This window comes from Ensifer sp. GW823-FHT05D09 (assembly GCF_058795755.1).
Genome location: NZ_JBXAIA010000007.1, coordinates 57,672 through 114,879, shown reverse-complemented (window position 1 = coordinate 114,879; position 57,208 = coordinate 57,672). Strand labels below are relative to the sequence as shown.

At 63.4% G+C, this 57,208-nt stretch carries 52 protein-coding genes (1 of these 52 running past the window's edge); 38 read left to right on the top strand and 14 right to left on the bottom strand.

Annotated features, from left to right (window positions below):
- The first annotated feature begins 335 nt into the window (after positions 1-335).
- A complete protein-coding gene (locus tag AC1Q80_RS20045; protein WP_492361724.1) occupies positions 336-1,490 on the top strand; it encodes an RHE_PE00001 family protein in 1,155 nt (384 codons plus the stop codon).
- A 248-nt stretch (positions 1,491-1,738) separates the two neighbouring features.
- Here AC1Q80_RS20045 and AC1Q80_RS20040 read toward each other — a convergent pair whose 3' ends face one another.
- Both AC1Q80_RS20040 and AC1Q80_RS20035 read right to left on the bottom strand, forming a co-directional pair.
- Positions 1,739-2,893, bottom strand: coding sequence for an amidohydrolase (locus tag AC1Q80_RS20040; RefSeq protein ID WP_492361573.1), 1,155 nt, complete (start codon positions 2,891-2,893; stop codon positions 1,739-1,741).
- 534 nt (positions 2,894-3,427) lie between these two features.
- Positions 3,428-4,252: an IclR family transcriptional regulator gene (locus AC1Q80_RS20035; protein WP_492361572.1), complete on the bottom strand. Its 825-nt coding sequence runs from the start codon at positions 4,250-4,252 to the stop codon at positions 3,428-3,430.
- 149 nt (positions 4,253-4,401) lie between these two features.
- On the opposite strand from AC1Q80_RS20035, the gene AC1Q80_RS20030 reads away from it, so the two are divergent.
- The 6 genes from AC1Q80_RS20030 to proC are packed head-to-tail and all read left to right on the top strand — an operon-like array spanning position 4,402 to position 11,579.
- Complete coding sequence (locus AC1Q80_RS20030; protein WP_173421243.1) at positions 4,402-5,172, top strand: enoyl-CoA hydratase/isomerase family protein; 771 nt, start codon at positions 4,402-4,404, stop codon at positions 5,170-5,172.
- A gap of 57 nt (positions 5,173-5,229) precedes the next feature.
- Entirely contained in the window at positions 5,230-6,306 is a 1,077-nt protein-coding gene (locus AC1Q80_RS20025) for a polyamine ABC transporter substrate-binding protein (RefSeq protein WP_173421242.1), read from the top strand.
- An 11-nt stretch (positions 6,307-6,317) separates the two neighbouring features.
- Positions 6,318-7,397, top strand: a complete 1,080-nt coding sequence (locus AC1Q80_RS20020) for an ABC transporter ATP-binding protein (protein ID WP_492361571.1) — start codon at positions 6,318-6,320, stop codon at positions 7,395-7,397.
- Positions 7,394-9,160, top strand: a complete 1,767-nt coding sequence (locus AC1Q80_RS20015) for an ABC transporter permease subunit (RefSeq protein WP_492361570.1) — start codon at positions 7,394-7,396, stop codon at positions 9,158-9,160. The genes AC1Q80_RS20020 and AC1Q80_RS20015 overlap by 4 nt, the downstream gene beginning before the upstream one ends.
- 21 nt (positions 9,161-9,181) lie before the next feature.
- Positions 9,182-10,714, top strand: coding sequence for an AMP-binding protein (locus AC1Q80_RS20010; protein WP_492361569.1), 1,533 nt, complete (start codon positions 9,182-9,184; stop codon positions 10,712-10,714).
- Between the two features lie 46 nt (positions 10,715-10,760).
- Positions 10,761-11,579, top strand: coding sequence for a pyrroline-5-carboxylate reductase (gene proC, locus AC1Q80_RS20005; RefSeq protein WP_492361568.1), 819 nt, complete (start codon positions 10,761-10,763; stop codon positions 11,577-11,579).
- 18 nt (positions 11,580-11,597) lie between these two features.
- Here the strand turns inward: proC and AC1Q80_RS20000 are convergent, their stop codons facing one another.
- On the bottom strand, positions 11,598-12,524 hold the full coding sequence (locus AC1Q80_RS20000) for a LysR family transcriptional regulator (protein ID WP_209788782.1): 927 nt from the start codon (positions 12,522-12,524) through the stop codon (positions 11,598-11,600).
- Positions 12,525-12,811: 287 nt separating this feature from the next.
- Here AC1Q80_RS20000 and AC1Q80_RS19995 point away from each other — a divergent pair, with 287 nt between their 5' ends.
- Genes AC1Q80_RS19995 through AC1Q80_RS19975 form a run of 5 tightly spaced genes read left to right on the top strand, consistent with a single transcriptional unit; the run spans position 12,812 to position 17,065 of the window.
- The gene (locus tag AC1Q80_RS19995; protein WP_492361567.1) at positions 12,812-13,588 is read left to right on the top strand and encodes a 5-oxoprolinase subunit PxpA; all 777 of its coding nucleotides are present in this window, start codon (positions 12,812-12,814) and stop codon (positions 13,586-13,588) included.
- 16 nt (positions 13,589-13,604) lie between these two features.
- Positions 13,605-13,847, top strand: coding sequence for an acetyl-CoA carboxylase (locus AC1Q80_RS19990; RefSeq protein WP_173421235.1), 243 nt, complete (start codon positions 13,605-13,607; stop codon positions 13,845-13,847).
- Entirely contained in the window at positions 13,844-15,229 is a 1,386-nt protein-coding gene (locus tag AC1Q80_RS19985) for an acetyl-CoA carboxylase biotin carboxylase subunit (RefSeq protein WP_492361566.1), read from the top strand. The genes AC1Q80_RS19990 and AC1Q80_RS19985 overlap by 4 nt, the downstream gene beginning before the upstream one ends.
- On the top strand, positions 15,229-16,104 hold the full coding sequence (locus AC1Q80_RS19980; RefSeq protein WP_492361565.1) for a 5-oxoprolinase subunit B family protein: 876 nt from the start codon (positions 15,229-15,231) through the stop codon (positions 16,102-16,104). The genes AC1Q80_RS19985 and AC1Q80_RS19980 overlap by 1 nt, the downstream gene beginning before the upstream one ends.
- Complete coding sequence (locus AC1Q80_RS19975) at positions 16,094-17,065, top strand: 5-oxoprolinase subunit C family protein (RefSeq protein WP_492361564.1); 972 nt, start codon at positions 16,094-16,096, stop codon at positions 17,063-17,065. The genes AC1Q80_RS19980 and AC1Q80_RS19975 overlap by 11 nt, the downstream gene beginning before the upstream one ends.
- Before the next feature lie 101 nt (positions 17,066-17,166).
- Here AC1Q80_RS19975 and AC1Q80_RS19970 read toward each other — a convergent pair whose 3' ends face one another.
- Complete coding sequence (locus AC1Q80_RS19970; protein WP_492361563.1) at positions 17,167-18,177, bottom strand: GntR family transcriptional regulator; 1,011 nt, start codon at positions 18,175-18,177, stop codon at positions 17,167-17,169.
- 574 nt (positions 18,178-18,751) lie between these two features.
- Here AC1Q80_RS19970 and AC1Q80_RS19965 point away from each other — a divergent pair.
- The 25 genes from AC1Q80_RS19965 to AC1Q80_RS19845 all read left to right on the top strand — a co-directional run bounded on the left by AC1Q80_RS19965 (position 18,752) and on the right by AC1Q80_RS19845 (position 47,784).
- On the top strand, positions 18,752-19,828 hold the full coding sequence (locus AC1Q80_RS19965) for an ABC transporter ATP-binding protein (protein WP_173421230.1): 1,077 nt from the start codon (positions 18,752-18,754) through the stop codon (positions 19,826-19,828).
- 69 nt (positions 19,829-19,897) lie between these two features.
- Positions 19,898-20,788 (top strand): ABC transporter permease, encoded by an 891-nt coding sequence (locus AC1Q80_RS19960; RefSeq protein ID WP_412728345.1) that lies wholly within the window; start codon positions 19,898-19,900, stop codon positions 20,786-20,788.
- A gap of 2 nt (positions 20,789-20,790) precedes the next feature.
- Positions 20,791-21,636, top strand: coding sequence for an ABC transporter permease (locus AC1Q80_RS19955; RefSeq protein WP_112806212.1), 846 nt, complete (start codon positions 20,791-20,793; stop codon positions 21,634-21,636).
- Positions 21,636-22,385 carry an SDR family NAD(P)-dependent oxidoreductase gene (locus tag AC1Q80_RS19950; protein WP_173421228.1) on the top strand — a complete coding sequence of 250 codons (750 nt, stop codon included), beginning with the start codon at positions 21,636-21,638 and terminating at the stop codon, positions 22,383-22,385. Before AC1Q80_RS19955 ends, AC1Q80_RS19950 begins: the two co-directional genes overlap by 1 nt.
- Positions 22,386-22,399: 14 nt before the next feature.
- On the top strand, positions 22,400-23,173 hold the full coding sequence (locus AC1Q80_RS19945) for an SDR family NAD(P)-dependent oxidoreductase (protein WP_492361562.1): 774 nt from the start codon (positions 22,400-22,402) through the stop codon (positions 23,171-23,173).
- 78 nt (positions 23,174-23,251) lie between these two features.
- Complete coding sequence (locus AC1Q80_RS19940) at positions 23,252-24,484, top strand: ABC transporter substrate-binding protein (protein WP_492361561.1); 1,233 nt, start codon at positions 23,252-23,254, stop codon at positions 24,482-24,484.
- Between the two features lie 84 nt (positions 24,485-24,568).
- Positions 24,569-25,675, top strand: a complete 1,107-nt coding sequence (locus AC1Q80_RS19935) for an ABC transporter ATP-binding protein (protein WP_492361560.1) — start codon at positions 24,569-24,571, stop codon at positions 25,673-25,675.
- 50 nt (positions 25,676-25,725) lie between these two features.
- Positions 25,726-26,607 (top strand): polysaccharide deacetylase family protein, encoded by an 882-nt coding sequence (locus AC1Q80_RS19930; protein ID WP_173421224.1) that lies wholly within the window; start codon positions 25,726-25,728, stop codon positions 26,605-26,607.
- A 77-nt stretch (positions 26,608-26,684) separates the two neighbouring features.
- Positions 26,685-27,017 (top strand): hypothetical protein, encoded by a 333-nt coding sequence (locus tag AC1Q80_RS19925; RefSeq protein WP_173421223.1) that lies wholly within the window; start codon positions 26,685-26,687, stop codon positions 27,015-27,017.
- Positions 27,010-28,089 carry a CobW family GTP-binding protein gene (locus AC1Q80_RS19920; RefSeq protein WP_173421222.1) on the top strand — a complete coding sequence of 360 codons (1,080 nt, stop codon included), beginning with the start codon at positions 27,010-27,012 and terminating at the stop codon, positions 28,087-28,089. The genes AC1Q80_RS19925 and AC1Q80_RS19920 overlap by 8 nt, the downstream gene beginning before the upstream one ends.
- Positions 28,086-29,306, top strand: a complete 1,221-nt coding sequence (locus AC1Q80_RS19915) for an ABC transporter substrate-binding protein (RefSeq protein ID WP_173421221.1) — start codon at positions 28,086-28,088, stop codon at positions 29,304-29,306. Before AC1Q80_RS19920 ends, AC1Q80_RS19915 begins: the two co-directional genes overlap by 4 nt.
- Before the next feature lie 11 nt (positions 29,307-29,317).
- On the top strand, positions 29,318-30,685 hold the full coding sequence (locus AC1Q80_RS19910; protein WP_492361559.1) for an amidase: 1,368 nt from the start codon (positions 29,318-29,320) through the stop codon (positions 30,683-30,685).
- A 227-nt stretch (positions 30,686-30,912) separates the two neighbouring features.
- Positions 30,913-31,884, top strand: coding sequence for an AraC-like ligand-binding domain-containing protein (locus AC1Q80_RS19905; protein WP_209788735.1), 972 nt, complete (start codon positions 30,913-30,915; stop codon positions 31,882-31,884).
- Between the two features lie 104 nt (positions 31,885-31,988).
- Positions 31,989-34,028: a hydantoinase/oxoprolinase family protein gene (locus tag AC1Q80_RS19900; protein ID WP_492361558.1), complete on the top strand. Its 2,040-nt coding sequence runs from the start codon at positions 31,989-31,991 to the stop codon at positions 34,026-34,028.
- Positions 34,021-35,976, top strand: coding sequence for a hydantoinase B/oxoprolinase family protein (locus AC1Q80_RS19895; RefSeq protein WP_492361557.1), 1,956 nt, complete (start codon positions 34,021-34,023; stop codon positions 35,974-35,976). The genes AC1Q80_RS19900 and AC1Q80_RS19895 overlap by 8 nt, the downstream gene beginning before the upstream one ends.
- Before the next feature lie 57 nt (positions 35,977-36,033).
- The gene (locus AC1Q80_RS19890; protein WP_173421216.1) at positions 36,034-36,477 is read left to right on the top strand and encodes a GNAT family N-acetyltransferase; all 444 of its coding nucleotides are present in this window, start codon (positions 36,034-36,036) and stop codon (positions 36,475-36,477) included.
- A 22-nt stretch (positions 36,478-36,499) separates the two neighbouring features.
- Complete coding sequence (locus AC1Q80_RS19885) at positions 36,500-37,855, top strand: aspartate aminotransferase family protein (RefSeq protein WP_492361556.1); 1,356 nt, start codon at positions 36,500-36,502, stop codon at positions 37,853-37,855.
- Positions 37,856-38,196: 341 nt separating this feature from the next.
- The gene (locus AC1Q80_RS19880) at positions 38,197-39,825 is read left to right on the top strand and encodes an ABC transporter substrate-binding protein (RefSeq protein WP_492361555.1); all 1,629 of its coding nucleotides are present in this window, start codon (positions 38,197-38,199) and stop codon (positions 39,823-39,825) included.
- Between the two features lie 20 nt (positions 39,826-39,845).
- Positions 39,846-40,829, top strand: a complete 984-nt coding sequence (locus AC1Q80_RS19875; RefSeq protein ID WP_173421213.1) for an ABC transporter permease — start codon at positions 39,846-39,848, stop codon at positions 40,827-40,829.
- Complete coding sequence (locus AC1Q80_RS19870; protein ID WP_173421212.1) at positions 40,826-41,728, top strand: ABC transporter permease; 903 nt, start codon at positions 40,826-40,828, stop codon at positions 41,726-41,728. Before AC1Q80_RS19875 ends, AC1Q80_RS19870 begins: the two co-directional genes overlap by 4 nt.
- Positions 41,725-42,540, top strand: a complete 816-nt coding sequence (locus AC1Q80_RS19865) for an ABC transporter ATP-binding protein (RefSeq protein ID WP_492361554.1) — start codon at positions 41,725-41,727, stop codon at positions 42,538-42,540. The genes AC1Q80_RS19870 and AC1Q80_RS19865 overlap by 4 nt, the downstream gene beginning before the upstream one ends.
- Before the next feature lie 5 nt (positions 42,541-42,545).
- Positions 42,546-43,475 carry an ABC transporter ATP-binding protein gene (locus AC1Q80_RS19860; RefSeq protein ID WP_427858286.1) on the top strand — a complete coding sequence of 310 codons (930 nt, stop codon included), beginning with the start codon at positions 42,546-42,548 and terminating at the stop codon, positions 43,473-43,475.
- 23 nt (positions 43,476-43,498) lie between these two features.
- A complete protein-coding gene (locus tag AC1Q80_RS19855) occupies positions 43,499-43,975 on the top strand; it encodes a GNAT family N-acetyltransferase (protein WP_173421209.1) in 477 nt (158 codons plus the stop codon).
- An 11-nt stretch (positions 43,976-43,986) separates the two neighbouring features.
- Positions 43,987-46,017: a beta-N-acetylhexosaminidase gene (locus tag AC1Q80_RS19850; RefSeq protein ID WP_492361553.1), complete on the top strand. Its 2,031-nt coding sequence runs from the start codon at positions 43,987-43,989 to the stop codon at positions 46,015-46,017.
- A 144-nt stretch (positions 46,018-46,161) separates the two neighbouring features.
- On the top strand, positions 46,162-47,784 hold the full coding sequence (locus AC1Q80_RS19845; RefSeq protein WP_492361552.1) for an ABC-F family ATP-binding cassette domain-containing protein: 1,623 nt from the start codon (positions 46,162-46,164) through the stop codon (positions 47,782-47,784).
- 130 nt (positions 47,785-47,914) lie between these two features.
- Here AC1Q80_RS19845 and pepT read toward each other — a convergent pair whose 3' ends face one another.
- Positions 47,915-49,147: a peptidase T gene (gene pepT / locus AC1Q80_RS19840; protein WP_492361551.1), complete on the bottom strand. Its 1,233-nt coding sequence runs from the start codon at positions 49,145-49,147 to the stop codon at positions 47,915-47,917.
- A 136-nt stretch (positions 49,148-49,283) separates the two neighbouring features.
- The gene (locus AC1Q80_RS19835) at positions 49,284-50,819 is read right to left on the bottom strand and encodes an MFS transporter (RefSeq protein WP_492361550.1); all 1,536 of its coding nucleotides are present in this window, start codon (positions 50,817-50,819) and stop codon (positions 49,284-49,286) included.
- Positions 50,820-50,987: 168 nt separating this feature from the next.
- Between AC1Q80_RS19835 and AC1Q80_RS19830 the strand changes: the two genes are divergently transcribed.
- Positions 50,988-51,896: a LysR family transcriptional regulator gene (locus tag AC1Q80_RS19830; protein WP_492361549.1), complete on the top strand. Its 909-nt coding sequence runs from the start codon at positions 50,988-50,990 to the stop codon at positions 51,894-51,896.
- Between the two features lie 90 nt (positions 51,897-51,986).
- On the opposite strand, the gene AC1Q80_RS19825 is transcribed toward AC1Q80_RS19830, so the two are convergent.
- The 8 genes from AC1Q80_RS19825 to AC1Q80_RS19790 all read right to left on the bottom strand — a co-directional run.
- Positions 51,987-52,379, bottom strand: a complete 393-nt coding sequence (locus AC1Q80_RS19825) for a hypothetical protein (RefSeq protein WP_492361548.1) — start codon at positions 52,377-52,379, stop codon at positions 51,987-51,989.
- 169 nt (positions 52,380-52,548) lie between these two features.
- Positions 52,549-53,541, bottom strand: a complete 993-nt coding sequence (locus tag AC1Q80_RS19820; RefSeq protein ID WP_492361547.1) for a dihydroxyacetone kinase subunit DhaK — start codon at positions 53,539-53,541, stop codon at positions 52,549-52,551.
- Between the two features lie 59 nt (positions 53,542-53,600).
- Positions 53,601-54,011, bottom strand: coding sequence for a hypothetical protein (locus tag AC1Q80_RS19815; RefSeq protein ID WP_173421201.1), 411 nt, complete (start codon positions 54,009-54,011; stop codon positions 53,601-53,603).
- Between the two features lies 1 nt (position 54,012).
- Positions 54,013-55,605, bottom strand: a complete 1,593-nt coding sequence (locus AC1Q80_RS19810; protein WP_492361546.1) for a putative PEP-binding protein — start codon at positions 55,603-55,605, stop codon at positions 54,013-54,015.
- On the bottom strand, positions 55,589-55,930 hold the full coding sequence (locus AC1Q80_RS19805) for an HPr family phosphocarrier protein (RefSeq protein ID WP_173421199.1): 342 nt from the start codon (positions 55,928-55,930) through the stop codon (positions 55,589-55,591). Before AC1Q80_RS19805 ends, AC1Q80_RS19810 begins: the two co-directional genes overlap by 17 nt.
- Positions 55,930-56,328, bottom strand: coding sequence for a dihydroxyacetone kinase phosphoryl donor subunit DhaM (gene dhaM / locus AC1Q80_RS19800; protein WP_173421198.1), 399 nt, complete (start codon positions 56,326-56,328; stop codon positions 55,930-55,932). The genes AC1Q80_RS19805 and dhaM overlap by 1 nt, the downstream gene beginning before the upstream one ends.
- On the bottom strand, positions 56,325-56,924 hold the full coding sequence (gene dhaL, locus AC1Q80_RS19795) for a dihydroxyacetone kinase subunit DhaL (RefSeq protein WP_492361723.1): 600 nt from the start codon (positions 56,922-56,924) through the stop codon (positions 56,325-56,327). Before dhaL ends, dhaM begins: the two co-directional genes overlap by 4 nt.
- Before the next feature lie 42 nt (positions 56,925-56,966).
- Positions 56,967-57,208: the end of a dihydroxyacetone kinase subunit DhaK gene (locus AC1Q80_RS19790; protein ID WP_492361545.1), read on the bottom strand. It continues 1,399 nt past the right edge of the window; 242 of the gene's 1,641 nt are visible here — the last part of the coding sequence; the start codon falls outside the window, past its right edge; the stop codon is at positions 56,967-56,969.

The following is a 57,208-nucleotide window of genomic DNA, read 5'->3' as shown; positions in this document are numbered from 1 at the left end:
GCTTTGTGCAGAGCGTCAGCCCATCGCTGCCCGATACCCTTCCTGCCGCTTTCAGAGCTGTTATCGGAATAGAAAGGATGCAGTGTTATCCTGGTGATGTCGGCCGTCTTGCGTTGCGAATGCCCCGTAAGAGCGTACAATGACCTGGTCAAATCGTTCGATTCGAGCCTGATTTGCGCTCAATAGTAACGTTGCGTGGCCAATCTGGCTCTCCGGCTTGATCGACGCAAAAACCCGACGACAATCACTGCACTTTTCGGTAAAAAGACGCATCTTGTGTGTCGGAAGATAACGACCATATTTCTTCCGTTTGCCGAAAATAGCGTGTGATTGTAATGCGATACGATATCCAGAATTCGCTCCTGCAGATGCTCTGTTCTGCGTCCATCGATGCGGAAGACCGCCTCGCGCGGCTGGATGAGCGTGCCGGCCGCCACCCGGTCGCCGAAGGTTTCCGCGAGCGCGGTCAGTTCTTCGATGCCGCCAGCGCGCTCTGGGTTGCGGGCGAACTCGTCCACGTCGAGGACCTCGTGCTGCATGATGCGCATATGGATGCCCGCGCACCGACGCACGAGTTGACGATTGCCCACGCGATCCTGCGGACGCGCCGAAGGATCTGGCTGTCTGATCCGGATTGGGCACTGTCGAACGTCGGTCTCGGGGTGCTTCGGGGCGAGCAGGTTGGTGCCGGGACTGCGTTGCTCGATGCGGACCGGGGGCATTCGACTGAGGCGGAGGAGGAAGAGGACGCCGCCATTGACGACGATGCCGGCGACAACCCGCTATCCCTCGAACTCGCCGAGATCGACGCGGCGATCGAACGGTCGCAACGCCTGCTTGACGAACAGGCGGGTGAACCCGGCGAAGGCGGATTTGGCGGAACGGAACGCCCGTCCGCGCCGGAGCCCAAGGGCCAGCTGGGATTGCTTTTCGATGACGAGTGGGATGAGGGCGCACGGCTCGAGGCATGGCGGTCGCTGATCCCGGCGGCGGATCGGTTGCCGGCCTGCCTTGGTGCCGCGATGCTTTTCGATGCGTGGGAACAGATCGAGCCGCTTCGCAGGCAGCATTGGCTCGGAGGGTTGCTCGTCGGTGCTTACCTGCGCGCGCGCGGCAAGGTAACGTCGCATTTGCTCTGCTTCAACACCGGCCTGAAGACAATCCGCCACGAGCGACGCCGGTCGAAAGAGCAAGAGGTTCGGCTGAGGGCTTTTCTCGAAGCTCTGGTTCTCACGGGAGACCTTGGTCTCAAGGAACTGGACCGGCTGTTCCTTGCCAAGACCCAGATGGAAATGCGCGTGCGCCACCGCCGATCAAACAGCAGCCTGCCGAGCCTGATTGAGCTTCTGCTGTCCCGGCCGATCGTATCCGCCGGGCTTGTCGCGCGGCATGTGGGCGTCACCCAGAGGGGAGCGCTGAACCTGGTTCGCGAACTCGGCGCCAAGGAGATGACGGGCAGGGGGCGGTACCGCGGTTGGGGCATACTGTAGCCGACCGCAGCGTCGGCAACCATTGCCGATGATGATATTGGGTCTCGCCAAATTTTGCAGGCGGCAGGTCTCGCCCGCTACGACGGCGTTTCAGATGTAAACCACAATCGACGACGGCAAGGAGGCGGGGCCGGATCACCGACGCTGCCGCCGGTCCGGATCGGCAACTGTTGCGCCGGCACGATCTGGCGACCGGTTTCGACCCGCTTGGCCGCAATGATCGAGTTCGGCCTCCGGCTACCCGACGACTAACCGAGCAGATTGCGGATCGTGCGCATAAAGGCACGGGCACCCACCGCGATCAGGGCGTCGGGAAAGTCGTAGTCGGGATTGTGCAGGCGAGGGTGGTCCTCTCCCGCCCCCAGGAAGAACATGGCTGAGGGGGCAACGCGGCCGAACAGGCCGAAGTCCTCCGATCCCTTCATCGGCAGCGCCGTAGCGCCTCTGTCATGGCTGATCTCTTCGTCGACAAGCGCGCGACGCAGTTCGTCGACGGCCGCCGGCGCATTGCTGCATTGATGGAAGATGTCCTCGTAGTTGATCGACGATACCAGTCCTGCGGCCTCCGCATGGCTACGGACAAGCGTTTCAGCGCTCTCTACCAGGCCGGTCATCCGCACGTCCGTCAGCGTGCGCAAGGTCGCCCAGATCTCGGCGCGGCCGGGGCTGATGCCGAAGGCGGGTTCGCCAAGGCGCGCATGGGTCACGGTTACCAGCGTGAAGTCGGCATCGAGGCGGCCGCCGGCGCCCAGGCCGGTCAACTCCTCCAAAAGCCTGGCCATGGCGAACGTCGGGGCGATGCCATCCTCCGGGCAGGAGGCATGCGACGTCTTGCCGGAAAGCACGATCTTCATGCCGCGCGAGGCACAATTGACCGGACCTTCCGCCAGGGCGACGTGCCCCAGCGGCAGGCCGGGAAAGTTATGCAGCGAAAACACGAAGTCCGGTTTCAGCGCTTCGAATTTCGGGTCGGCCAACACGGCGGCAGCCCCAGCTCCATTCTCTTCGGCCGGTTGGAAAAGCAGGATGGCCCGTCCGCGTGCCGGTCTCCTGTGAGAGAGACCTTTCGCAAGTGCGATCAGGATAGCCGTGTGGCCGTCATGTCCGCAGAGGTGTCCCTTGCCGGCGAATTCGGATCGGTGTGGCAGGGATGAAAGTTCTTCGATCGGCAGGGCATCGAGTTCGGCGCGGATCATGACGGTCGGACCGTCGGTCGCTCCTTGATAGACGGCCGCTACCCCGTGTCCGCCAAGGCTGGTGACGATCGCGTCCGGTTCGCTTGGCCGCAGCGCTTGGGCCACCGTCCTGGCTGTCTCGGCCTCCTGGCCGGATAGCTCCGGCCTGCGGTGAAGTTCGCGCCGAAACGCGGTGATCTCGTCCAGTTCGCCACCATTCAAAAACATGCCCAACATCCCAAACTAGAAAATCGACCCCGTGGCGCGCCGACGAGCGAGCCTCGATCCCGGCAGCGAATGTGAAGTGGCGTTTCGGCTCTGTCCAGAGCATCCCGTTCTTCAGGTGGAATCACGAAAGGGGGATAGGACGCTCCAGCCATGAAGGTGAGATTGAAGGAAGGGTGCGTCGACGACGTCGTCGAAGGGATACCGCCATCTCGTCATTCGCGACCGCGGGCCGCAGCGGGTGCGCCATAGCGTCTGGATCGCGACCGAGCAGCGGTTGTCGGGGCAGCCACAAATCGACCTCCATCCGGGCGGCCCGCATGCACTTTGCCTGGTATCCCGGGGACTGGATCCGCGAGGAACTGGCCGCAGGCCAGCTCAAGCCCTTGCCGGTCAAGGAGGGAGTGGAGCGTTGGGGACGATGTATCTCGTCTATCTCGATCCTGACGGCGCCGGACCGGGCGCCCGCGGGTTGGAACAAATCATCCGGTGTGAGGCGCAGAGCATCGCTTAAGCCGTTGGCGCGAGGCTGAGCACCTATCTACGGGCGCCGCCGACAAGTGATATCGACCGCGCGGCGGCGGTCACCAGCGGGGAGAAGCGTTCTTCGGTTTCTTCCGGCGTGTAGCGGCTGCGTGATACCGCGATGTTGATCGCGCCGTAGGGCGTGCCGTTGGCATCCAGCACCGGGGCGGCGATCGACAGGTCGCCGTGAAAGTATTCCTCGAAGGCCGTGGCGTAGCCCTGGGTCGCCGATTGTTTCAGCTTTGCCTTCAGCGCGTCGATGTCCCAGGTCGTATGGGGCGTAAACGGGTAGAGATCCGATTTTTCGAGAATTGCATGGGCTGCGGTTTCTGGCAGGCCGGAGAGGATGGCGATGCCCGGCGCCGTGCAATAGGCCGGCAGCCGCGTGCCGGTGATGACGTCGTTGTTGAGCACGTGCCGGCTCATGAAGCGCGACACGAAGACGATGTCGGTATCGTCAAGCACCGTGAGGTTGACGGTTTCTTCTGTCGCTTTGCTCAGGTGCAGGAGATAGGGCATGCCGCGTTCGACGAAGCCGCTGGCGCGGGTGTAGTGGTAGCCGAAATCAAGCGCCTTCACCGTCAGCTCAAAGCGCTTGGTATCCGGGTTCTTGCCGAGATAGCCGAGCTTGGCGAGCGTGTGGGTGAAGCGTTGGGCGGCGCTCATGTCGAGCCCGGTTTCCTCGGCGATCTGCGACAGGCTGAGGTTCGGGCGGCGACCATCAAAGGCTCTTAAGACCCTGAAGGCCTTCTCGACCGACTGAACCAGCAAGGGATCGCGGTCTTCTCCCGACGTTTCGTTTTCGTCTGTCGCAGCCTTGTTCGCCTTGCGCGCCATCAATCCCCCGGTCCTCACCGTTTCCCACATATCGATAACAGAATCGCCAAGCCCAGGAAAAGGTGCTTGACAGCTAAAATAAACATAATCACACTATGACATAACAATTATCGCATTGCAATAGTTGTTTAATTGCAACGGAGAAAATCATGGACCGCTTCATCCTGACTGAACGGCGCGGCGAAGTCGGCGTCATCACGCTGAACCGCCCCGAAATCCTCAATGCCTGGCACAGCCCGATGCGCCAGCAGCTGGTTGCTGCCTTCAAGGCCTTCGAAGAAGACGAGGCGGTCCGCGCCATCATCCTCACCGGTGCCGGCGATCGCGCCTTCAGCGCCGGCCAGGACCTGAACGAGACCCGCACGTTCGATGGCGCCCGCGGTCAGGAATGGGTGGGTGAATGGGAGCGGCTCTATGATGCGATGCGCTCGCTGTCGAAGCCGCTGATTGCAGCGCTCAATGGCGTTGCCGCCGGCTCGGCATTCCAGGTGGCACTTCTGTGCGATTTCCGCATCGCCCATCCGGGCGTTCGCATGGGTCAGCCGGAAATCAATTCCGGTATCGCCAGCACCACGGGCCCGTGGATGATGCGCGAGATGATCGGCTTGTCCCGCACCATCGACCTGACCCTCAGCGGGCGTCTTATGGAGGCGAATGAATGCCAGGCCATCGGCATCATCAACCGCATCGTGCCGCAGGAACGTGTCATGGACGAAGCGCTGTCGCTGGCGCATGAACTCGCCGCCAAGCCGCCGGTCGCCATGCGGCTTGACAAACAGCGCTTCAGGGAGATGACAGAGGCTGGTTTCCGCGACTGCCTCGAAGCCGGCGCCCGTATCCAGCGCGAAGCCTACGCTTCCGGCGAACCGGCGCGGATGATGGAACAGTTTCTCGCACGGCGTGCGGCAAGCAAGGCCTGACAAAGGCCAGGCCGCTTATGGGAGGCGGCGCGCAATCCAAGATAAGAGGGTAGAACAATGACCAACGACAAACGCATTCTGATTGATCGTCGCAACCTGCTGAAAATCGGCGGAGGCCTGGGCGTTGCCCTGGCCGCGCCAGCCATCTTCACGCGGCACGCCTTCGCCGCCGAAGCACTGACCGTTGCCGATCCCGGCGGTCCTTATAGCCCGGGATACCGCAAGGCCTTCTACGATCCCTTCGAAAAGGCGACCGGCATCAAGGTCATCAATGTCGCCCGCGATGCCGAACCGACCGCGCAGTTCCGCGCGATGGTCGAGACGCAATCCTACAGCTGGGACGTCTGCACGCTGACGCTGTCTGCCCGCGACATTCTGGAAAAGCGCGATCTGCTCGAACCGATCAACCTGCCGGCTGCCGACGTGCCCGGGCTGATGCCCGACGCGCTCACCGAACTGTGGCTCGGCGTCGACGTCTATTCCACCATCATGGCCTACCGCACCGATCGCTTCGACGCCGCCAATGGTCCGAGCTCCTGGGCCGATTTCTGGAACGTCGAGAAATTCCCGGGTCGTCGCGCCCTGCGCAAGAACCCGATCGATACCCTGGAGCAGGCGCTGCTTGCCGACGGCGTGCCGCTTGCCGAACTCTACCCCCTCGACATCGAACGCGCTTATGCAAGCCTTGAGAAGATCAAGCCGCATGTCGATGTCTGGTGGACCGGTGGTGCACAGTCGAGCCAGCTGATCCAGAGCGGCGAAGTCGACCTGATCGCGCTCTGGAACGCTCGCGCCCAGGCGGTCATCGACGGCGGTGCGCCGGTCAAGATCGGCTGGAACCAGGGGCTTTACTCGATTGAGGGATGGGGCATTCCCAAGGGCTCGCCGCGCGCGGATATAGCCCGGCAGTTCGTCCGGTTCTGTGCCGATCCGAAGCAGCAGGCGCTCTTTACCGAGTTCCTCGCCTACGGACCGACCAACCTCAAGGCCTACGAGCATATCCCGGCGGAACGCGCCGCGGCGCTTCCGACCTCCGAGGCCAATCTCAAGGTCATGACCATCGCGCGCGAAGACTGGTGGAGCGCCAACCGCTCCGAAATGACCGAGCGCTTCAACGCCTGGATCCTGGGTTAAGGGGAAATTAGATGCTCGCGAAGCCCGAACAAGCCACTCGCCCCAAACTTCTCGTCGACGGACTGGCTAAGAGCTACGGTGCCACCGTCGCTCTGAAACCCACGCACGTCGCAGTCCAGACCGGCGAGTTCCTGACGCTTCTCGGGCCTTCGGGCTCCGGCAAGACCACTTTGCTGCAGATGATCAGCGGGCTGGTCCTGCCGACGGAGGGCCGCCTGTTCATCGACGGCAGCAACGAGACGGACACGCCGGTGCACAAGCGCGACATCGGCCTGGTCTTCCAGCACTACGCCCTGTTTCCGCATCTGACGGTGGCCGAGAATATCGGCTTTCCCCTGAAGATGCGCGGCAAGAGCACGGCCGAGATCGACAAACAGGTCAAGGGCGCTCTGGACATGGTTCAGCTCGGCCATCTGGCCGGGCGGTTCCCGCGCGAGCTTTCGGGCGGACAGCAGCAGCGCGTGGCGCTTGCGCGCTGCTTCGTCTACCAGCCGTCGATCATCCTGATGGACGAGCCGCTGGGCGCGCTGGACAAGAAGCTGCGCGAACACATGCAGTTCGAAATCAAGCGGCTGCACCGGCAGACCGGCGCAACGATCATCTATGTGACGCATGACCAGGAAGAGGCGCTGGCGCTGTCGGACCGCATCTGCCTGATGAACCACGCCATGGTCGAGCAGATCGGCCCGCCGCAGGAAATCTATGCCCGGCCGCGCACGGCCTTTGCTGCCGATTTCATCGGCATCTCCAACATCTTCCGCGGCCGCGTCGAGATCGGCTCCGGTGGTGCCGCCCATCTTTCGACCGAAAGTGGCCGCTTCCGGATCGATGGTACCGGCCTTTCCAACAATGCCGAGATGGCGCTGGTGGTGCGGCCGGAGCATCTCGAACTCGGCTCGACCGGGGCAAACGAAATCAGCGGCCGCGTGGCCGAAGTCGTCTATGCCGGCTCGGAAACCCGCCTGCTCGTCGACATTTCGGCCAGTGAACTGGTGACGGTTCGTGTTCTTCCCGGCAAGCCGTTACCAAGCATCGGCGAAACCATCATGCTCAGCTGGGCGCCGGAAGCGGCCGTGCTGGTGACGCCATGACCGCCGCCGCCATGACCCCAGCGCGCGCCGCGCGTTCCAGCCGCTTCCGCTTCGGCCCGCTTTGGCTGGCGGTGCCGGGTATCGCCTTCCTGCTGATCTTCTTCCTCGTCCCCGTTGCAAGGCTCATGGGCCTCAGCCTCGAAGACGCCGACACCGGGGCGATGACCGCCAGCCACTATGCAAGGATCTTCGAGACCGACGTTTACTTCCGCGTCCTCCTGATCACGTTCCGCATCGCCGGGCTGACGACGCTCTTCTCTTTGTTGCTCGGCTATCCCTTGGCCTACTGGCTGTCGCGCCTGCCGGACCGAACGCGCGGGACGATGATCCTTCTCGTCATGGTGCCGTTCTGGACAAGTTATCTCGTCAAGAGCTTCGCCTGGGTCATCGTGCTTGGGCGCACCGGCGTCATCAACCAGATCGGTCTTGGATCGGGTCTGCTCAGCCAGCCGCTCGAACTGCTGCACAATGAAATCGGCGTGATGATCGGCATGGTCCATGCCATGGTCCCGCTTGCCATCCTCACGATGTTGCCTGTGATGACCGGCATCGATCGCCGGCTGACACAGGCATCGGGAACGCTGGGCGCGACGCCGGCTAAGGGCTTCTGGCTCGTTTATTTCCCGCTCTCGCTTCCGGGTGCTGCGGCTGCCGGCCTGCTCACCTTCATCTCCTCGCTCGGCTTCTTCATCGTTCCGGCTCTGCTGGGCGGCCGCCAGCAGACGATGCTGGCGCAGCTGATCATCGTGCAGGTCCAGGAGATCCTGAACTGGGCCTTTGCGGGCGCGCTCGCCGCCATGATGCTGGTCGCAGCATTGGTGACCTGCTGGCTCTACGACCGGGTCTTCGGTCTCTCCAGCCTCTCGGGTGAACCGTCCGACGACAAGGCCGGCAAGACCGGTTTCCTGCGTGGCATTGGTTTGGCGATCCTCGATCGCGTCGCAACCGTCAGCAGCGCCATCGCGGCCGGCAGCCACCGCCTGCTGGGGGCTGCGGTTTCGAGCCGAATGCTCGGCATCTACAGCCTCATGATGTTCGCCTTCCTGATGCTGCCGACGCTCGTCGTCCTGCCGATCGCTTTTACCAGCTCACAGTTCCTCGAGTTCCCGCCGCCGGGATTTGGTCTCGAATGGTTCCGGACCTACTTCACCTCGGACCTCTGGGTTGCGGCCACCATTCGCTCCTTCGGCGTTGCCTTCGCGACCGCCATCGTTGCAACGGTGATCGGCGGCTTTGCCGCGCTCGCGCTTGCCCGTTCGCGCTCGCGCTGGCGGGGCATCATCTTCGCCTTCTTCCTGGCACCGATGATCGTGCCACGCATCGTCATCGCCGTCGGGCTGTTCTACCTCTTCGCCCAGATGGGACTGGTCGCGACCGACCTCGGCCTGGTGATCGGCCACACGGTGCTGGCGTTGCCCTTTGCCTTCGTTGCCATCGCGGCGGTGCTGAAGAGCTATGACTGGCGGCTCGACCAGGCGGCGGCCACGCTCGGGGCAAACCGGGTTCAGGCCCTGCGCTTCGTCACCGTGCCGCTGATCAAGAGCGGTCTGACGGCAGCGTTCCTGTTTGCCTTCATTACTTCGTTCGACGAGCTGACCGTGGCGATCTTCGTCAGCGGCGGCGTCAAGACGACACTGCCGAAACAGATGTGGGACGACATGATCCTCCAGCTCAACCCGACGCTCGCGGCCGTTTCCGTCGTCGTCTTCATCGTCGTGACGACACTTCTCCTGGCGGCGGAAAAACTCCGCCGCTCCACCTGACACACCATCCGAGATCCTCCCATGACCGTTTCTCTCGAAGGCTTCCTCGGAAGCTTCACGACCAAGGCTGCCCGCAAACCGGAACAGGTGTTCGCCCGTTTCAACGGCGAGCCGATCACTTTTGCCACCCTCGATGCCATGTCGGCAGCCCTTGCCGCCGAGTTGCGACGGCGTGGCCTGAAATCCGGCGACCGCGCCGCTGTCATGATGCGCAATTCGCGCCTGTCGCTGGCCGTCCTGTTCGGCCTTGCCAAGGCCGGCGTCGTCTGGGTGCCGGTCAACGCGCAGCTGCGCGGCGAGGGCCTGCGTTATATCCTCGAACATTGCGAACCGGGCGTCGTCATCTGTGACGCCGAGCTTGCCGAAACGATCGCCGAAAGTGGTGCCGCTCTGCCTGCGGCCGGGCTCATTCTCGCGGGCGAACAGGCGGGTGCGGCGTCGCTCGAGACGATCCTGTCGTCGGGTGCCGCCTTCGAGGAGGCGCCGCCTGCCGCCGACGATCTGTTTGCGATCATGTATACCTCAGGCACCACCGGCCGGCCGAAGGGCGTGCTGGTGACCCACGGCATGATCCGGCTTGCCGGCGAGGCGGTGCGCACGCTGTCGGTCGCCGGCCCCGGCGATGTCTTCTTCGTCTGGGAGCCGCTCTATCATATCGGCGGTGCGCAGCTGATCGTGCTGCCGATCATCGAGGACCTGTCGCTTGCCATGGTCGACAAGTTCAGTGCCAGCCGTTTCTGGGACCAGGTGCGCAGCTATGGCGCCACCCACATCCACTATCTCGGTGGCATCCTGCAGATCCTTTTGAAGCAGCCGGAAAGCGTACGCGACCGCGAGCATCCGGTGCGGATCGCCTGGGGGGGCGGCTGCCCGAAGGAGGTCTGGCCGCTGTTCAAGGAGCGCTTCGGCGTCGAGATGCGCGAGTGCTACGGCATGACGGAGGCCTCGAGCATCACCACCTGCAACGCCACCGGTGTTGTCGGCGCCGTCGGCCAGCCGATGCCCTGGTTTTCGGTCGATATCCTCGACGACAAGGGCGCGCCGGTGCCGACGGGCGACAAAGGAGAGATCGTCGTGCGGACCTCGCTTCCGGGCGCGCTGTTCAAGGGTTATCTGCGCAATCCGGAAGCAACCGAAAAGGCTCTTCGCAACGGCGCGCTTCATACCGGCGATTCCGGCTCCTTCGATGCCGATGGCAATCTCTGGTTCCATGGCCGGCTCACCGATAGCGTCCGTTGCAAGGGCGAGAACGTTTCTGCCTGGGAAGTGGAGCATGTCGCCGCCGCCTATCCGGCAGTCGAAGACTGCGCCATGATCGGCGTTGCCGCCGATGTCGGCGAGCAGGATATCAAGCTTTTCGTCAAGCCGAAGCCGGGCAGCGCCATCGATCCGATCGACCTGTCGGGATGGCTCGCCCATCGTCTCGCACCCTACCAGAACCCGCGCTACATCGCCGTCGTCGAGGAGTTCGAGCGCACGCCAAGCCAGCGCATCATGAAGCACCGGTTGCCTGCTGGTCTCGACAACTGTTGGGATCGGCTGGCGCGGCAGTAGGGTCGAGGTTTTTGGACGAAGACGGTGAACGAAGGGAGGCGACGGGATGGATCAATCTGACGAGATCGTGCTGGTCGGATGCGGCAACATGGGGTTTGCGCTGCTCGAAGGCTGGGTCGGGCGTGCGGGTATTCCCGCCGGTCGAATTCACGTGATCGAGCCTGCGCAGGCACTTCGCAGCCGCGCGGCGGCTGTGGGTGCCACCGTCCATGCCGATGCGGGCGAGCTACCACAGGCGTTGCGGCCCCGCGCTGTCATCATTGCCGTCAAGCCGCAGGTCGTTCGTTCGATGCTCGGCGCTTACCGGCGGTTCGGCGGAAAGGCTGCTTTCGTCAGCATTGCCGCCGGCGTGCCGATATCGACCTTCGAGGCGACGCTTGGCGAAACAGCGATCATCCGCGCCATGCCCAATATGCCGGCTTCGATCGGGCTGGGGGTGATCGCCGCCTTTGCCAACGTCCATACCGACGACGGCCAAATGGCCTATGTGACAAACCTGCTCGCGGCCGTCGGCGCCGTTCATTGGCTGGCGGAGGAAAAACTCGTCGATGCGGCGACGGCGATTTCGGGGTCGGGGCCGGCCTACCTCTTCCATTTCATCGAGTGTCTGACAGAGGCGGGCGTTGCCGTTGGTCTATCGGCGGAGACTGCGCTCGCCTTGGCAAAGCAGACGGTCGAGGGTGCTGCTGCTCTTGCCGGCACCAGCGGCTTTTCGCCCGCAGAGTTGCGTCAACAGGTGACCAGCCCGAACGGCACTACGGCTGCAGCGCTCCAGGTTCTGACGGCCGAGCCATGTCTGGCCGAACTGATGACGCGGGCGGTCGCCGCTGCACATCGCCGGGCGCTGGAGCTTGCGGTCGCCTGATCGCCGGCCGGAGATGTGTCAGGGCGTCGTGAACGACGCGTCGCGCACACCGGGAATATGAAAGGTCTGCTGGAAATAGGACCGCAGCGCCTGCATCGGCGGCGTGAATTCCGCCCCGCGCCGCCAGGCAAGGCCGACGTCCATGGCAGGCACCGGATCGCGCACGGTGATCGTCTCGATGCGCCGGCCTTCGAGCGACCAGGGGCGATGAACCATGTCGGACAAAATGGTCACGCCCTGGCCATTGGCGACCAGCGAACGGACCGCCTCGACCGACGAGGTCCGGAGATTGACGCGCGGCTGGTAGGTCGAGGCGCTCCAGTATTTCAGCGACGAGTGCGCTGCCTCGTCGACCGTCAGCATGATGTAGGGTTCCTCGGCGATCTCGCGAAAACCCACGCTGTCGCGTTGAAGCAGCGGATGCTGGGCCGGCACCCAGAGCCGGCGCGTCGAACTCATCAGCTTTTCGGTCGTCAGCGCCGGGTTGAGGATGTTGGACGTCAGGAGCACGGCCATGTCGTAACGGTTTGTCAGCAGGCCTTCCTCGATCGATTCCCGCTTGAGTTCGAACAGCTGCAGTTCGAGTTTTGGAAACAGGCGCCGCAGCCGCTCGATATGCTGCGGCAGGAAGTAGCCGATGACGGTATAGGTGGCGGCGATTGCCAGCGTGCCCTCGACGGCGCTGCTGACGACGTTGAGATGCGTCGCCTCATCCACCTTCTTGAGGATCTCGTAGGCGTGCGAGAGGAACTCCCGCCCTGCCATCGTCAGGTCCATGCCGCTCGGCGTGCGCAAGAACAGATTGGCGCCGACGATGCGCTCCAGCTCCTTGATGGCCGTGGTGACTGCGGATTGGGAGATCGAAAGATCGATCGCCGCCTGCGATATCTGGCCAAGTTCGGCGGTTGCGACGAAGTAACGAAGCTGACGAAGGCTGATCGACATCCCGCATTTCCCATCTGATTATTTTATAATGCGGCTGAAAAAATCAGAAAGTCTGCCGCACTTTTGCGCAATCGGTTGATCGTCCTTCAGGCATCTTCGTCTAAACCTCTCTAAAGACGCTAATTTTTGCAGGCGCTTTTTGCAACTGCGAATTCTGAAATTCAGATAATCGGCATATGAAAATAGAATTTTTCAAATGCTTCGTTTCACCCTAGCGTTTCCCGAGAGGTCAGGGTTGCCGGGAGAGCAATCTCCAGGAGAGCGACCTGCAACAGAGGGATGAGGCATTGCTCGACGTCGTCGACATCAATTGCGACATGGGAGAAGCGTTCGGTCGCTGGCGCATCGGCGATACGGACGATGCGACGCTGATGCCGCTGATCAGCTCCGCCAACATCGCGGCCGGTTTCCATGCCGGCGATCCCAACCTGATGGATGAGGCGGTTCGGCTTGCGGCCGAACATGGCGTCGGCATCGGCGCCCATCCCGGCTATCGCGATCTGCAGGGGTTTGGCCGCCGCAAGATTGCCGGCACGCCACGCGAACTCGTCAACGACATCGTCTATCAGGTCGGCGCGATCCGCGAATTCGCGCGCCGTCATGGCGCACCGCTGCAGCATGTGAAGCCGCATGGCGCGCTCTATATGGAGATGGCGGTCAACCGCGAACTCTCGCAGATCTTCATGCAATATATGCGCACCGTCGCGCCGAACGCCTTCGTCTTCTGCATGGCGGGATCGGCGACGGAGCTAGCGGCACAGGATGTCGGCCAGCCCGTCATTCGCGAGTTCTATGCCGACCGCGATTATGACGACAGCGGCTCGATCGTCTTTACCCGCGATGCCGGCCGGCCGGATGCCGCGGCAATCGCCCGCAAGGTCGTTCGCGCTTGCCGGGAAGGGCGGGTGCGCACCGTCACCGGCGCCGATGTCGAGGTCCCGTTCGAATCCATCTGTTTTCATTCCGATACGCTGGGCGCGCTCGATATCGTGCGCCTCATGCGGGAGGGGCTGAGTGCCGAAGGCATTCGCATCGCTCCCGTCTCTCAGGTCAAAACCAGATAACATAGCGGAGGCAACCATGAGCAAGCACGAAATCCGATCGCCCCTTCCAGGAACCTTCTATCGCTCGCCTGCTCCGGATGTTCCGCCGTTCAAGACGGATGGCGATGCCGTTTCCTCCAGCGACGCCATTGGCCTGATCGAAGTCATGAAGACCTTTCAGGAAATCCAGGCCGGCGTGGCCGGCGGCAGCATCCGTTTCCTCGTCGACAATGAAGAGCCTGTCATGGCCGGCCAGGTGATCGCCGAGGTCGAACAATGAAACTGCGCTCGGTTCTCGTTGCCAATCGCGGCGAAATCGCCGTCCGCATCATCCGCGCCGCCAAGGCGCTCGGTATCCGCACGGTTCAGGTCTATAGTGCCGCCGACGCCGACATGCTGGCCGTCAAACTCGCCGACGAGGCGATCGAGATCGGGCCACCTGCGCCGAAGAAATCCTATCTCAACATAGAAGCGGTGATTGCGGCGGCCAAACGCGCCGATGTCGATGCGGTTCATCCAGGCTATGGCTTCCTGTCGGAGAACGGTGATTTCGCCGATGCCGTGGTTGCCGCCGGCCTCATCTTCATTGGACCTTCAGGTGATGCCATCCGCCTGCTGGGCGACAAGGTCGCTGCACGCGCTGTTGCCGAGAAGGCCGGCGTGCCGACGGTTCCGGGCAGCGATGGCCGGATCTCCAGCCTGACGGAAGCGCGTGCCGTAACGGAGCGCACCGGCTTTCCCGTGATGATCAAGGCGGCAGCCGGCGGCGGTGGCCGCGGTATCCGTATCGTCAACGATCCGGCCGAACTGGAAACGCAGTTTCCGCAGGCGTCCGCCGAAGCGCTGGCATCCTTTGGAGATGGCGGCCTCTATCTGGAAAAGGTCATCACCCGCGCCCGCCACGTCGAGGTGCAGATCCTCGGCGACGGTACGGATGTCGTGCATTGCTATGAGCGCGAATGCTCGCTGCAGCGCCGCCGGCAGAAGGTCTGGGAAGAGGCGCCGTCCTTCCTGCTTCCGTCCGATGTGCGCAAGAAGCTCTGCGACAGTGCCGTCGCGCTGGCGCGCTCCGTCGGCTACCGCGGGGCAGGCACGGTCGAGTATCTCTATGACGACGAGACCCGCGAATTTTACTTCATCGAGGTCAACACCCGCATCCAGGTGGAGCATCCGGTCACCGAGATGATCACCGGCATCGATCTGGTCGAGGAGATGTTCCGCATTGCCGCCGGCGCGCCACTGTCGGTCCGCCAGGCCGATATCGCCGTCAAGGGCCACGCCATCGAGTGCCGGATCAATGCCGAGGATCCGAGACGCGGTTTCATGCCGGCGCCGGGCAAGATCGAGAGGCTCGATGTGCCCGAGGGCGAGGGTATTCGTTTCGATACCATGCTCTACGAGGGCTACGTCATCCCGCCATTCTACGATTCCCTGCTCGGCAAATTGATCGTCTGGGGCGAGGACCGCAGCGCCTGCCTGGCGCGGCTTTCGCAGGCGCTGGCAGAACTGAAGATCGAAGGCGTGCCGACGACGATCCCGTTGCATCGCGCACTGGCTGCCGATCCGCAGATCGCCAAGGGCGCCTTTCATACCCGCTTTCTCGAGACATGGCTTGAAACTGAATTTGCCGCCGATGGCGGCCGTGCCGCGGAGGTCGCGTGATGCCGACACGATATACGTTCGGAGGCGACGAGCACCTGTTCGTCGAGTGCAGCGACGAGATGTCGTTGGAAGCCTTCTTCAAGAGCCTCTCGATGGCCAACGGCGTCAAGGAGAGCGGCATCAAGGGCATCACCGAGATCTGCCCCGCGAATGCGTCGTTCCAGATCAAGTTCGACCCGGATCAGATCAAGCCGGATGATGTGCTGAAGGAAGTGCGTGCCATCGAGGGGGCTGCCGAGCGGGCCGAGCCGGTCATCCGCACCCGCATCGTCGAAATTCCCGTTTTCTACAACGACCCCTGGACGCATGAGACGCTGATGCGTTTTCGCGAGCGCCATCAGGAGCCGTCGGGAACCGATCTCGACTATGCGACGAGGATCAACGGCTACGGTGATGTCGACGATTTCGTCGCTGCCCATTCCGGCTCGCCCTGGTTCGTGTCGATGGTCGGCTTTGTTGCCGGCCTGCCGTTCATGTACCAGATGGTCGAAAGGCAACGGCAGATCCAGGTGCCGAAGTACCTGCGGCCCCGCACCGACACGCCGAGGCTGACCGTTGGTCATGGCGGCTGCTTCGGCTGCATCTATTCGGTGCGCGGTGCCGGTGGCTACCAGATGTTCGGCATCACGCCGATGCCGATCTTCGACCCGACGCAAACCACCAGCTATCTTCGTGATTTCATGGTGTTCTTCCGCCCAGGCGATATCGTCAAGTTCAAGCCGATCGACCGGGACGCCTATGACCAGGCGGTCGAGGATGTCGACAAGGGGCGCTTCAGCCCGCCTGTGCGCGAGGTCAGCTTCGACCTGCGCGAATTCCAGAAGGATATCACTGGCTACAACACCCGGCTGGAGGGCAAGATCAATGGCCATTAAGGTGCTGCATCACGGCCTTGCGACCACCGTCCAGGACCTTGGCCGTCCGGGCTACTTCCACCTCGGCATTCCGCTCGGGGGCGCGATGGATCGCTACGCGATGCGCGCCTCCAATCTGCTGGTCGGAAACGACGAGGGAGCGGCGGGTCTTGAGGCGGTGTTCCTCGGCCCCAAGCTCGAATTTACCGAAGACGCTACCGTTGCCGTGACCGGTGCCGACATGCCGGTCAAGGTCGACGGCGTCGAGCAACCGGGATGGACGGCCTTTGCCGTTCGCGCCGGGCAGACGCTGACCTTCGATTTCCTCAAATCCGGCGCCCGCATTTACATCGCCGTTGCCGGCGGCATCGACGTTCCGCTGGCGCTTGGCAGCCGATCGACCTACCCGATCGGTGCGCTCGGTGGCTACAAGGGCCGGCCGCTTGCGGCGGGCGACGAACTGCCGGTTGGTGCAGCCAATGGGTCGGGTGAAGGTCGCTCGGTGGCTGAGCCGTTGCGCCGCCTGCCCGCAGCCCCCGTGGCGCTTCGCGTCCTGCCCGGTCTCTACTGGGATCGCCTTTCCGACGAGGCCAAGCGGAGCTTCTTTGCCGACGAATGGAAGGTGGCGCCGGAGGCCGACCGCATGGGCTACCGCTTCCGCGGTGGCACCAAGCTTTCCTTTGTCGACCGCGAGCAGCCGTTCGGCGCCGGCTCCGACCCGTCCAACATCGTCGACAGCTGCTACCCCTACGGCTCCATACAGGTGCCCGGCGGAACCGAGCCGATCATCCTGCATCGCGATGCGGTGTCGGGCGGCGGTTACTTCATGCTCGGAACGGTGATCTCCGCCGACATGGACCTGATCGGGCAGATGCAGCCGCATACGCCAACCCGCTTTGTCGAGGTGACGATGGATGAGGCATTGGCGGCGCGGGCAGAGGAAAACGACCGGCTGGAAGCCCTGCGCACGTCGCTGCGCTGACGAGGCCACAGGAAGCGGAGGGGAAGATGGAGCGCGGGCATCGGAAGGGACAATCGGTAGCCGCGCCCGGATACGCCGGCAACGCTACCGAACGCGTTCGCCTATTCGACGACGCGCGTCAGATAGGCGGCGGTGACGCTTGGGCCTGGAATGATCGCGACGATCTTCATCTGCGCGATCGTCCGGTTCATCGAGGCGTCTATGTGGTTCTCCAGCATCGCCGCGGCAGCTGCAGTCGCGCCGCGCGTCATCAGTTCGACGATCAGCCGGATCTCCGCAATCACCGCCGGGTCTCCCGGAAGACCGAGCTGCCGCAGCAGCCGTTCCGTCGCGGTGACCGGCAGAAGGTTGTTGCGGATCAGTTCGCGCAGGCGCTCGTTCGGCATGGCCAGCACGCAGCACTCGGTAAACTGCGTGCGGATGTCCTCGAGGTTCTGCCAGGCGTCGGTCGGTTGCGAACGGTCGAGTTCGCTAAGCCGGCTAAACAGGACGGCAAGCCGATCCCTGTCGATATGGCTGGCGCCAAGGGCAAGCGCCTGCGGTTCGAGCAGACGGCGCAGCATGAAATGGTCCTTGACGGTCTGGGCCGTCAGCGGGCCGGCGATCCAGTGCGAGCTTTGGTTCTTGCGCACCAGCCCGCGCTCGCGCAGCCGCGTCAGCACGTCGCGCACGACGGTGCGGCTAACGCTGAAGTGATTGGCCAGTTCGTTTTCGATGATGCGGTACTGGCCGAAGATGACGCAACCGGCGACATCGTTCTCGATTTCCGTGTAGATGCGCTCCCAGGACGAGCGGCTCTGCAGCGCCTCGTCGGCGTGTTGCGGGATGGTGAGACCGAGCGACTTGATGTCGGTGCGGTTGGGCTCGATCGCCCGGCCCGGCGGCCCAACGAGATAACCGCGCCCCTTGAAACGGTGAACGAGCCCATCGCTTTCCAATTGCAAGAGTGCGCGCTGAACCGGCGCGCGCGAGATCTGCAGGATCTCCGCAATCGGCCCCTCGAGCAGAACGAGGCCGGTCGGCAAGATGCCGTCGGCGATATTGCTGCGCAGAACGTCCTCGGCAATTTCGTAGCGGCGCTGGGTATTCTGGCCGAGGCGTGGCTCGCTCATGCGATCGGGCGTCTTCCGTTTGGCTGGCAATTTCGTCCTCTTTCTTTACGCCACTTGCCTGGGGATGTGACAGCTGAAAATAAATGCATTTTGCATACTATATGGCAAATTAAATGTGCGATTGCCTATCATGTCTGGCAATGAACACATGACGCGTGACCGCTGTTCAGGCGAATGTGAGTGCCGTTGCTGCCCTGTCAGTTGCGTCTATATGGTGCGCTGGAGCGGTTAGGAACTGCAGATTGCACGGTATATCTGATTGTCTGGCACATTTTCCGGCCGAGGTCGGCGTCTGCGATTGCGTGTCGGGATGATGGCGCATTTCACTTCGAGATAAAAGACGAATAAAAGTCTATTGCATACAAAAATCATTCATGTCATTGTTCGTGACATGCAAGCGCTCAGAAGAAGCGTGCAGGTGGAACTTATCTTTTGAACCGCAAAGGACCTTCATCCCCGACGCGCATGTGACCATGCGCGAACGCAATCGCATGTCCGTTCGGATGCCGAATCGGCTCCGGCGACGGCGAAGCTTTGGGGGTGGGCGTTACGGCGGCAAACTGGCAGGAAACCAATGTCGACGGTCCTTCAGCTCAAGAACATCACCAAAACCTACGGCGACATGCGCGCGCTCAGCGGCATCGATCTCGCCTTGCCCGGCGATGCCTATATCTCGCTTCTCGGGCCGAGCGGATCCGGCAAGACGACGCTGCTCAGGGTCATTGCCGGTTTCGAGCATCCGGATGGCGGCGCGATCCTGTTTGACGGCAAGCGCATCGACACCGTGGCGCCGCACCAACGCGGCATCGGTTTCGTCTTCCAGAACTTCGCGCTCTTCCCGCATCTGTCCGTCGCGCAGAACATCGCCTTCGGCCTGGAAAACAGGGATGTCGATCCGGTCACCGACCGGCGTGTCGTCGACGCCAGGGTACGCGACATCATCAGCCTCGTCGGCCTTTCTGGTCTTGAGGGCAGGGCGGTCACGCAGATATCCGGCGGCCAGCGACAGCGCGTCGCGCTCGCGCGCACGCTGGTCACCGAGCCGCGCATGGTGCTTCTCGACGAGCCGCTCGGCGCGCTCGATGCCAATCTGCGCGCCCGGATGCGGGCGGAGTTGAGGGCGATCCGCGAGCGTTGCGGCGTCACCTTCCTGCATGTCACCGGCAGCGAGGCCGAGGCCCTGGCCATGGGCGATACCGTCCTTGTGCTCGAAAGCGGCCGCATCGCCCAGTCGGCCGATTCCGACACGGTCTACAACAGGCCCGCGTCTCCGGCCGTTGCCCGCTTTCTCAACTGCTACAACCTCTTTCAGGGACGGATCGAAGGCGGTGCCTTCGTTGGTGGCGTCGGCCGGTTTGGGCTCGGGTCAGCTGCGCCGACGCGGGCGGCATCACCGGCCTACGCGATCCGCTACGACCGGGTTTCGGTCCGGCCACGCGAAGCCGCCATTGCCGAGGACGAGATCCGCATCGAGGCCAATTTCGTCGCCAGCGAATACTCCGGCGCCGCGGTCAATTCCTTCTTCGCGCTCGATGACGGCCGGGTTTTCGAAGTCGAAAGCCACCTCAGCCACGCAGCGCCCGAAACCTATGCCGAACAGGGCCGCTACGCGCTCGTCTGGAAGCGGGAGGACGCCCTTGTCTATGCGTGAGATCGTTTTCGCAAAACCCGGCGCCACGGCGCCGCACCGTTCCCGCCCGGAGAATGAGAGATGAGCATGATGGCCGTTGCGGAGCAGACGGAAACCGAACCCGTCGTCGAGAAGAAATCACCGGGAAAAGCACTTTGGCTGCTGGCACCCGGCGTCATCTGGATGAGCCTCTTCCTCGTCCTGCCGATGCTGATGATGGTCTATGTGTCCTTCTGGACGCAGACGACCTTTACCATTGAGCCGACGCTGACGCTGAAAAGCTGGGTCACCTTCTTCACCAGCGACACCTATCTCGGTGCGCTCTGGACCACGGTGCGCATCTGGCTGATCGTGCTCGTCGCCACCGTGCTGGTCGGCTATCCCGCCGCCCTCTTCGTCGGGCTGTTCGTCAAGAACAAGGCGCTGCAGACGGTGCTTCTGGTCCTGTGCGTCATCCCCTTCTGGACGTCGTTCCTGATCCGCGTTCTCGCCTGGCGGCCTATGCTCGGCAAGGAGGGTGCGATCAACATGATCCTGATGAACCTCGGCATCACCGATGCGCCGATCGAGGTGCTGTTGTTCTCCGAACTGTCGGTGATCATCGGCATGACGCAGATCTACTGCGTCTTCATGGTCGGGCCGATCGCCTTCATGCTCGGCCGCATCGACACCTCGATCATCGAGGCCGCTCAGGATCTCGGCGCCGGCTTCTGGCGGATCTTCCGGACGATCATCCTGCCGCTGTCGATGCCGGGCGTGGTCGTCGGGGCGATCTTCGTCTCGGTCATGGTTCTCGGTGAGTTCGCGACCTCAGCGGCGCTTTCGGGCCGCAAGGTCAACCTGCTCGGGAACATCATCGTCACCCAGGTCGGTTCGCTGAAATGGGCCTTCGCGGCGGTCGCCGGCGTCGTGCTCACCATCCTGATGGGCGCGGTCGTGGCCGCCCTGCTCAGGGTCGTCGATCTCAGGAAGGAGCTCTGATCATGAATGCCAGCGGCATCAAAACCGGCCTTGGCGCCTATACCGCGCTCTTCCTCGTGTTCCTCTATGGCCCGCTCGTCGTGCTTGCCATCCTGTCCTTCCAGACGGGACCGGAAGGCGGGCCGCAGTTCCCGATCATCGAATGGTCGACCTACTGGTACAAGCATCTCTTCGGCCTGACGCCGCCGTCGCGCATCGCGCCGCTGCCGATCGAGCAGGCGCTGGTCCGCTCATTGGGTCTCGCGGTGATGACCATGATCGTCTCGACGGTGCTGGGCGTCACGGCGGCGCAGGCGTTCCGCCGCAAGTTCCGCGGCTCGGGCGTGGTCTTCTACCTCATCGTTCTCGGCATGATGGTGCCGGGCGTTCTGGTAGGTCTCGGCATGGCGCTCGTCGCAAACACGCTCGGCATCGACCGTCACTGGTGGAGCACCGCCTTTGTTCTCCACGTGGTCTACACCTTCCCCTTCGCCTTCCTGGTGATGCTGGCGATCTTCAACCGCTTCGATCCGAGCATGGAGGAAGCGTCCTGGTCGCTCGGCGTCACGCCGGCACGCACCTTCCGCAAGGTGACGTTCCCGCTGATCTTCCCCGGCGTGCTTTCCGCCATGCTCTTCGCCTTCACGCTCTCCTATGACGAGTTTTCCCGCACGCTCTTTGCCTCGGGCCGCGACCTGACATTGCCGCTGGCGATCTACGGCACCTTCTCGGTCGAAGTGCATCCGAACGTCTTTGCCTTCGGCGTGCTGACGACGCTGTTTTCCTTCGCTCTGCTCGGCACCTATGCAGCGCTGATGATGCTGTCGGTGCGCCGCGCCAAGCGGGTCGCGATCCAGGAGGAGGCGTGATGGCCGGCTCTTCCGCACGCGGCTCAGCGATCGTCACCGGTGCCGGTTCCGGCATCGGCCGGGCCATCGCACTGCGGCTGGCGACTGATGGTTATGCCGTCGTTGTCAACGATCTCTCGCCTGAAAGCTCGGCGGCGGTCGCCGGCGAGATTGTGGCAGCCGGCGGTGTGGCAACGGCAATATCGGGCGACGTGTCCAGCGAAGCCGACGTCACGGCGACCGCCGAGAAGGCGGCCCAACGCCATGGCCCCGTGGCGCTGCTCGTCAACAATGCCGGCATCGCCCATCAGGCGCTGTTCGAAAATCTCGAGGTCGCCGATTTCGATCGGATGTTTGCGGTGCATGTGCGCGGCACCTTCCTGATGACCAAGGCGGTGCTGCCGGGAATGCTTGCCCGCGGCGAGGGCGTGATCGTCAACATGGCCTCGCAGCTCGGCCAGATCGGCGGCGTCGAGCTCGTGCACTACTCGTCTGCCAAGGCCGCGATCATCGGCATGACCAAGGCGCTGGCACGCGAGGTGTCGAGCCGCGGCGTGCGGGTGAATGCAGTCGCGCCCGGCCCCATCAATACGCCACTTGTCATGGGGCTTTCGCAGGATTGGCGGGACGCCAAGAAGGCGCAGCTGCCGCTCGGGCGTTTCGGCGAGCCGGACGAAATCGCCGCGACCGTTTCGTTTCTGGCGTCGCCCTCGGCAAGCCTGTTCGTCGGCCAGACGCTCGGGCCCAATTCCGGCGACGTGATGCTTTGACAGGAAAGATGAACATGCCAAATCCTCAGAAGACCTCCTGCATTGTCATCGTCACCGGTGCCGGCATCGGCATCGGCCGGGCGGCTGCGATGGCCTTTGCCGCCAAGGGCGACCACGTCGTCGTCACCGACATTCTCGAGCGCGAAGGCTCCGCCACGGTCGACGCGATCCGCGAGGCCGGCGGCTCCGCCGAATTTGCCTATTATGACGTGCGCTCGACATCGGCGACCGACGCGCTGGTCGCCGACCTCGAAAAGCGCCACGGCCGCATCGACGTCGTCGTCGCCAATGCCGGCATTGCCCATCGCACCCCGCTTTCGGCGCTGACCGACGACAAGTGGGACCTGACCTTCGACATCGACTTGAAGGGCATTTTCCGTCTCGTGCGCGCCGTCGCACCCGGCATGCGCCGGCGCGGCGCGGGCAGCATCGTCGCGCTCTCCTCGATCATGGGCGTTGCCTATGGCTGGGACGAGCACGTGCACTATTCCGCCGCCAAGTCCGGTGTCGTCGGGCTGGTGCGGGGGCTCGCGGTCGAGCTTGCCGGCGACGGGGTTCGCGTCAATGGCGTGGCGCCCGGCTACATCCGCACGGCGCAGCTTTTGTCGAAGGAAAATTCGCTGGGGCCTGACGGTGCGGAGGCGGCCGCCGCCTTCATCCCGATGAAGCGGCTCGGAACGCCGGAGGATATCGCCGACGTCATCGCGTTCCTCGCATCCGATGCTGCCAGATACATCACCGGCCAGGTGCTGGTCGTCGATGGGGGCCTCCTGGTGGGGCGTTACTGAAGCCGCGCTGAGCGGCGAAAGAACAAGGGGCCCGCATCAAGCGGGCTCCGGGGAACAACAACAACTGGAGAAGAGACAATGCCAAATCTGGAACTCAATCGCCGCTCCCTCCTCAAACGATCCGCGGGCATGATGGCGCTGGCGATGGGCGGCGGCACGCCGTTCCTGTCGTCGCGCGCAGCCTTCGCGCAGGCAGCCGACCTGGCAGGCCAGCAGTTGCGCACCATCGGCCTTTCGGTCACCGTTCAGGAGCGCATTCTCGAGCAGTTCAAGGCGGCTGCCGGCGTCGGCGGCACCTCAGGCACGGCGGCAACCTTCCCGGACGCCCAGACGAAGATCCTCTCCGGCTCCAAAGACTATGATTGCTGGGAAATCATCGCCGAGCGCCTGCCGTCTATCGTCATGACCAACAATGTCGAGCCGATCCCGGCCTCGGCGCTGAAGAACTGGGCCAATATCCGCGACACCTTCACCACCGCCAGCGACAAGTGGGATCGGTCGGCCCAGATCATCGGCCAGATCTGGACCGACGAAAGCCAGACCGCGCTGAACATGGTGCCGGCCGTCTATAACTACGATTCCATCGGTTACAATCCCGACGTGCTTTCGGCCGAAGAGGCCAACAGCTGGACGGCGATCTTCGATCCGAAGTGGAAGGGCAAGTCCGGTATCAACACCGACCCGCTGATCGCGATCGGCCAGGCGATGATGGCGATGAACTCGCTCGGCCTTTCCGACGTCAAGAACCCCGGCAATGCGACGGCGGCCGAAATCGACGAAGCTGCAAAGTTCCTGATCTCCAAGAAGAAGGAAGGCCAGTTCCGCGCGCTCTGGGGCGATTTCGGCGAACTCGTCAACCTGATGGCATCGGGCGAAATGGTGGTTTGCGACGCCTGGCAGCCGGCGGTCATGGCCGTCAAGGCGCAGGGCAAGCCCTGCCGCTACGCCGTGCCGAAGGAAGGTTATCGCGGCTGGGCGATCGGCCCGGCGATGATTGCCGGTACCGCCAACAAGGAGGCGGTTATCGCCTATGCCGACTACTGGCTCTCGGGCGAGCCGGGCATCACCGTCTCCGAGCAGGGCTACTATTCGCCGTCGACCAACATCAAGAACGTCATGGCGCCGGAGAAATATGCCTTCTGGTACGAGGGCAAGCCCTGGGTCGGCGCCGAGGAACGCGGCATCAAGGAAGGCGACCTGCGCGACGGCGGCTCGCTGGAGGAGCGCGCCAAGAACGTCGCCTACTGGCACCAGTGGCCGGATGAATACGACCACCTGATCCAGAAGTGGGACGAGTTCCTCAACGCCTGATGAGGCAGGCCGGGAGGCGCAAGCCTCCCGGTCGCCCGAGACGCATCCGATACCCGTGATTTCAGCAAGCTCCGGAGAGCCACGATGATCTTCGACCTCGAACTCAACACTGTCGGCAAGGTCTACGACAACGGCACGCCCGCCGTGATCGATTTCAACCTGTCGGTTTCCAAGGGCGAGTTCATCGCGTTTCTCGGCCCGTCCGGCTGCGGCAAGACGACGACGCTGCGCATGATCGCCGGCTTCGAGACGATCTCGTCGGGCGAGATGCTGATCAAGGGCAAGCGCATGAACGACATCCGGCCGGAACACCGGCCGACGTCGATGATCTTCCAGAGCTACGCGCTCTTTCCGCACATGACCGTGCGCCGCAACGTCGGCTACGGGCTCGACGTCAAGGGCATGGCAAAGGCCGAGCGTGACGCCAAGGTCGACCGTATCCTGGCGACGCTCGGGCTCGAGGATATCGCCGAGAAAAAGCCCGACCGGTTGTCGGGCGGCCAACGCCAGCGCATCGCGCTCGCACGCGGGCTCGTCGTCGAGCCGGATATCCTGCTGCTCGACGAACCGCTCGGCGCGCTCGACGCCAACCTGCGCAAGGCGATCCAGAACGAGTTGAAACTGCTGCAGAAGACGCTCGGCGTCACCTTCGTCTTCGTCACTCATGCCCAGTCCGAGGCGCTCGCGCTCTCCGACCGCATCGTGGTGATGAACCAGGGCAAGGTCGAGCAGATCAGCCCGCCGCACCAGCTTTACACCCGGCCGAACACGGCGTTCGTCGCCCAGTTCATCGGCAACAACACGATCTTCCAGGGCGAGGTCGACGGCGCATCGGATGACCGGACGCTGGTTTCGACGCCGCTCGGTCAGCTTTCCGGTCGACCGAACGGCACGCTCGCCAGGAAATCGAGGGTCAACGTCGTCATCCCGGCCGAAGCGATCGAGGTGCACCCCGCCGCTCTGGTTTCGCGTGACCAGATTGCGCACACGGTCGGCGGCAACGTCGTCGGCGCCAGTGTCAGCCGTTTCGACGTGGTCGGCCACGTATCCCATCTGACGGCAACACTTGGGGACGGGCGCACCGTCTCGCTCGAAGCCCATGTCGACAAGTACCAGCCCGATGCCTTCCCTGTCGGCGCCGACATTCTTTTGAGCTGGCAGCCGGGCGAAGCCACGGTCATTCCAGCCTGACGTCCAGCCAGCTTGACCTTTTGAACGATAAAACACGAAGGAGACATACCATGGCCAAGGAAATCCTCTGCAGCTTCGGCATCGACGTCGATGCGGTTGCCGGCTGGCTCGGATCCTATGGAGGCGAGGATTCGCCTGACGATATCTCGCGCGGCCTTTTCGCCGGCGAGGTCGGCAGCCCGCGCCTGTTGAAGCTCTTCGAACGCTTCGGCATCAAGACCACCTGGTTCATTCCCGGTCACTCGATCGAGACCTTTCCGGAGCAGATGCAGGCGGTTGCCGATGCCGGCCACGAGATCGGTATTCATGGCTACACCCATGAAAACCCGATCGCCATGACGCGCGAGCAGGAGACCGCGGTTCTCGACAAGTGCATCGATCTCGTCACAAAGCTCTCGGGCAAGCGCCCGACCGGCTATGTCGCGCCGTGGTGGGAGTTTTCCAACGTCACCAACGAGCTGCTGCTGGAACGCGGCATCAAGTACGACCACTCCCTGATGCACAACGACTTCACGCCCTATTATGTGCGCGTCGGCGACAAGTGGACCAAGATCGACTACTCCAAGAAGCCGTCCGACTGGATGGTGCCGCTCACGCGCGGCAAGGAAACCGATCTCATCGAAATCCCGGCTTCCTGGTATCTCGACGACCTGCCACCGATGATGTTCATCAAGAAATCACCGAACAGCCACGGCTTCGTCAATCCACACGACATCGAACAGATCTGGCGCGATCAGTTCGATTGGGTCTATCGCGAGATGGACTATGCGGTGTTTCCGATTACCATCCATCCCGATGTTGCCGGGCGCCCGCAGGTGCTGATGATGCTGGAGCGGCTCTATGCCCACATGATCAAGCATCCCGGCGTGAAGTTCGTGACGATGAACGAGATCGCCGACGACTTTGCCAAGCGCTTCCCGCGCAAGAAGTGAGCGACTGACGGGGGCGGTCCGCGTACCGTCCCCGCCTTTTTACCGATTGCCCGCCTTTTTACCGATTGGATGACACCATGTGCTCTCTCTGCGGCGTCCTTGGAGGTAACGAACACTGGGCCGATGCCGTGGCGCGGCCGGGCGTCTATACCCGCAATGTCGAGCGCATCGACCGAAGGCGCGAGCGCGCCAATCGGGTGCGGATCGCCAACGGGATGCTGGCGCGCTTCGGCCTCACAATCACGGACTGGCAGGGCGCATCCTTCGTGCTTGCGACCCGCACCGGCAAGAGCGAGATCATCGAGGATCTCGGCCACCTCTGGCCGGCGGCCGAACGGCTCTGTGGCCGCCCCTGCGATCCGCTCGACGTGGACCTGATTGCTGCCGCGGAGGTCGCGATCGATGACTGAACCGCAGATCCCGCTTTTGACCCCGATCAACCTGCTCACGGGCTTCCTCGGCTCCGGAAAAACGACGCTCCTTGCACGCCTGCTCGCCGACCCCGCCCTTTCCGACGCCGCCGTTCTCATCAACGAATTCGGAGAAGTCGGTCTCGACCATCACCTGGTCGAGCGCATCGACGACACTATGGTGCTGCTGCAATCGGGCTGTCTCTGCTGCACGGTGCGCGGCGAGCTTGCCGATGCGATCAAGGACCTGCACTCGAAACGCGAGCGCGGGCTGGTTCCGCCCTTCCGCCGTATCGTCGTCGAGAGCACCGGGCTTGCCGATCCGTTCCCGGTCCTGTCGACGATCAAATCCGATCCGGTTCTGCGCCATCATTTTCGCCCCGGCAACGTGATTACCACCGTCGATGCGGTCAACGGGCTCCGTCAACTCGGCAGCTATGTCGAGTCTAATCGACAGGCCGCCGTTGCCGACCGGCTTGTTGTCACCAAGGCCGATCTGGCGCCGGCGGCCGATATGTCGGGCCTGGTCGAGAAGTTGCGTGGCATCAATCCGGATGCGCCGCTCTTGACCGCAACCGATCCCGCCTTCGATGTCGCCGACCTCGTCGATGAAAACCTCAGCCTGCGTGCAGCGGCGCTGCAATCGACAAGCGGGTTCTACTGCGAAGCGCCGGCTCAACTGGCAACGGCTGACGGCGGCGTGCATCAATCGGCGGTCACATCCTTCGTGATGATCGTGGAGCGCGCCATCGACTGGACGGCGTTCGGTATCTGGCTAACGATGCTGCTGAACCGTCACGGCGACAGGGTGTTGCGGGTGAAGGGCATTCTCAACATCGCCGGCGAGGAGCGCCCGGTCGCCATTCATGGCGTTCAGCATCTTGTGCACACGCCTGTGCACATGGAGCGCTGGCCGGATGAGGATCGCCGTTCGCGCATCGTGTTTATTGTTGACGGTCTGGATGTCGAGCTGCTGAAACGGTCGTTCGAGGCCTTTGCCCTCGACCGGTCGTCGGTCGGGGACGGGGCCGTGCCGAAACGCAGCCTTCAGGAACGTCAGTCGTCTTCATGAGCAAACATCTGCCTGATCAACCGACACCAGCGACACCATCCCTCCATCTGGAAGGGCGGCCGCGCCTGCGAGTACTCGGCACGGCGATTTCGCTGCTGGAGGAGTTGCGGGTTCGTGCCGAGGCCGATCTCGGCATCGAGGTGGTGTTCGACAACAACGACTTCCTGACGACCCAGCACAAGGCGGCGCAGGAGCCGGATAGTTACGACATCTACGATCAGTGTTTCCACAACCTGGATATCGTCTGGTACTGGCGGGCGATCCAGCCGATCGAGATCGGCCGCATTGCGCTCTGGGACGAGATCAACGACCTGACGAAGACTGGCCATATCGGCCCGAATGCCCGCCTGGGGCAGGGCGACGCGCCGGTCAAGAAACTGTTCGTGCAACCCAATCTCGAGCTTGGCGACACACCGTCGAGCACGATCTCGATGCTACCGACGACGCATAATTTTGACAGCTTCGCCTACAGGACCGATGTCGCCCCCAATACGGTGTCGATGAACAGCTGGGCGGCGTTGCTCGACGAACGCTGGGCAGGACGTGCAGCCCTGGTCGACGAGCCGGCGATCGGCATCTTCGATGCGGCGCTGGCCGCGCAGGCGTCTGGATTGATGTCGTTCGACAATATCGGCGCCATGACGGTCGACGAGATCGATCGGCTGATCGGCCTGCTCGAAGAGCGCAAGAAGAACGGCTACTTCCGCGCCTTCTGGCGCACGGCCGAGGATGCGGCGCGGCTGATGGTGCGAGGCGAGACCGATATCCAGAGCATGTGGTCGACGGGTATCAGCATCCTCAACGGCCAGGGCGTTCCGGTGGAGCAGGCGGTGCCGGCCGAAGGCTATCGCGCCTGGCATGGCGGCTTGTGCCTTGCGCGTCATCTGTCGGGCCGCATGCGCGACGTCGCCTATGAGTATCTCAACTGGTGGATTTCCGGTTGGCCGGGCTCGGTGGTCGCGCGCCAGGGCTATTATATCTCGACGCCGGAGCGCTCGCGACAGTGCATGTCGGCGGCTGAATGGGACTACTGGTATGGCGGCCTGCCGGCTACCTGCGACCTGCCGGGGCCAGACGGTACAATCCGCATCCGGGCGGGATCGGTCCGCAGCGGCGGTTCCTACTGGCAGCGCGCCAACTGCATCGCGGTCTGGAACACCACCATGGACGAGCACAATTATCTGGTTCGCCGCTGGATGCAGCTGGTCGAGCGATAGAGGGGTATGCGATGACGCAGGATCTTGGCGGGCGGTCGATCGCGCAGTTGTCTGCGCTGCTGCAAACCGGTGCGCTCGATCCGCGAGACCTGACAGCCTGGACGCTTGAGCGGATCCGTAGCCACGACGACCAGGCGATCTTCACCATGATCCTGCCGGAGCGGGCGATGCGCGAGGCGGATGCTTCCGCCCGACGCATTGCCGCCGGTCGCCCGCTTGGGCTTCTCGATGGAATTCCCGTCGCGTGGAAGGACCTGTTTGCCATTGCAGGGGTTCCGACGACAGCCGGATCGGCGGTCCTGAAGGACGCGCCGGCAGCGCAAGACGACGCTGACGTGGTAACGGCGCTCGGCCATGCCGGCATGGTCAGTGTCGGACGGGTCAACATGAGCGAGTTCGCGTTTTCCGGGCTCGGCATCAACCCGCATTACGGCACGCCGCGCAATCCGCGCTCGCTCGACGTCGATCGACTGCCGGGCGGCTCGTCCTCCGGTTCCGGCGTCGTGGTTGCCGCCAACCTTGTGCCCGTCTCGATCGGTACGGACACGGGCGGGTCGATCCGCATTCCCGCCGCCTTCAACGGCGTTGTCGGCTACAAGGCGACCCGCGGCCGCTATTCCATGCGTGGTGTTTTTCCGCTCGCCAGGAGCCTGGATTCGCTCGGGCCCCTCTGCCGCACGGTGCAAGATGCCGTCTGGGTCGATGCCGCCATGCGCGGCCTGCCGGCGCCGGAAATCCGCCGTGGTCATCTCGATGGCCTGTCGATCGTCGTGCCGACGACAGTGGTGTTCGATGGGGCCGAGGAGGGTGTCGTCTCCGCTTTCGAGGCAGCAATCGGCCGGCTGCAGCGGGCTGGCGCACATGTACGCCGCCAATCGTTTCCGGCGTTCGAGCGTATCTTCGAGACCCTGGCGCGCCATGGACCGCTGGTGACGGCCGAAGCCTACGCCTTGCATCGATACCGGCTCGAAGGCCCGCAGGCCGCAATGATGGACCAGCGCGTCGTGGCTCGGGCGCGGCTGGGGCAAAAGATCAGCCTTTCCGACTACATCGCCACGCTTGAGATACGCGAGGCGTTGATCGCCGAGGTCGCCTCAAGCGTTGGGCCGAACGAGATTATCGCCATTCCGACGGTCGCGCATGTCGCGCCCGCCACCGATCAGCTTCTCACGGACGATGCCTTGTTCGTCGAAACCAATGCCAAGACCTTGCGCAACACGTTGATCGGTAATTTTCTCGACTGGTGCGGCGTCTCGCTCCCCTGCGGCACTGGCGAGGCCGGCATGCCGGTCGGCCTGCTGCTCTCCGCCCAGCCGCATCACGACGCCCATCTCCTGTCGATGGCGCTTGCGGCGGAAGCGGTGGTGCGCGCCGATTGATCTTTCACTACGCCCAGCGACAAGAGCAAGCGCACTTTGCGACTAGCCGGAGGGCCAAAGGCATAGTCTACTGCTTGAAGACCTCCGGAAACGCCGGTCGCAAAGGCCCTGAAGAGGCTGCGACAGCAAAGGCGACCGGTCAGGAATAATGGGCCGCGATCGGCCGTCGCCTCGGCACCACGGGAACAGCCGAAGCGAAGGGACGGCGGACGGGATGGGAGCTTCGCATGGACGTGAGTTATTCCACGGCAGGCACGGCGGCGCGCGAGCGCAAGCGGTATTGGGACGAAGCGGTATCGAGCACCTACTTTCCGCTCGACCTGCGCTTCCAGAATTCCGCGGAGTTTTCCGGCGACTTGAACGTCTGGGACCTCGGCGCAGTCTCGCTGTCGCGGCTCGATTCCGACGGCCTTCTCTACCGCCGGCAGAAGCGGCACCTGCTGCATGAGCGTGAAGAAAGCTACCTGATCACCGTACCGGAAAAGGCGGAGATCAGTTTCGAGCAAAGCGGCAAGGCCGTGCGCTGCAAGCCGGGCGCCTTCTTGGTCGAGCGCAGCCACTTGCCTTACGAATTCAGCTACACCGCCAAGAACACGCTCTGGGTGCTGAAGGTGCCGATCGCGACGCTGCGCCCGCGTGTCGGCCTGCCCGAACGTATCGCCTCGCTCAGCTTCGATTCCACCCGGGGCACCGGCGCATTGTTCGTCGACATGATCCGGCTGATCGCGCCACGGCTTGTGGAGATGGATGCACCTGCCCGCGACATGACCGGCAAGCATCTTGTCGACATCCTCGCTATGTCGCTCATCTCCGATGAGCGCATGCTGATGTCGGATGCCGGGTCGGTTCAGGTCGGCCACCTGCACCGTGTCGAAAGCTATGTCCGCGCCAACCTTGCCCGTACCGATCTCGGGCCGCAGGTGATCGCCGATGCCTGCGGCATCTCGGTGCGCTATCTGCACCAGTTGATGAAGCGGCAGGGCACGTCCGTGTGCCACTGGATCCGGGTCCAGCGGCTTTTGCGCTGCGACGAGATGTTGCGCGATCCGGCCTGCCGCAAGCTGGTTTCGGAAATCGCCTATGCGCTTGGGTTCAGCGATCACGCGCAGCTCAGCCGCCACTACAAGGCGCATTTCGGCTACAGCCCGAGCGAAGCGCGTGAGCGCTACAGCCTGACGAGCCCCAGCGGCTCCGGCTGAGCCGGGCGGCCGTTCGTTCCAGACACACGCGAGGTGAGCGCGCCCGACCGGGCGAGGGCGAAGCCTTGCCTGCTTTTCAATGAACCGAAGACAGGAGACGAACCTTGCAGAACCTTCGCGTTGCCGTCGATGTCGGTGGCACCTTTACCGACATCTGCATCATGGACGAAACCACCGGCCTGATCCGGGTCGAAAAGACGTCATCGTCGGCAGATCCGATCGACGGCATCATGTCCGGCGTCGAAAAAGCCGGCATCGACCTGTCGAAGGTGGCGCTGTTTTCGCACGGTACCACCGTTGCCACCAATGCACTGATCACGCGGCGCCTGCCGCGAACGGCAATGGTCTGTACCCGCGGCTTCCGCGACGTGATCGAGATCCGCCGCGCCAATAAGGAAGACCTCTGGGATACCTACAAGGACGTGGTGCCACCCTATGTGCCGCGGCGTGACCGGCTGGTCGTCTCCGAACGTATCGACGCGCAGGGCGGGATCGTAGAAACGCTCGACGAGGACGAAGCCCGTGAAGTCGCGCGCATTCTCAAGCGCCGCAATGTCGCGGCCGTCGCCGTCTGCTTCATGAACGCCTTCATGAACGGTGCCAACGAGCGGCGGATGAAGGAAATCCTGATGGAGGTGATGCCCGGCGTACCGGTGTCGACCTCGTCGGAAGTCCTGCCCGAAATCTTCGAACATGAGCGGTTCTCGACCACGGTCGCCAATGCGGCGCTCAGCCCCGTCGTCGTCGACTACACCTCGAGGCTCGGCAAGCGGCTACAGCAGGACGGCTACGAGCGCGACCTTTTGCTGCTGCACACGGGCGGCGGGGTGATGACGCCGAAGAGCGTCGAAGACTTTGCTGCGCGCCTCGCCGGCTCCGGCATCGCTGCCGGCGCGATCGCCAGCAAATACATCGCCGAACTCTGCGGCTTCAGGAACTCGATCGGCCTCGACATGGGCGGCACCTCGACCGACGTGTCGCTTGCCTATGACGGCCAGTCGCGCATCACCAAGGACTGGTTCATCGAATTCGGCTATCCGATCCGCTTTTCGTCCATCGAGGTTCTGACCATCGGCGCCGGCGGCGGTTCGCTCGCCTGGACCGATGAGGCGGGATCGCTGCGCAACGGGCCGCAATCGGCGGGCGCCAATCCCGGCCCGGCCTGCTATGCCAAGGGCAACCGCCAGCCGACCAACACCGATGCCAATGTCGTGCTGGGCCGCCTTGGTACCAGCCTGGCCGGCGGCAAGATCACGCTTGATGCGGACCTGGCGCTTCAGGCCGTCCGCGAGGGCGTGGCCGAGCCGTTCGGGCTCGAGCCGCATGCGGCCGCCGATGCCATCATCCGAGTGGCCAATGCCAACATGTCTGACGCTGTGCGGCTGATCTCGATCAGCCGCGGCTATGACCCGCGCGACTTTGCGCTGGTTGCTTTCGGCGGTGCAGGCGCCCTGCATGGCGCGGCGATCGCCCGCGAGCTGTCTATCCCCGCCGTCATCGTTCCGCCGAACCCCGGTGTCACCTCGGCGCTCGGCTGCCTTCTCGTCGACATGCAGCATGATTTTTCCGAGAGCTATCTGAAGCCGGCTAACGACGCCGACGCAACGGCTATCGAAGAGGCCTTCATCCGCCTCGAACAGGAAGCGCTGGAACGGCTCGCGCATGAGGGTGTGGCCGACAAGGATGTGGTGCTCCAGCGCAGCATCGACATGATGTATCTCGGACAGTGGCGGTCGCTCGCTGTCTCCGCGCCGTCGCCTGTCACCGACATCGCGCCGCTGGTCGAAGCCTTCCATCGTGAGCATCAGCGCGAATACAATTTCCGCCGTGACGAGACACCCGTCAGCCTGTTCCGCATCAACCTGAAGGCAGTCGGCATGGTGCCGAAGGCATCTCTTGCCAAGCACGTGCCGACCGGACTGATCCCTACGCCGAAGACGCGGCGCAGTGTCTGGTTTGCAGCCGACGCCGCGGTCGATACGCCCGTTTACGAGCGCGAGACGCTGCCCGCAGGCTTCGTCTTCAAGGGGCCTGCCATCGTCGAACAGCTTGATTCCACCGTCGTCGTCCCGCCGGGAACGACCGCGGAAGTGGACACATACCTCAACATCATCATCCGCATCGAAGGTGAAGCGAATGTCTGAACAGCAAAACCTTGACCCGGTGACCTTCGAGGTCCTGAAAAACTCCTTCATCACCAGCGTCGACCAGATGGCCGAGCAGATCTTGAGAACCTGCTATTCCTTCGTCATCTACAACCGCGACTTTTCGAGCGCCCTTCACGATGCCGAAGGCAATTCGGCAGCCCAGGGCAACCAGGACATCGCCGTCCATGTCGGTACGCTGCACTTCACCTGCAAGGACGTGATCCGCGCCTTCGACGGCGACATGCATCCGGGCGACGTCTACGCGATCAACGATCCCTATGCCGGTGGCACCCATTTCAACGACGTTCGGCTGATCCGGCCGATCTTCGTCGACGGCAGGATCATCGCCTTCAGCCAGTCGAACGGACACTGGTCGGATCTCGGCGGCAGCGTGCCCGGCTCCTTCGACGTCGCGGCCAAGGAAATGTTCAAGGAGGGCATGCGCATCACGCCGATCCGTCTGTTCGACAAGGGGCGGTTCTGCAAGGACGTCGCTCATCTGATCGCCTCCAACACCCGCGACCCGGCCTCGATCATTGGTGATATTCATGCGCAGGCGCAGGCGACCCAGGTCTGCGAGCGCGAGATCCTGCGGCTCGTCGGCAAATACGGCGAGGGCACCGTCAAGCAGGGGCTTGGCGCTGTGCAGGATTATGTCGAGCGGGCCATGCGCCAGCGCATCGCCGCGCTGCCCGACGGCGAGTGGGAAACGCAGGACTTCATCGACCGCGATCCGGCCGGCAACGAAGGCATGATCCCGATCAAGGTCAAGCTGACGATCAAGGGCGATCGGGCGATCTACGACTTCACCGGCAGCCATCCGACCATCGGCTCGATCTACAATTCGGCCTTCGGCGCGACCTTCTCGGCGGTGGCGGCCGGCATGAAGACCTTCTTCCCAGATCTGCCGCTCAACAGCGGCTTCTACCGGGTGTTCGAAATCATCGCGCAGGAAGGCTCGATCGTTGACGCCAAATGGCCGGTGGCCGTTACCGGCTTCCTCATGCCTTTCGAGAAGATCATGAACGCGATCTACGAGATCTGGTCGAAGATCATTCCGGAGCGCGCCATCGCCTGCGCCTTCAATCTCGAATATCTCCTGACCGGCGGGCGCGACGCGCGGGCGGCGGAAAAGCCGATCTTCATGTTCTATGACTGGTTGCCGGGCGGCTGGGGCGGACGCAACGGCATGGACGGTTGCAATGTGACGACCGCCTGCTTCGGAACCGGACTAATGGCCCAGCCGGTCGAAGGGCAGGAACGGGCAAATCCGATCCTGACCACCGAATTCGAGGTGCTGACGGATTCGGCCGGCCCGGGGAAATGGCGCGGTGGCGCCGGGGTGATGAAGACCTCCCGCATGCTGGAGGCCGAAAACACCGTCATTTCCTATATCTGCGACCGCGAGCGCGCCATCGTCTGGGGCATCGAGGGCGGCTTGCCCTCCATGCCGCACGGATTGACGTTGACGCGGGAAAAGACCGGCAGGAAGGAGTGGCTCGGCGCCACCTTCTCCGACGTGGCAATCGAGGCCGGCGATATCTTCTCGCGCCCGACCGCCGGCGGCGGCGGCTTCGGCGATCCGCTGGAGCGCGATGCGCAGCGTGTCCTTGCCGATGTCATCGACGACTATGTGTCGGTCGAGCGGGCGGCCAAGGACTATGGCGTCGTCATTAGCCCCATCGATCCGGAAATCTGCGCCTACGAGATCGATGCGGCGGCGACTGCCGCGTTGCGACGACAGATCAGGGCTGAGCGCCTGGGCTGGCTTGAGACGGATCCAGCCGAGATCTCGGCGCGATTCAAGGCCGGCGAGATCGACGCACTTGACGCGGTTCGCCGCCACGCCGTCATCCTCGACTGGGACACGGGCGATCTGCTGCCCGTATCCACCGAACAGTTTCGCGACATGTATCGCAAGCGCTCAGCCGCCTGCTGGCAGTAACAACGCAAACGACGCGGCCGGTGGGCGGAGCGCCCACTCGGTAGACAGGGGGACGGCATGGCAGGTGTTACGATCGTCGCGGCCACGGAGGCCGACAGATCCGCGTGGAACGAGCTTCACGCGGGGTTCGCCGCCTTCTATGGCGTTCATCAGACCGACGAGATGCGGGACCGGGTCTGGGGCTGGATCCGCGACGGTGCGCTCGAATGCAGGCTGGCGCTCGATGGCTCCGGCCGCCCGATCGGGTTGACGCACTTTCGCGAATACATCCGGCCTCTCTTGGCTGCGCGCGGCGGCTTCCTCGACGATCTCTTCGTGGCGCCCGAGGCGCGCGGCAGCGGGGCGGCCCCAGCCCTCATTCGGGCCGTCGCCGATATCGGACGAGAGCGTGGCTGGTCTGTCATCCGCTGGATCACGCGCGACAACAACTACAGGGCTCGCGGCCTCTACGATCAGTTGGCCACCAGAACCGATTGGCTGACCTATGATATTGCCTTGTAACACATTGAAACCGGAGATGCCGATGACCGCACAGCCCAATTCCACCGAAGCGCGGGACATGGCCTACCATCTCCATTCCTACACCAACCCGCGCAAGCTCGAGCGGGAAGGGCCGCTGATCATCGGCCGCGGCGAAGGCATCCACGTCTTCGACAACAGCGGCAAGCGTTATATCGAGGGTATGGCTGGGCTCTGGAGCGTGGCCGTCGGCTTCGGCGAGAAGCGGCTGGTCGAGGCCGCGCGTCGCCAGATGGACAAGCTTCCCTATTACCATACCTTCTCGCAGAAAGCGCACGGGCCGGTGGTGGATCTGGCGGAGAAGCTCATCGGCATGGCGCCGGTGCCGATGTCCAAGGTCTATTTCGCCAATTCCGGATCCGAGGCGAACGATACCGCGATCAAACTGGTCTGGTACCGCTCCAACGCGCTTGGAAGACCGGAAAAGAAGAAGATCATTTCGCGCATCAAGGGCTATCATGGTGTAACAGCGCTGAGCGCCAGCCTGACAGGGCTGCCCAACAATCATCGCTCCTTCGACCTGCCGTTTGCCAACATCCTGCACACCACCTGCCCGCACTACCGCACCGGTGCCGAACCCGGCCAGGACGAGCTTGCCTTTTCGCGCTGCTGCGCCGAAGAGCTGGAGGCGCTTGTCCTTGAGGAGGGCCCGGAGACGATCGCCGCCTTCATCGGTGAACCGGTCATGGGTGCCGGCGGTGTCATCGTTCCGCCCGAGGGCTATTGGGCGGCGATCCAGGACGTGCTGCGCAAATACGACATCCTGTTGATAGCCGACGAAGTGATCTGCGGCTTCGGGCGCACCGGCAACATGTTCGGCTCAGAGACCTTCGGCATGCGCCCTGATATCATGACGCTCTCCAAGCAGCTGTCGTCGTCCTACCAGCCGATCGCGGCGCTCATGATCAACGACAGTGTCTATGAGCCGATCGCCAATGAGGCCGACCGGATCGGCGCGCTCGGGCACGGATTTACCGCGAGCGGCCATCCGGTCGCCGCTGCCGTATCGCTCGAAAACCTCGCGATCATCGAGGAGAAGGACCTGGTCGGCAACGTCCGCCGCCTCGCACCGCATTTCCTTGGTCGTCTGAATGCGCTCGAACGGCACCCGCTGGCGGTCGAAGCGCGCGGCATCGGCCTCATCGGTGCGCTTGAGCTTGAGGCGGCGGATGGCGCGGCCGCTGGCGCAACCGGCGCCCGGGTAGGAGCGATCCTGCAGAGGAACGGGCTGATCTGCCGCAATATCGGCGATTCCATCGCCTTTTGCCCACCGATGATCATCACCGCGGCCGAGATCGACGAGATGTTCGATATCGTCGAGGCGAGCCTTGGCGAGCTCGGTCAGCAGGCAGCGGCATAAGGGCCTCCATGTCGGGCCTACGTCAGATAGCGGGCCGCCAACACGCCGGCCCGCAGACGTTTCTGATAAAAGAAGATCTTCGCAACGAAGCAGTTGAAAGCCGAAGGTGCGCGCTTTCCTTCGGTTGCATCTTCATCCTTCGTCGTAGCTAAAAGACGCAGATTGACACGCCTTCAATCCTGGACATATCATTAAGTCAAATTACTTGACTTATTAATGCGTCATCGAAACCTGGAGGGGAGTTCGTCATGTCGGCAGTCGAGGAAATGCGGTCCAGACCAATTGCAGGAGGGACCGGAGGGATCATTCATTCAGTGACGGCAAGGTTGTTCGGTGGGGCCATGGCCGCATCGTTGGCCCTGCTTGCGGCGGGCCAGGTACAGGCCGAGTCCGTTCTGACCATGCACATCGAAGAGCAGACGAGCTGGGTGCAGAATTTTAACCCGTTCGATCTCGGCGGGCGGCGCCAGAGCACCATGGACTTCGTCTACGAGCCGCTCGTCATCTTCAACGACTACGACGGCGGCAAGCCCGTCTGGCGGCTGGCGACCGGCTACAAGTTTGCCGACGACCTGAAGTCGATCACCTACACGCTGCGCGACGGCGTGAAGTGGTCGGACGGCAAGCCGCTGACATCGGCCGATATGAAATTCACACTTGAACTGATGCTGAAGAACCCGGCCGTCGATATCGTCGGCGTCGGTGAGAGCGTCGCCTCCGTCGAGGCGGTGTCGCCGACCGAGGTCAAGATCAATCTCAAGGACGTCGATACCCACTTCCCGGAATCACTCGCCGACTTTCCTGTGGTGCCCGAGCATATCTGGAAGGACGTCGGCGATCCGCTCGCCTTCAAGAACGAGAAGCCTGTCGGTTCCGGCCCGATGACCGAGATCCGCCGCTTCACGCCGCAGGTCTACGAGCAATGCCGCAATCCCAATTACTGGGACGCAGCGACGCTGAAGGTCGATTGCCTCAAGCTGCCGCAGATTGCCGGCAACGATCAGATGCTGGCGCTCCTGCCCGAAGGCGGCCTCGACTGGTTCGGCTCGTTCCTGCCGCAGATCGACAAGACCTATGTCGGCCTCGATCCGGAACACAACGCCTATTGGCAGCCGCCGGCCGAAACCGTCTCGTTCCAGATGAACCTCAAGTCGGCCAATGCCGGTAACGCTGAAGCGTTCAATGACATAACCTTCCGCCGCGCCTTCAGCCTGGCGATGGACCGCACATCGATGGTCGATATTGCCGGCTTCGGCTACCCCGTCGTCAATGCGCATGCGAGCGGGCTGCCGCCGCGTTTCGATAGCTGGCGCAACAAGGCGGCCGAGGCGGCCCAGGACGAATGGCTCGCCTATGATATCGACCGAGCCAACAAGCTGCTTGACGATGCCGGCTACAAGAAGGACGGCGAAGGCTTCCGCACGACGCCGAGCGGCAAGCCGATCACGTTCCCGATCATCGTCCCCAACGGCTGGACCGACTGGATCGATGCGGTCCAGATCGCCGCCGAAGGCCTGCGCAAGATTGGCATCAATGCTTCGGTGGCGACGCCGGAATACGAGCAATGGCAGAAGCAGATTCTCGACGGCTCGTTTGAAGCGGTAATGAATTCGCGTGCTGACGGGCCGACGCCGTTCCGCGGCTACTTCCAATCGCTGTCGACCGCTTTCGGCGGACGCATCACCAGCGCCCCCTCGCGTTACTCCAATCCGGAACTCGACAAGGTGTTCGACAACTACCGACGGGCGACGACGGACGAGGACCGCAAGAAGCTGTTTGACGAGGTGCAACTGATCGTCGCTGACAATCTACCCGTCGTTCCCGTCTTCAACGGTCCGACCTGGTATCAGTTCTCGACCAAGCGCTTCACCGGCTGGGTCTCGAAGGAAGAACCGGCGATGAATCCTGAGGATCACGACAACAACCGCATGCGGCTGGTGCATTTGCTGCGGCTGAAGCCGGTCGAATAGAGCCAGGGAAGGGCTGACGGATGCGGCTTCCCCGCCGACGGCTTGCCGTCTACTGCGTCGCGTTCCTGTTTGCGATCGTGATGAACTTTGCGGTTCCCCGGCTGATGCCGGGGAGCCCCGTCGACAGCATGATCGCCCAACTCGGCCCGCGGGCAACGCCCGCGGCCATCGCGGCGATCAAGGCGCGTTTCGGCGCCATCGAGCAGCCGATGTGGCAGCAGTTCGTCGACTATATCGTCGGGCTGGCGCATTTCGATCTCGGCGTGTCGGTGAAATATTATCCCCAGACAGTGCTGGAGGTCCTTGGCCGGTCGGCCGGCTGGACGGCGTTCCTCGTCGTGACCGCCATCGTTTTTTCACTGTCGATCGGGGTTTCGCTAGGGGCACTTGCCGCCTGGCGTCGCGGTGGCCGTTTCGACAGCTTCGTCTCGCCGTTTTCGGTGGTGATGATCGCGGTGCCGCCCGTCATCATCGCGCTGGCGACGCTGTTTATCTTCGGCGTCACGTTGCGCCTGCTGCCGGTCGGCTATGCCTATGACCCGAACCTCGATCCAGGGCTCAATTTCACGTTCTTCGGCAGCGTTTTCCTGCATGCGATCATGCCGGTTCTCACCCTTTCGCCCTACCTGATCGGTGAGTTCCAGACGACCATGCGCTCCAGCATGATCTCGGTGCTCGGCGAGGATTATGTCACCATGGGGAGAGCCAAGGGGCTGTCGGAAACCGCCGTGATGTTCGGCTATGCCGCCCGCAACGCCATGCTGCCGGTCTTGACCAATCTGGCGCTGATGCTCGGCGCGGTGTTCGGCGGGTCGATAGTCACCGAGATCGTCTTCAACTATCCCGGCCTCGGCCTCACGCTCTATACCGCCAGCGTCGCGCGCGACTACCCCGTCATCCAGGGCCAGCTGCTGCTGATGACCTTGGCGACGCTCGGGGCAAACCTGCTTGTCGACATCCTCTATGGCGTCGTCGATCCGCGCATTCGGGAGGGGCGGGCATGACCTCAGGTCTCGCATTATTGTGGCGGCAGAAGAAGGCCGTCGCCGGTCTCGCCATCATCGTCGCACTTTGCCTGATGGCGCTGCTGGCGCCGGTAATCGCGCCGGGCGACCCCGGCGAACGGGTCGGACGCTCGCATCAGCCACCGACCGTCGAACATGTGTTCGGCACCACCAAGATGGGACGCGACGTCTATTCCCAGTTCGTCTGGGGCGCGCGCCCTTCGCTTGCCGTCGGTTTCGCCACCGGCCTCGCCATCACCGCGCTCGGCACGATCGTCGGGCTGGTCGCCGGTTACTTCGGCGGGCGTACCGACGCCACGCTTGATCTCGCGACCAACGCCGTGCTCGTCATTCCCAACATCCCGCTCCTGATCTTGCTCGCCTCCTTTGCGGGCACAGTCGGGCCACTGGCGATCATGGCGATCATCGCGCTCACCTCATGGCCCTGGGGCGCGCGCATGACGCGCTCGCAGACGCTGGCGCTGCGCAACCGTGAATTCGTCGTCGCCGCCCGCATGGTCGGCGAACCGCACTGGCGGGTGATTTTCGTCGAAATCCTGCCCAATCTCGTGCCGCTGATCGGCATCAACGTCGTCGGCAGCATCATCTACGCCATCGTCGCCCAGACGACGCTCGAATATCTCGGCTTCGGCGATCCCCTGCGCGTCACCTGGGGCACGATGCTCTACAACGCCCAGAACTCGTCGGCGATCATCATCGGCGCCTGGTGGGATATCGGCGCGCCGGCTGCCGGTATCGCCTTGGTCGGTCTTGGTCTCGCGCTTCTCAACTTCACATTCGACGAGATCGCCAATCCGCAGCTTCGTTCAGGCCCTGCGCTTAGCCGTTGGCTACGGCTGAACCGGCGGCGCAATCGGGCGCTGGAGGTGGGACAATGAGCGAGCCGCTGCTGCAGGTGCGCAATCTGGATGTCGATTACCTCACCGACGACGGCGCCTTTCGCGCCGTCCGGAACGTTTCCTTCGACATCAACCGCGGCGAATTGTTCGGGCTTGCCGGCGAATCCGGTTGCGGCAAGAGCACCATCGCGTTTGCGATCACCCGCCTGTCGAAGCCGCCGGCCTGGGTGGCGGGAGGCGAGATCCTGCTCGAAGGCCGCGACCTGCTGCAGATGCCGGAAACGGCCCTCCAGGATGTGCGCTGGCGACGCATCGGCATGGTGTTCCAAAGCGCGATGAACTCGCTCAATCCGCTGATGCGGGTCGAGGCGCAGTTCCATGACGTCCTTGCCCGCCATACCGGCGCGACGCGGGCACAGACGCGGGCACGCGCCGAGGAGATGTTTCGTCTGGTCGGCATTCCGACCAGCCGGCTCGACGACTACCCGCATCAGTTCAGCGGCGGCATGCGCCAGCGCATCGTCATCGCGATCTGCCTGGCGCTTCGGCCACAGCTGATCATCATGGACGAGCCGACGACGGCGCTCGACGTGGTTGTGCAGCGCGAAATTCTTGAGCAGGTCGTCGACCTGCAATGCACACACGGTTTCTCGGTGCTATTCATCACCCACGACCTGCATCTGATGGCGCAGCTCTGCCATCGCATCGGGGTAATGCTGAATGGCGAACTGGTCGAGGTCGGTGACGTCAGGCAGATCAGCCGGACGCCCGCGCATGACTATACGCGCAGGCTCTGGGGGGCGATCCCGCAGTTGCCCGCTTCCGTCAGGAGATTGGGGGCCGTAGAATGAACGTCATGCCCGTCGCTTCACCTGTCGTGCCGACGCCAACCGACGCGATCGTCCAGCTCGAGGCGATCGCGCGCAGTTTTGGTCATGTCGAGGCGCTCCGCGGCATCTCGCTGGCGCTGAGACCGGGCCGTGCGCTGGCTCTGGTCGGCGAATCCGGCTGCGGCAAGACGACATGCGCCCGCATCATCGCGCGCATGGATGCTCCGACCGCGGGATCGATGCAGTTTCGCGGCCGCGATATCACCACCGTCGGGAACGCTGCCGACGAGAAAGCCTATCGCCGCGCCGTCCAGATGGTGTTCCAGGATCCATTCGCATCGCTCAATCCTGTCTTCACGGTCTATCATCACCTGGCAAGACCGCTCGCCCTGCACGGTCACGCCAGGGGCAGGGCGCAGTTGCGGCAGGCCGTCGACACGCTGTTGAGCGATGTCGGTCTCGACCCGGCCCTGACCGCGCACAAGTTTCCGCATGCGCTTTCCGGTGGCCAACGCCAGCGCGTCAACATCGCCCGGGCGCTCGCCGTTCGGCCCGACGTCCTCGTCGCCGACGAGCCGACATCGATGCTCGACGTCTCGATCCGACTGGATATCCTCGAACTGCTGGCCGGCATCAAACGCGATCGCGCTCTCGCCATGCTCTACATCACCCACGATATTGCGACGGCCGCGCACATTGCCGAAGACGTGGTGGTGATGTTTGCGGGCCAGATGGTCGAATGGGGCGAGACGGAAGCGGTGATCGGCGATGCGCGTCACCCCTATACGCAACTGCTGCTCTCTGCAGTTCCCGATCCCGATCGCCCCTTTGTGCCGGGCGCCAGCGCCCGCTTTCTCGGTCATGCCGAGGAAGTCCGTCGCATCAGCCGCCCGGTCTCCAGCGTGGTCGAACAGGTCGGCTCCAACCACTTCGTGCGCGCGCTTGGCGCCGCCTAACGCTCAGTACAACAGGTTTGCTCATGGATTATCTCGTCAATCTATCTCTGCTTCGACCAAATCCCGACCTCGACCTGCGGATGGCGGCGGCCGGGGTGACGATCAGGCGCGCTTTGGCGCCCGAGTTCGAACTGGTGACCGCGTGGGTTCGGGAAAAATTCGGTGCGGGTTGGGCTGGCGAGACCGCCGTTGCTCTCGCCCGTCAGCCTCCGACCTGCTTTCTCGCCACGCGAAACGGGCGTCTCCTTGGCTTTGCCTGCCATGAATCGATCGCGCGTGGGTTCTTCGGTCCGACCGGCGTCGATGAGGCGGCCCGCGGCGAAGGCATCGGGCACGCGTTGCTGCTTGCCTCTCTGCTCGATTTGAAGACGATGGGCTACGCCTACGCCATCATCGGCGATGTCGGGCCGTCGGAGTTCTACGAGAAGACCGTCGATGCGATGCCGATCCCCAATTCCGCGCCCGGCATTTACGCCGGCATGCTCAAGATCGACGAATAGCCCTGCAGGAGATGATGATGACGATCGCCACCAAACCGGAATTTCGGCTGGAAACACTCTGGACGCCGGCAAAGACGGATACCCAAGCGGTTTACTCGCTGACATTGACGAACGCCTCCGATCGCCCGCTGAAGGACTTCCGCCTTTGCGTTTCCGGGCCTGCCCGCATCGACCCGGCTGCCACCGTCGAAGGCGGTGCTTTACTGAGCAGGCTATCCAATCATTCCGAGTTTGCGCCGCCGGCCGACCTGGTGCTGCAGCCGGGAGCTGTGTGGACCGTGAAGGCCCATGGCATGAGCTTCGCGCCGCAACACTGGACCGACGGTGCCAACTCCGCCTATCTCGTTCTTGCCGATGGCAGCACGGCGCCGATCTCCGTCGTGCCGTCGCGGGCCCATGGCGACAATGCCGAGCTGAAGCGCGGCGCGGTCATCTATCCTGTGCCGAAGGTCGCGCCGGTCGCCGTTTCCATCGTGCCCTGGCCGCAGGAGGTATCCGTCTCCGGTCGCCTGACGCCGCCGCTTGGGCTCGATCTGGCGCCGGAGGGGCCAGAGGCCGCGGCCGCGGCGGAAGCATTTGCGGACCTCACAGCCAGCCTGTTTCCCGTCGAAGGAATTGTGCGCCCGGTCGCGGAAGGCGGCCTTCCGGCAACGCTCGCGCTCGCAGGTGACCTTGCGGAGGAAGGCTATGTCATCCGGTTCTCGCCGGCCGGCGTTGCGGTGACCGGCGGCACGCGCACTGGTCTGCTCTATGGCCTGATCACGCTCGGCCAGATTCTGCGCGGCGCTCGGCTCCATCCGGGAACGTTCCTGTTTCCGGCCGGCGGTGAGATCCGGGACGAACCGGCGCTCGGCTGGCGCGGCACGCATCTCGACGTTGCCCGTCAGTTCTACAGCACCGCCGAGGTCTCACGGTTCCTGCGGCTGATGGCCTGGAACAAGCTCAACCGCTTCCACTGGCACCTCTCCGACGACGAGGCCTGGCGGATCGAGATCGATGCCTATCCGGCATTGACCGACGTGGGTGCGTGGCGCGGCCATGGCCGCAAGATCCCGCCGCTGCTCGGCTCCGGCCCTGATGTCACCGGCGGCTACTACACGAAGGCGGCGGTCCGCGAGATCGTCGCACTTGCCGCGACCCTGGGTATCGAGGTGATGCCGGAGATCGACGTTCCCGGCCATTCCTTCGCGATGCTGCAGGCCATTCCCGAGCTGCGCGATCCCAATGAAGCCGGCAGCTATTATTCCGTGCAGGGGTTCCCGGACAATTGCCTGAACCCGGTGCGCGAGGAAACCTATCGCGTGCTCGAAGTCGTCTTCGACGAACTGATCGACCTCTTCCCGTCGAAGATCATCCATGTCGGCGCCGACGAGGTGCCGCTCGGCGCCTGGTCGGGTTCGCCTGAGGCGCTTGAACGTCTGCGGACCGTCGCCGGCGACGAGATGGCGGAGGCTCACGCCAAACGGCTGAACGTCGTCACCAACACGCATGGCGCCGACGAGATCGACGGGTCGGGTGCTGCCGTGCTGCAAGCGGAGTTTCTCGCGCGCGTCCAGGGGTTCCTTGCAAGCCGCGGCTGCGTCACCGGCGGTTGGCAGGAGGCCGCCCACGGCAACGTGATCGACAAGCAAAAGTCGTTGCTGTTCGGCTGGCGGACGGTCGAGGCCAATGCCGAGCTTGCCGGTGAAGGCTACGACATCGTCGTCTGCCCGGGGCAGGTTTATTATCTCGACATGGCCAACAGCCCGGCCTGGTCCGAGCCCGGCGGCAGCTGGGCCGGTTGGTCGGACCCGGAAAAACTTTACCTGTTCGATCCGATCGAGGGCTGGACGGAAGCGCAGAAGAAACATTTGCGCGGATTGCAGTGCTGCATCTGGTCCGAGCCGATGACCGATCGCGGCGTGTTCGACCGGCTGGTGTTTCCGCGGCTCTCGGCACTGGCCGAAACCGGCTGGACCCGCCCGGAGCGCAAGAATTTCAAGCGCTTCGAGGCGCTGGTCGGGCTGATGCCTGTCCTCTACGGCTTCTATTCCGAGCAGTAGGCCTGTGGCTCGACGGGGCGCCAAAGCAATTTGATGCCCCGTTCCCCCTTGCATTTTTGGATGGGCAGACGCCGCGAATCAACGTTTGCGGCGTGGCCGTCACCCGTGACATAAGGGCGCCGCAACGTTTCGGGCCCCTAAAACATGATTCGTATCGAGAATATCAGCAAGCAGCTCAGCCACCGGATCCTCTTCATCGAGGCATCCGCGGCCCTCAACAAGGGCGAGAAGGTCGGCCTCGTCGGCCCCAACGGTGCGGGCAAGACGTCTCTCTTCCGGATGATAACGGGTGAAGAGATGCCCGATGAAGGCCAGGTCGCCGTCGATAAGGGCGTGACGATCGGTTACTTCAATCAGGACGTCGGCGAAATGGCGGGCGGCAGCTCCGTGGCCGAGGTGATGAACGGCGCCGGGCCGGTGAGCACCGTTGCCGCCGAACTGCACGAACTTGAAGCCGCCATGGTCGATCCCGATCGTCTCGACGAGATGGACGCGATCATCGAGCGCTACGGCGAAGTGCAGGCGCGTTACGAAGAGCTCGACGGCTATGCGCTGGAAGGTCGCGCTCGCGAAGTGCTGGCGGGCCTCAGCTTCTCCCAGGAGATGATGGACGGCGACGTCGGCGCGCTTTCGGGCGGCTGGAAGATGCGCGTTGCACTCGCCCGCATCCTGTTGATGCGCCCTGATGTCATGCTGCTCGACGAGCCGAGCAACCATCTGGATCTCGAAAGCCTGATCTGGCTCGAGGCCTTCCTCAAGGGCTACGAAGGCGCACTCCTGATGACCTCGCACGACCGCGAGTTCATGAACCGGATCATCACCAAGGTGGTGGAAATCGACGGCGGCCAGCTCAACAGCTATTCCGGCGACTACGGCTTTTACGAGCAGCAGCGGGCGCAGAACGAAAAGCACCAGCTGGCGCAGTTCGAGCGCCAGCAGGCGATGCTTGCCAAGGAAATCAAGTTCATCGAGCGCTTCAAGGCGCGTGCGTCGCACGCAGCCCAGGTGCAGAGCCGGGTCAAGAAGCTCGACAAGATCGACCGGGTCGAGCCGCCCAAGCGCCGACAAGCCGTGTCGTTCGAGTTTCGCCCGGCGCCGCGCTCGGGCGAAGACGTCATCAACATCAAGAACGTGCACAAGAAGTACGGCGAGCGCAGCATCTATGAAGGCCTCGACTTCATGGTCCGTCGCCGCGAGCGCTGGTGCATCATGGGCATCAACGGCGCCGGCAAGTCTACGCTTCTGAAGCTGGTGACGGGCTCGACCGATCCGGACGAAGGCAGCGTCGCGCTCGGCGCCAGCGTCAAGATGGGCTATTTCGCCCAGCACGCCATGGACCTGCTCGATGGCGAACGCACGGTGTTCCAGTCGCTGGAAGATGCCTTCCCGCAGGCTGGCCAGGGTCCGCTTCGCGCGCTTGCCGGCTGCTTCGGCTTTTCCGGCGACGACGTCGAGAAGCGCTGCCGGGTGCTTTCGGGTGGCGAGAAGGCACGGCTGGTCATGGCGATGATGCTGTTCGACCCGCCGAACCTCCTGGTGCTCGACGAGCCGACCAACCACCTCGATCTCGATACCAAGGAAATGCTGATCAAGGCCCTGGAGCAGTACGAGGGCACGATGCTGTTCGTCTCGCACGACCGCCACTTCCTGGCGGCCCTGTCCAACCGCGTGCTGGAGCTGACGCCCGAGGGCGTGCATCAGTATGGCGGCGGTTATACCGAATATGTCGCACGCACCGGCCAGGAAGCGCCGGGGCTGCGTAGCTGATTTCGATCGATCGCGGCCACGCCGCGACAATGGTCTGAAACGACAAGGGCCGAAGCGCGTTATGTGCTTCGGCCCTTTCTTTGTTGATCATCTTATCTCGAAACCGTTGCGGCGGTTCGGACGACCGGCGTCAGGCGCGCTCTTCCCAGACCTTGGCGAGTTCGACCAGTGTTTTGACGGCGCTCTCCATGTCCTGGCGGCTCACCCATTCGAGCGGCGAGTGGAAGGCGTGGCCACCGGCGAAGATGTTGGGGCAGGGCAGTCCCATGAACGACAGGCGTGAACCGTCGGTGCCGCCGCGGATGCTGCCGCGCACCGGCGTCATGCCCGCACGGCGCACCGCTTCCAGGGCATTTTCGGTGATCTCGGGATTGCGGGCGAGGATCGCCTTCATGTTGCGATACTGCTGCTTGACCTCGAAAGTGTAGGACGAGCCCGGATAGGCGGCGATCACCTCTTTGACGATGCCTTCGATCAGGGCCTCCTTCGTCGCAAGGCCCTCGTCCTCGAAATCGCGCACGATCAGGCTGAGGCTCGCCTTTTCCATCGTGCCGGTGACGCCGGTCGGGTGGATGAAGCCTTCGCGGCCCTCGGTACTTTCAGGCGCGATGTCCTTCGGCAGGCGATCGATGATGGCGCCGGCGACCTTGATGGCGTTTTCCATCTTGCCCTTGGCAAAGCCCGGATGGATGGCAACACCGGCGATGGTGATCTCGACGCCGTTAGCGGAGAAGGTCTCATCCTCAATATGGCCGGCGGTCTCGCCGTCGATGGTGTAGCCGAACTGGGCGCCGAGCTTCTTCAGGTCGACCTTGTCGGCCCCGCGGCCGACCTCCTCGTCGGGCGTGAAGAGGATGCGGATGGTGCCGTGTTTGATACCCGGATTGTCCATCAGGACCTGTGCTGCCGACATGATCTCGGCAACGCCGGCCTTGTCGTCGGCACCCAGAAGCGTCGTCCCGTCGGTGGTGATGATGTCGTTGCCGATCTGGTCGAGCAGAACAGGGTGCTCGCTGACGCGGATGACCTGTTGCGGGTCGCCGGTGAGGCGGATGTCGCCGCCCTGGTAATTCCTGACGATCTGCGGCTTGACGTTGGTGCCGGTGAAATCCGGCGCCGTATCCATGTGCGAGCAGAAGCAGATGACCGGGACCGGCTTGTCGACGTTCGACGGAATGGTGGCGTAGACATAGCCGTGTTCGTCGAGATGCGCGTCCGACACGCCCATCGCCTGGAGTTCGTCGACCAGCAACCGGCCGAGCGTCTTCTGCTTCTCGGTGGTGGGCGTGGTTTTCGACTTGGCATCCGATTGGGTGTCGATAACGACGTAGCGAAGGAAGCGATCGATAACAGTGTCGGTCATGGGCAAAGCGTCCAATATATCTGCGTCAACGATAATCCCGCTATAGCGCATCGCCGCCACTACCGTGAATGGTCTTTTCGCCACGCCGACGGGTTTTGTCGACGCGGCGAAGGCGGTTCGTGGTCTGTCGCGGACGTTACGACGATTTCGCCGTTGAACAGGCAAGTGCCGTTTCCGCCTTCGGGCGAAGACCGAAGACGAACAGGCTTGCGGCGGCCGATAGCCAGACACCGACCATGCCGTAGAGCATGACCCAGCCAAATCCCTCACTGAGCGCCGCATGGATGACGCTCTCCGACATGCCGTAGCCGGCGTCCAGCGTGCCGCCTGCGGAGATCTTTTCGGCGAGGCCGCGCAGTTCGCTTACGGTTATTTGTCCGGCAAATGAGCTTTGCAGCGAGGACAGTACGCCTTCGACCAATATCAGGCCCATCAGGGCGATGTTGATCGCGAGCGAAATCATCCGGGCACTGGTGTCTATCCCCGAGGCCATGCCAACCCGTTCGGCGGCGACAGCACCGGTCGCGGCGTTGGTGACGGTGGTGTTGGTCAGGCCGATGCCGATGCCCGCGACCACGCATCCTGGAAGCATCGTCAGCCAGCTGGCGTCGGCATGGCTGCTGCCGATCTTCATCATCAGGAAGCCGAGGCCGATCGTGAACAGGCCGGCTGGGATCACGATCCCGGGACGGAAGCGCAGCATCAGGCGTTCGGCAAAAGGCGGGACGACGAGCGGGGGAAGCGTATAGGCGAGAAGTGCCACGCTCGCGGTGACACCGTCATAGTCGAGGCCTGCCTGAAACCAGATCGGCAGGTAGATCATGAACGGCCAGAAACTGATGTTCATGCCCATCGATCCGAACAGGGCACCGGAGAAGCTGCGGACGCGGAACACCGAAAAATCGAACATAGGCCGGGCACTGACTTTTTCGGCAATGACGAAGCCGATCAGGCTGACGACGGCAAGGCCAAGGATCGACAATGCGGTCGGGCTGGCAAATCCGAGTTCGGGCCCTTGCGTGATGAAATAGGCGAGGCAGAAGACCGCGACTGACAGGGTGACGATCCCGGCGATATCGAGGCGCTCGGCACCCGGATCGCGCGATTCCTGCACACCTGCGAGCGCCAGCGTCACCGCGACGCCCGAAAGCACGACGTGAACGAGAAACACCCATTCCCAGCTCAGAAGTGCAACCGTTGCGCCGCCGATGATCGGGCCGAAGCCGAGGCCCAGACCGAAGATGGTGCCCCACCAGCTGAAGGCGATCCCGCGCTGGCGGCCGGATGGGAACTGGTGCGAAAGAACGGCGATCTGGCAGATCAGCATTACGCCGCCGGCCATGCCCTGGAGAAAGCGTGCGATGATCAACACCGAGGCGTTGTCGGTCAGCCCGCAGATCAGCGAAGCGATGCCGAAGGCGACAATGCCGGTGATGAAGATGCGCTTGCGGCCGTAGCGATCGGCCAGCGTTCCCGCGGCCATAAGAACGGCGGTGACGGCGATAGTGTAGGCGTTCATGATCCATTGCAGCTGTTTGAAGTCAGCGCCGAGGACCTGCTCCAGCGTTGGCAGGATCGCCGGGATGCTCGATATCTCCAGGCCGAACATCGCGGTGGAGAGGCAGACGGCTGCCAGTGCCAACGCGCTGCGGCGGTTGATGGGTTCGTTCATTCTCATGATCTTTCAATGCTGCGGCGGGATGAAGGACGCGCCGACGCCGGCTCTTCCATGCGCTCCGCGCGATTTGATCTCGATTGGCAGGGGCACCATAATCGGGCCTTGATCACAACTGAATTGTATGGATAGCTATTTCAGAGATAACAAAATCGGATAGATGCAATGACGACGCTGGATGTGGATGCGGTACAGGCCTTTGTCGCGATCGCCGATTTCCAGAGCTTTACCCGCGCGGCGGAGTTTCTCGGCAGCACGCAAGGGGCGATCAGCGTCAAGCTGAAGCGGCTTGAAGATCGGCTCGGCGTGCGGCTGCTGGAACGCACGCCAAGGCAGGTGCGTCTCTCGGCACAGGGCGCCGTCTTCATAGAAGGCGCACGGGAGTTCCTTGCGGCGCACGAGCGGGCGCTTGCCGGGCTTTCGTCCACGCGGCGCCGCTTCGGCCTCGGTATCGCGGCCCATGTGGCCGGGCCGGAAGTGCCGACATTGCTGGCGCGTCTTTATGCCCATGATCCGGGGCTGTGCATCGAGGTTCGGCTGGAAACGTCTCGAAATCTGCTTGGCGCCTTCGACCGCGGAGAGCTCGATGCCGTCATCATCCGGCGTGACGAGGATCGGCGCGACGGCGAGACGCTCGGGCCGGAACATTTCGGCTGGTTCGCGTCACCCGGCTTCAAGCGCGCGCCTGGCGAACCGCTTCGCCTTGCAGCGCTGGCGCCGCTCTGTGGTGTGCGCGATATCGCGACACGCGCGCTCGATGCGGCCTGCGTTCCCTGGGTGGAGGTGTTCGTCGGCGTGTCGACCGCCGTGAACGCCGCCGTCTCGGCGGGCCTGGCGGTCGGCCCGTTCTCCTGCCGCCTTGCGCCTTCCGATACGATCGAAGTCAGCAAGCAGTTTGGCCTGCCGCCGCTTCCGTCCTCGGAGATCGTTCTGCATTCGACTTTGACCGATGCGCGGTCCCGCAAGGCCCTGCAAACTCTAGCTGCCGCCTTCCGTGAGCGGCACGCAGTCTCAACTGAATCCGACATGTCGGCACAAAAGACATGGCCGAAGATCGAACTTGCGGCGTCCTGAGGCTGCGGGCGCGACTGATTCTTGGAGGTCGTGTCCGCCGCCATTAGCGGCTGGAGCGTCCCCGCCTGTGAGGACGCTGTGGGCGGACAATTACCGCGTGGTGGCGAAGCGTTGCTGTTCCAGACCGATCCTGCGCGCCGGTGCCGCCGGCGCCTTGACCCAGCCTTGGCCGGTCGGCACTTTTCTGTCTGGCTTGCTGGCGCTTGGCCCCTTCAGCCAGCGGATGATGGCCTCGAAGCCGTGTTTGGCGAGGCGTTTCGTGATCCGCAGGCTGTCGTCATCGAGATCGCAGGCGAGGCCAATTTCCTTCCAGTCGAGCTTGTTGCCGGTCTGGGGCGGCATTGCGCGCCTGACCACGAAATCCAGCATGTAATGGCGCAGGTTGTCGTAGTCGTGCTTGGGAAGGGCGCGGGCGAGCCGCAGCTCGCAGAACGATTCAATCTTTTGATGAAAATTGTGAACCGGGGCAGTCAATGGGGGCATGTCACTTGCAACTCATACGTGGTTAGCCGGCGAGACGCCGGGGTACGGGCAGCTAAGTGAATCGCGTTAATGAAGCGTTTCGCCGGTCAGAGATTGCAACGCGCCTGTGCGTACCATGCGGCAGAGGCGGCCAATCTTCATGCGTGACAGGAAGTCCCAAGGCTCGGGTTTACGACCACCGCAGCGCTGCGGTCATTACGGGGAAGTCCCACAATTGCAGCTCTTCCGCGGTCAGAAGAGCGAGCGTGATAGACAGACCCTGCATGTCGAGCGACGTGACATAGGTCCCGACCAGCGAGCGTTCGATGACAATGCCCTGTTTCTCCATGAAACGGCGGGCGGCGTTGTACGCCAGGTAAAGTTCGGCAGGTGGGGTTCCGCCAAGGCCGTTGACGAAGAGCAGCGCCTTGGCGCCGGGCTGCATCGCGATGTCGCCGACGATAGTTTCGCAGAGTTGGTGGACGATTGCGTCCGAGGTGGCAAAGGGTTGCCTGGAATGCCCGGGCTCGCCGTGGATTCCGATCCCGACTTCCATCTCGCCGGCGCCGAGTGCGAAGGTGGTGCGTTGCGTGTGTGGAACAGTCACGCCGTTGAGTGCGACGCCCATCGATCGTATCCGCACGCTCAATCCGTCTCCGAGCTGTTTCAACGCCTGCAAGGGCATGCCCTGCTCGGCGGCCGCGCCAAGCAGTTTCTCGACGACGAGCGTTCCGGCAACGCCGCGCCGCCCATGCCCTTCGCCGACCCGTGCCGTTTCGATGTCGTCGGCAACGATCACGGTTGCGATGTCGTGGCGGCCCGCCGCCATCTCCATCGCCATCTCGAAGTTCATGATGTCGCCATCGTAATTCTTGACGATCAGCAGGCAGCCATTGCCGCTGTCCGTCTCTTCGATCGCGCTGATGATCTGGCTCGGCGTCGGCGAGGTGAAGACGTGCCCGACGCAGGCGGCGTCCAGCATGCCCTGGCCGACAAAGCCGATGTGCATCGGCTCGTGGCCGGCGCCGCCGCCGGAGATGACGGCGACCTTGCCGGGCAGAAGATGCCGCCGCCGAACGCATCTTTTGTCCGCTCCGAACACGACGAACGTCTCATGGGCACGCACGAAGCCTTCGACGCTTTCGGCCGCCATGGTTTCCGCAGTGTTCATAAACTTCTTCATCGAGCCCCTCCCAAGGCGACGACTGTCTTACTGTTCAGCGGTGGGCCTGTATGTGGACGTCATTCCGGTCCACCCGAGATCGCGGCGATCTTCTGCACGAGTTCGGAGATCGCCTCCTCCAGCAACCGGTTCCGTCGCTCGTCACCAAAATCGGGGACCATCAGCGACAGGTGACGCAGCTTTTCCGACGACCCGAGCTCCGGCAGTTTTCCGGGATGCGCATTCTGGTAGGCAGCAAGGAACCGTTCCTGCTCGGCAGCGCTGAAATGGCAGACGCGAAAGATCGTCGCGAGATGACGGGCAGGCAGTGGCGTCGCATAGGTCGGACTGGTGATCTGCGTGACGAAGCTGCGGTGTTTTCCAAGCTCGGTCGCGAGCCGCTGGCGCGTCCCGGATGGCCGGTTGTCGATGATCTGCGCCAGAATGGATTTGTAGGCGATGATGGCGTCTTCGTTGTCTTCGCGCGCCATTCTAGTCTCCGGCTGCCCTGGTCCCGTCGGCATTCAGCCCGACAAGCGCCGATCCTATCGCGGGACGTTGTGCCGGCGCCACGGAAAAATGTCTGAGCCCGGCAGCGAGCAGCGCCGGCAGGAAGGACGGATTGCCGGCCATGTCCCCGCAAATACTGGCGGGCTTGCCGGCGCTCAGCGCCATTGCCTGGGCAATGAGGCGCAGAACAGCCGCAGCCGCCTTGTCGCGATAATCCCTGATGTCGGAGCCATCGCGAGCCGATGCCGCCAGATACTGCGCAAGATCGTTGGTGCCGAAGGAAAAGAACTCGGCGTTGTCGAATGTATCGAGCATCAGGGCTGCGGCCGGCACTTCGACCATCATGCCGATCTGTGGAATGCGATGGGCTATCTTGCGGTGAAGCAGCAACTCGGCTTCCTGGGCAAAGATCTGCCGCATGCCGTCGATCTCGGAAGGAAAGGTAACCATCGGCAGCAGCACACGCAGGTTGCCGAAAGGGGCGGCACGCAGGAGGGCCCGGGCCTGAACCCGGGCGATTTCCGGCCGGGCGAGAAGCAGCCGGATCCCGCGCATGCCCATGGCGCCCGTACCGTCGTCGAGGCCTGCGAGCGGTTTGTCGCCACCGATGTCGAGCATGCGGATTGTCACGGGCTCGCCATCCGCCCATTCCAGCGCGCGTCGATAGATCCGGCACTGCTTGTCTTCGTTGGCTGCGTCCGCAAGCGAGCGCACGGCGAATTCCGAGCGCATCAATCCAATCCCCGCAGTCGTCGTCGCGCCGATGCCGTCGATCTCCGAGGGGTCGTTGACATTGATCGACAGCAGGATGGGGACGCCGTCCGATGTCTGCAGCTTGCCATGGTCAATCGCAGTTGCGTGGGTCTGTGATGGCACGCGAGCCGGCGCAGACGAGAGACCCTCAGCTTGCGCATCGAGAAAGACCATGCCGGCATCGCCGTCAATCCGCACCTGGCTGTCCGTGGCCACGGCAAATCGATCACAGCCGACCACCATCGGGATGGATTTCGCGCGGGCAAGCAGCGCGACATGGCCGGCGGCGCTGCCGCCAAAAAGCACGATGCCGCCCCCGGCGGACCAATCATGGCCCAGAAACCGGCTCGGCTCGATGTCCTTGCCGACGAAGATCGAGCCGGCCGGAAAGTCTTCGATGGGTGTGCCGGACCAGATGCCGAGCACGCGGTTCTTGATGTCGAGGATATCGACGGCGCGGGCGCGCACTTCTTCCTCATCGGCACCCTCGAGTTCGGCAACATGGGCATCGATGGCGGCCACCCAGGCGAAGACGCTGTGCTCTCCGGCGCTGACGCGTTCCTCGGTCATTTCGGCAATCGTCGGATCGCGCAAGACCTCGATCTGGAAGTCGATGATATCCCTGCTGTCGCCGTCCACCCGATCGGCAAGATCCTGAAGTGCAGCGACCGCGGTTTCGACGGCCTGCGCCAGCGTACCTGGGTCGGATGCCCGTGGCGCAACAGGCATGGGGACCAATGTCGGCCTTTCCGCGAGATAGACCGGGCCGGATGCTGTGCCGGGGGAGGCGCCTGTCGCCTGGAGCTTACGTGGTGCGGCCATGCTTCTTGTCTTCATCGAAGTTTCGCTCGATGAGTTCCTTGAGCGCGCGGATCGCTTCCTCGGCGAGAACGCCATCCGCCCGGATCCTGAGGATCGAACCCTTCCTGATCCTCGCGCCCATGATCTTGATGATGCTCTTGCCGTTCAGCCATATGTCGCTGCCGTTGACGGCGACTTCGATCGAACAGGGAAATGACTTCGCAAGCCGGGTAAAGGTCACGGACGGGCGCGCATGCAGCCCCACGCCATGCTTGACCTCGATTTCCGTCTGGCACTTGGCAGCCAATGGTTCGACCTCTCCTATGGTTAGCCTCGATCCGCTCATCAGGGCGAAAGCTCCTCGGCAGTCGCGACGACCTTGGAAAGCGAGGCGCCGCCCGAGGCTTCGGCCGCGGCCATGACCGCACCCTCGACAAGCGGCGCGTTGCAGATCGACACCCTGGCAGAACGGGGCGCACCCAGCATTTCGATGGCCATTTCGCTGTTGGTCTCGGCGCCGCCGAGATCGACGAAGACGGCAACGCCGGCCTCCGACCAGGCGCTTTCGATCGCCCGCAGAATGCCGGCGGCATCGGTGCCGAGTTCTCCGTGAACATTGCCGCCGGACCAGGCTAGCGGCACGCTATCGCCCACCATCTGCCTGACCATGTCGGCGATGCCCCGCGCCACCAGCGGCGAGTGAGAGACGATGACGATGCCCACGTTCATGGTCGTTGCGGTCATTCCGGGCGGTTCTCCTCAAGGTACCGGCAAATGGCTACGGTCAGCAGGGCGCAACTCGACGCACCCGGATCGACATGGCCGATCGAACGGTCGCCGAGATAGGCCGCGCGGCCGCGCATCGCCTTCATCGGGGCGGTGTCGTTGGCGGACAGTTCGGCCCGGCGGGCTATATCCGACAGCCGGGAGCGGTGTGCAAGTGCATCCTGCACCGGATAGAGAACGTCGAGCAGGGTCTTGTCGCCGGCGGTCGCCCGGCCCCGCCGCGCCACTGCATCGATAGCGCGCTTCAGGATGATCGGAAACGCACCACCTGCCTCCTGGGTGCGAAGTTCGCGGCCCATTTCCATAAGCAATGTCCCATAGAGCGGCCCGGCTGCGCCGCCGATGTTCATCACCAGCGTCAAGCCGATCTTCTCGACGGCATCGGGCAAAGGCAGGCTGGAAAGATTGGCTTCCTCGGCGCTGACTGCCTCGCAGCCGCGCCGCATGTTGGTGCCGTGGTCTCCGTCGCCGATGGCGCGATCGAGCGCGCACAGATGGTCGCTGTTGGCCGCAATGGTCGCGCGGCAAACTTCGATCAAGCCGGCAATCAGCATCGGTTCCGTCTGCACCAGCGTCCTCCCAGCCGCTTCGCCGCCTTATGCCATGGCCGCCGCGACCTCGAACACGCCGGCAACCGCCACCGCGCCCGGATCCGGCACGCCTTCGAGATCCTTCTCGCCGACATAGGAGGCGCGGCCGGCCTTGGCCTTCTTCATGGTCCTGGTCGATTCCGCGCCGGCGGCCGCAGCTTCTGCCGCTGCCGCAACGCTTCCCGAGGTCAGGGCCTTGAGTGCCGGGGCAAGCGCGTCGACCATGGTGCGATCGCCGACCTCGGCGC

Coding starts and splice junctions, on each gene's coding strand:
- AC1Q80_RS19945 (WP_492361562.1), top strand. CDS start 22,400: ATGCCAAATCCTCAGAAGACCTCCTGCATTGTCATCGTCACCGGTGCC.
- AC1Q80_RS19935 (WP_492361560.1), top strand. CDS start 24,569: ATGATCTTCGACCTCGAACTCAACACTGTCGGCAAGGTCTACGACAAC.
- AC1Q80_RS19960 (WP_412728345.1), top strand. CDS start 19,898: ATGGCCGTTGCGGAGCAGACGGAAACCGAACCCGTCGTCGAGAAGAAA.
- AC1Q80_RS19850 (WP_492361553.1), top strand. CDS start 43,987: ATGATGATGACGATCGCCACCAAACCGGAATTTCGGCTGGAAACACTC.
- AC1Q80_RS19885 (WP_492361556.1), top strand. CDS start 36,500: ATGACCGCACAGCCCAATTCCACCGAAGCGCGGGACATGGCCTACCAT.
- AC1Q80_RS19930 (WP_173421224.1), top strand. CDS start 25,726: ATGGCCAAGGAAATCCTCTGCAGCTTCGGCATCGACGTCGATGCGGTT.
- AC1Q80_RS19955 (WP_112806212.1), top strand. CDS start 20,791: ATGAATGCCAGCGGCATCAAAACCGGCCTTGGCGCCTATACCGCGCTC.
- pepT (WP_492361551.1), bottom strand. CDS start 49,147: ATGACCGACACTGTTATCGATCGCTTCCTTCGCTACGTCGTTATCGAC.
- AC1Q80_RS20020 (WP_492361571.1), top strand. CDS start 6,318: ATGCTCGCGAAGCCCGAACAAGCCACTCGCCCCAAACTTCTCGTCGAC.
- AC1Q80_RS19980 (WP_492361565.1), top strand. CDS start 15,229: ATGCCGACACGATATACGTTCGGAGGCGACGAGCACCTGTTCGTCGAG.
- AC1Q80_RS19920 (WP_173421222.1), top strand. CDS start 27,010: ATGACTGAACCGCAGATCCCGCTTTTGACCCCGATCAACCTGCTCACG.
- AC1Q80_RS19890 (WP_173421216.1), top strand. CDS start 36,034: ATGGCAGGTGTTACGATCGTCGCGGCCACGGAGGCCGACAGATCCGCG.
- AC1Q80_RS19860 (WP_427858286.1), top strand. CDS start 42,546: ATGCCCGTCGCTTCACCTGTCGTGCCGACGCCAACCGACGCGATCGTC.
- AC1Q80_RS20040 (WP_492361573.1), bottom strand. CDS start 2,893: ATGTTTTTGAATGGTGGCGAACTGGACGAGATCACCGCGTTTCGGCGC.
- AC1Q80_RS19830 (WP_492361549.1), top strand. CDS start 50,988: ATGACGACGCTGGATGTGGATGCGGTACAGGCCTTTGTCGCGATCGCC.
- AC1Q80_RS19970 (WP_492361563.1), bottom strand. CDS start 18,177: ATGAGCGAGCCACGCCTCGGCCAGAATACCCAGCGCCGCTACGAAATT.
- AC1Q80_RS20000 (WP_209788782.1), bottom strand. CDS start 12,524: ATGTCGATCAGCCTTCGTCAGCTTCGTTACTTCGTCGCAACCGCCGAA.
- AC1Q80_RS19915 (WP_173421221.1), top strand. CDS start 28,086: ATGAGCAAACATCTGCCTGATCAACCGACACCAGCGACACCATCCCTC.
- AC1Q80_RS20035 (WP_492361572.1), bottom strand. CDS start 4,252: ATGGCGCGCAAGGCGAACAAGGCTGCGACAGACGAAAACGAAACGTCG.
- dhaL (WP_492361723.1), bottom strand. CDS start 56,924: ATGCTGATTGCCGGCTTGATCGAAGTTTGCCGCGCGACCATTGCGGCC.
- AC1Q80_RS19880 (WP_492361555.1), top strand. CDS start 38,197: ATGGCCGCATCGTTGGCCCTGCTTGCGGCGGGCCAGGTACAGGCCGAG.
- AC1Q80_RS19845 (WP_492361552.1), top strand. CDS start 46,162: ATGATTCGTATCGAGAATATCAGCAAGCAGCTCAGCCACCGGATCCTC.
- AC1Q80_RS19805 (WP_173421199.1), bottom strand. CDS start 55,930: ATGAGCGGATCGAGGCTAACCATAGGAGAGGTCGAACCATTGGCTGCC.
- AC1Q80_RS19905 (WP_209788735.1), top strand. CDS start 30,913: ATGGACGTGAGTTATTCCACGGCAGGCACGGCGGCGCGCGAGCGCAAG.
- AC1Q80_RS19855 (WP_173421209.1), top strand. CDS start 43,499: ATGGATTATCTCGTCAATCTATCTCTGCTTCGACCAAATCCCGACCTC.
- AC1Q80_RS19975 (WP_492361564.1), top strand. CDS start 16,094: ATGGCCATTAAGGTGCTGCATCACGGCCTTGCGACCACCGTCCAGGAC.
- AC1Q80_RS19925 (WP_173421223.1), top strand. CDS start 26,685: ATGTGCTCTCTCTGCGGCGTCCTTGGAGGTAACGAACACTGGGCCGAT.
- AC1Q80_RS19835 (WP_492361550.1), bottom strand. CDS start 50,819: ATGAACGAACCCATCAACCGCCGCAGCGCGTTGGCACTGGCAGCCGTC.
- AC1Q80_RS19870 (WP_173421212.1), top strand. CDS start 40,826: ATGACCTCAGGTCTCGCATTATTGTGGCGGCAGAAGAAGGCCGTCGCC.
- AC1Q80_RS19985 (WP_492361566.1), top strand. CDS start 13,844: ATGAAACTGCGCTCGGTTCTCGTTGCCAATCGCGGCGAAATCGCCGTC.
- AC1Q80_RS19950 (WP_173421228.1), top strand. CDS start 21,636: ATGGCCGGCTCTTCCGCACGCGGCTCAGCGATCGTCACCGGTGCCGGT.
- AC1Q80_RS20010 (WP_492361569.1), top strand. CDS start 9,182: ATGACCGTTTCTCTCGAAGGCTTCCTCGGAAGCTTCACGACCAAGGCT.
- AC1Q80_RS19865 (WP_492361554.1), top strand. CDS start 41,725: ATGAGCGAGCCGCTGCTGCAGGTGCGCAATCTGGATGTCGATTACCTC.
- AC1Q80_RS19940 (WP_492361561.1), top strand. CDS start 23,252: ATGCCAAATCTGGAACTCAATCGCCGCTCCCTCCTCAAACGATCCGCG.
- AC1Q80_RS19815 (WP_173421201.1), bottom strand. CDS start 54,011: ATGGCGCGCGAAGACAACGAAGACGCCATCATCGCCTACAAATCCATT.
- AC1Q80_RS20045 (WP_492361724.1), top strand. CDS start 336: ATGCGATACGATATCCAGAATTCGCTCCTGCAGATGCTCTGTTCTGCG.
- AC1Q80_RS20025 (WP_173421242.1), top strand. CDS start 5,230: ATGACCAACGACAAACGCATTCTGATTGATCGTCGCAACCTGCTGAAA.
- proC (WP_492361568.1), top strand. CDS start 10,761: ATGGATCAATCTGACGAGATCGTGCTGGTCGGATGCGGCAACATGGGG.
- AC1Q80_RS19820 (WP_492361547.1), bottom strand. CDS start 53,541: ATGAAGAAGTTTATGAACACTGCGGAAACCATGGCGGCCGAAAGCGTC.
- AC1Q80_RS19875 (WP_173421213.1), top strand. CDS start 39,846: ATGCGGCTTCCCCGCCGACGGCTTGCCGTCTACTGCGTCGCGTTCCTG.
- AC1Q80_RS19910 (WP_492361559.1), top strand. CDS start 29,318: ATGACGCAGGATCTTGGCGGGCGGTCGATCGCGCAGTTGTCTGCGCTG.
- AC1Q80_RS19825 (WP_492361548.1), bottom strand. CDS start 52,379: ATGCCCCCATTGACTGCCCCGGTTCACAATTTTCATCAAAAGATTGAA.
- AC1Q80_RS19990 (WP_173421235.1), top strand. CDS start 13,605: ATGAGCAAGCACGAAATCCGATCGCCCCTTCCAGGAACCTTCTATCGC.
- AC1Q80_RS20030 (WP_173421243.1), top strand. CDS start 4,402: ATGGACCGCTTCATCCTGACTGAACGGCGCGGCGAAGTCGGCGTCATC.
- AC1Q80_RS20015 (WP_492361570.1), top strand. CDS start 7,394: ATGACCGCCGCCGCCATGACCCCAGCGCGCGCCGCGCGTTCCAGCCGC.
- dhaM (WP_173421198.1), bottom strand. CDS start 56,328: ATGACCGCAACGACCATGAACGTGGGCATCGTCATCGTCTCTCACTCG.
- AC1Q80_RS19810 (WP_492361546.1), bottom strand. CDS start 55,605: ATGGCCGCACCACGTAAGCTCCAGGCGACAGGCGCCTCCCCCGGCACA.
- AC1Q80_RS19965 (WP_173421230.1), top strand. CDS start 18,752: ATGTCGACGGTCCTTCAGCTCAAGAACATCACCAAAACCTACGGCGAC.
- AC1Q80_RS19895 (WP_492361557.1), top strand. CDS start 34,021: ATGTCTGAACAGCAAAACCTTGACCCGGTGACCTTCGAGGTCCTGAAA.